Here is a 45706-nt window from a genome sequence, read left to right as displayed (position 1 = left end):
TTAGAAATAACGAAAGTAGATATAGCGGATGGGAATACAAAACTACCAAATGCAGAGTTTACAATCTACAACGAACAAGGGAAAGAAGTAGTAAAAGGAAAAACAAATGAGCAAGGTGTAGCGAAATTCAAACTACCATACGGAAAGTATACGTATAAAGAAACAATAGCACCAAATGGATATGTAATAAATGAAGAGACATTTGCATTTGAGATAAAAGAGGATGGGCAAATTATTAAACATATCGTTCAAGATAAGAAAGTAGAAGGTGAGTTAGAAATAACGAAAGTAGATATAGCGGATGGGAATACAAAACTACCAAATGCAGAGTTTACAATCTACAACGAACAAGGGAAAGAAGTAGTAAAAGGAAAAACGGATGAAAAAGGTGTAGCGAAATTCAAACTACCATACGGAAAGTATACGTATAAAGAAACAATAGCACCAAATGGATATGTAATAAATGAAGAGACGTTCGCATTTGAAATAAAAGAGGATGGAGAAATTATTAAACATATTGTGAAAAATAAGAAAGAAGAAAAGGCATCGCTTCCTTCTAAGCCAAATAAGCCAACACCGAATGGAGAAGTGAAACCTTCAGCTGATGTGAAGCCGGTGCAACAACATAATACTCATAATGAAGTACGTTTACCAGCTACTGGCGGCGTCGGCAATGAATTTACGGTTTTATTTGTTCTAGGACTTGGTTTTATTATTGCAGGAGCTTATGTGTTAAAGATGAAAAATAGAAAAGAAATGTAGAAAAAAACGCCTTGTAATAGAGGCGTTTTTTTAGTATCTCAACTTCATCAACAAACTCTTAATTTCCTCATCTTCCATAAAGAGATCATGGTGTTTCTGGGTAATCTTTGCAAGTGCAACGTCATGATAGAAAAATTCTGTAAAGAACTTTACGAAAGGTTGTGACATTGTTTTCATTGCTTGCCATGACCCTTGCTCTACGCCAGCAAATAAAATTTCACGGTCGTCAACGATGAGCAGTAAGTATCGCTCTAGCGCGTTAGGCTCTTCGGCTGGGATTAGAAAATGCATGTTTTCTAAGTCTGTTTTTACTTTTCCAACTATAAGGGATTCGGTTTTGACGCCTTGTTTTGCTTTTTCTTCTAATAACGGAAGATATTCTAAAAGAGTATCATTCCAAGCTGAAATGCGAATTGATTCTTTTGCACTTTCGATGAGCTCTTTACTTTGAACGCGAATAGAAGATTGCATTTTTAAGCTCCACACACGGTCATCTGTAAATGATTTTTTCGATATAGTTGTCTCTAATTCTTTAATATTGGATTGAAATTCTGTCGTTAATTTTTCAATTGCTAGCTTGAGTGGTAATGCTGTATACATCTTTTTCTTCTCCGAAACAGAATCCATTACCATTCCTTTATCGATTAGACGTGCAAGCACTTCATATATTTTTGCTTTTGGCACGCCAGAATGCTTCACAATCGTTGTAGCATCTAATGGCTCGTTGCTTGATACGACAACTTCGTAAGCTTGGCTTTCATATTGTGAGAAACCGAATTTTTGTAACATAGTTACCTCCGAACGAATGAGATTATAGTTTAAGGATAATGAACTATTTGTTTTTGCACAAGTGGTAGTCAGTTTTCTAATTGTATTAAGGTGAGAATTAATTTCAATTTTTTAATTTTATCTATTATACTTAATATAATGATTAATAAGATTTGAATTCAATACGAAGGGGATGCTTGGGGGAAGATGTTAAGAAGTTTACGTTTAAAAATTGCGGTAGTATTTTCGGTACTTATTTCTATGATGTTCGTAATATTAGGTACAGCTATGTATCAATTACAGAAAGAGAAGGAAGTGCGCTCCTTAGACCAGTATTCTCAAAATACGATGGATCTTGTGACAGAGCAGTTAACTGCATTTATGCAGCGAATTGAAGAAGATATGGGTCATTATGGGAGTCATGATGATATTCAAAACATGTTACAAGATGGAGTTACTCCAGAAGAAGAGAGCTTTATTTTAAAAGAGTTTTCAAGGTTTAAAAAGAACCATCCTGATATTTTAGACGTATACATTGGAACGAAAGATAAAAAAACGTTGAGTGCAAATCTTGCTGACGGAGGAAAAGTACCAGAAGGGTATGATCCAACGAGTCGTCAGTGGTATAAAGCATCAGAATCTGATACAAAATCGATTATTTGGGGGCAACCACAATATGAAATTGCGACAGGTAAGTTAAGTATTGGGGTTTCAAAAGCTATTGTCGGACAGGATGGCTCTGTTTTAGGGGTAGTAGCAATGGATGTATCATTAGGAACAATTCAAAAGCTACTCCACAATATCCAATATAATAACGGCGGAGAAATGTTTATCGTAAATGATAAAAATATTGCCATTGTATACCCAGAGAAAGTAGGAAAAGATGTTTCAAAGGAACCACTTTTAAAAAGTTTGAATAAAGATGAAACAAAATTTGCGGTGACGACATTAGGCGGGAAAGATGTAGTAGCCTATAGTCAACTGTTTGATAAGATGAAATGGAAAATTGGGATTGTTTACCCGAAAGAAACGATTGATGGGCTATTACATAGTACGAGAAATACAGTCATTATAATGGCATGTATTAGCCTATTCGTTGGAATCGTAGCTTCATACTTGTTCTCACGAAGATTAGCAAGACCACTGCAATTATTAACGAATCACGTTCAAAAAGTAGCAGAAGGTGATTTAACGTTGCAAATGAAAGTGACAAGTAAGGATGAAGTTGGAGAACTGACGAACCATTTTAATCATATGGTTGAACAAATGAATGAAATGGTAAGCAAAATTAAAAATAGTGTATCAACCGTGCAACAATCAACGAATAATCTACATTATTTAACGAATGAAACTGTAGCAGCTAGTAAAGAAGTGTCAGGTGCAATGGATGACGTGAGCGGAGGAGCTTCTACGCTCGCTAATAGTGTAGATGAAGTTTCAGAGCAGCTCGAGAATATGGCGCAGTCAGTGGAACAAATGAATAACTCTGTTGGTGAAATAAAAGGTGTAGCTGGCAAAGCTGAAGAGGCATCTAAGCAAGGATTAAATACGATGCGTAATTTAGTTCGTACGAGAGAACAATCCTCTTCAATTGTTGTTCATACAGAGGAAGCATCTGGAAATTTAGAGCAAAGGGTTGGATCGATTCAAAATGTTGTAGAGCTTATAAAAGGTATTTCGGATCAAACGAATTTACTTGCTTTAAATGCTTCAATCGAGGCGGCACGTGCGGGTGAACAAGGTAAAGGCTTTGCTGTTGTTGCGGAAGAGGTTCGGAAATTAGCGGAACAATCAAAAGAAGCAACAGTAGAAATTGCGACGATGATTGGTGATGTACAAGTAGAGGTAAGACGAGTTGTAGAAGTTGTAAGTAAATTAAAAGATATTGCGGATATACAAAATAATGTTACGACAGAAGCAGAGGCGGAGTTCCGCACAATTATGTCAGTTGTTAATACCATCAGTACTTCAGTGGAACAAATTGTAGAAGAGGTACATAACATCGGTCACGAGCAAGGAGAAATTACAGCGGTAATGCATACAATTGCTGGTACGAGTCAAGAAAGTGCAGCTGTTTCGGAAGAAGTAAATGCTGCAACTGAATCACAAGTAAATCATCTAGAAAAGGTAGCTCATACGATGGAAAGCTTGACGGAGCATATGAGAGACTTAGAAAGATTAGTTGAGCAGTTTAAAATAGAGGAATAACAAATTAGTAAAATGATGCGTATTTCGGTAAAATAGAAAATGGATATATAAGAAGCAATTATAGGAGGAAGACTACTATGGCAATTGTTGACGTATCGATTATTCCAGTAGGAACAGGTAATCCAAGTGTGAGTGAATATGTAGCAGAAGTACAAAAGGTGCTAGAGAAAAATGCAGATCGCGTGAAGTATCAATTAACACCAATGAATACAATTATTGAAGGAGATCTTCCTGTCATTCTAGAAGTAATTCAACAAATGCATGAAGTTCCATATACGAAAGGTGCACAGCGCGTTGCAACAACAATTCGTATCGATGATCGTCGTGATAAAGTAAGCACAATGGAGAAAAAATTAAACTCTGTTCGATCAAAATTATAAAGAAAAGCAGCGATCTTCGCTGCTTTTTTCATATAGGAGGTAGATAAGATGAGTGAAAAGTTTAATGAACAGTTTGACGGGTTGTTAGAGAAATACACGGAACTATTACTTGGAGAGAGCAATGAAGAGAGAAAAGAACAGGTACAGAAGTGGGCACTGTATTCTTACATAGCGAAGACGATGCCGGCTTTAGTGAAGCACTGGAATGAGACTTATCCCGATGCGAAAGAAGAGATGGTGCAGTTAATTACACATATTAAAAGGCTGAATGAAGAAAAGAGAAATGAACAATAAAAAACTTGGGATAAATATAATCTCAAGTTTTCTGTATTAATATCCTCATATAATTTACATGGAATATAAAGGGTTTTATAAGCATGTCGAATATTTTCGACATGCTTATTTTGTGCCTAGTAAACTCCATTTTTCTAAATGTCGAAAAATATTTCAGACATATTTACAAGCGAGAATATAGGGTTTTAAATGTTTTTATAGTATTTTATAAATTATCTAAATAATTATTTGTATCCAATAATTTTAAACAATGATATAATTTCGAAGAGGGGTAAAAAACAGATAAATTAAGTCATAGGGGTGAATTACATGGAACAATTAATGCGAAATTCGTTTCTTTTCTTATCTAAAAATAAAGCGCTAACAAAACTGGCTAAAAAGTACGGTTTACGCTTTGGTGCAGGTCGCTTTGTCGCAGGGGAGACAATTGAATTAGCGACAGCAGCTATTAAACAATTGAACAAGCAAGGACTTTGTGTAACAATCGATTATTTAGGGGAATTCGTTGATAATGAAGCGGAAGCAAATGAAATGGCTAACCAATCGATTGAAGCAATCCGTGCAATTGGAAGAGAAGGTTTGGATTCGCAACTTTCTTTAAAGATGACTTCTATGGGATTAGATATCTCTGATGAAATCGTAATGAACAATATGCGCCGTATTTTAGAAGCGGCAAAAGAAAATGGTGTGTTCGTTACAATTGATATGGAAGATTATACACGCTGCGGAAAGACAATTGATATCTTTAAACAGTTAAAATCTGAGTACGATAATATTGGTACTGTTATTCAAGCTTACCTATATCGTACAGAAAAAGATATTGAAGACTTAAATGCTTATAATCCTAATTTACGTCTTGTAAAAGGGGCTTATAAAGAACCTGAAGAAGTGGCGTTCCCGGACAAGAAAGATGTAGATGACAATTATAAAAAGATTATTAAAATGCACTTATTAAATGGAAATTATACTGCAATTGCTTCACATGACGAAGCGATTATTGAATATACGAAAAAACTTGCCGAAGAACACAACATTCCAAGGGATCAATTTGAATTCCAGATGCTATATGGTATTCGTAATGAGCGTCAACTTGAGCTAGTAAAAGAAGGTTACAAAATGCGTGTTTACGTACCTTATGGAAACGACTGGTATGGCTACTTCATGCGTCGCCTAGCAGAGCGTCCAGCAAACGTTGCGTTCGTATTAAAAGGTATGGTTAAAAAATAACCAAGGAGTAAATACTCCTTGGTTATTTTAATTGCTGAAATGCGTAATGTGCCATTTTCTTCGTATCAGGATACAGTTGCTTGCGAGTAGAAGATAATACAACATTAATGACGCGTTTACCGTCTTTCTCATCCACTGTTACGACTGTATATTTTCCGAGTGCTGATAGACCGCTTTTACTTCCAATTGCATATGGATCGTCGTATAGTTCTTCTCGTCCATAGTTTGCGATGTTTGGAGAGCGTTCTGAAGTATGTAGAGTTGTACGCGTTGAATTCATATATTCTAAAACAACTGGGTATTTTAATGCTTCTTTCGTAATCATAGCAATGTCATATGGTGATACTTTGTTTCCTAATGCATCAGCACCACTTGCATTTTTGAAAGTCGCATGCTTTGTACCAAGTTCCTTCGCTCTAGCATTCATCATTTTTACAAATTCATTTTTTGATCCTGCAATATGTTCTGCGATGGATTCAGCTATTGGATCTGCACTAATGATAAGCATCAGTTTTAATGCCTCATCACGTTTTAACTTTTCCCCAGCACGAAGTTTAATTTTCTTACTTTGACTTTCTGTTTTAATTGCGTTTTCTGTAACTGTAATTTCTTCATCCTCTTTTACATTTTCTAGTAAAAGAAGGGTTGTCATCATTTTGGCTATACTAGCCGGATAAGAGCGTTCGTCTTCTCGTTTTCCATACAAAATTTCACCTGTGTCTGCATCGATTGTAATTCCGTATTGTCCAGTGATGCTAGGCTGATCGGCTCTTACAGCTTGTTGTCTTTGTGCATAAGAGAAGAAAATCATCCCTGTAAATAGTGTGGCAATCATTACAATCATAACTATTGTTCGTTTCATTATAATTCCCTCATTTGTTACAAATAAATTGGGCAGAAAAAGCAGCCATTAACCATTATGCCACGTTCTCTGCCCAAAAATATAGCGTTATTTTTCGCCCATATTATGCTTCTTATATTGTTGGTTATTACCTTGACGTCCTTTTTCTACGCCTCGATCAGTTGGTCCAGCGTTTCCTGTCACACTTGCTGCGCTAATTCCAGCCTTTGAAGGGTTCTTCTTAATTTTTGCCATATATATTCCTCCAGTTTCGTCAGATTATAAAAAGGGAAAGTGTATTTTAGTGAAGAAAATACATATATAGCATGGGCAAATAAAAGAAAAATATTTATTTCAGAAAATTTTATCAATAAATATATTGCGAAAATTTAAACAGTATCATATATTTATTAGTAGAGGCTCACTCATTGATTGCGACTTATGTCGAAAAATTGAATGAGCATTCATTCAAGAATAGGGGGAGAATTGGATGTTCCAAATTAAAAAGGCTGCTGTTCTAGGGTCAGGCGTAATGGGTTCAGGAATTGCGGCACACTTAGCTAATATTGGTATTCCGACATTATTGCTTGATATTGTACCACCTGCGCTTACGAAAGAAGAAGAGGCGAAGGGACTTACATTAGAACATAAAAGTGTGAGAAATCGTTTTAGTAATACGGCTGTGCAAAAACTATTAAAGCAAAAACCAGCTCCTCTGACAGTGAAAGGAAATTTAGCACTGATTGAAGCAGGTAACTTAGAAGATGATCTTGAGCGTTTAGCTGATGTAGATTGGATTATTGAAGTAGTAGTTGAAAACTTAGATATTAAAAAGAAACTATTTGAAAAAGTAGATGCTGTTCGTAAACCGGGTTCTATCGTAAGCTCGAATACGTCAGGCATTTCAGTTGAAAAAATGGCAGAAGGTCGTTCAGACGACTTCCAGAAACACTTCTTAGGCACACACTTTTTTAACCCACCACGATATTTAAAACTTCTAGAGGTAATACCGACGAAAGAAACTGATCCACAAGTATTAAGCTTCATGAAACTATTTGGCGAAGACGTTCTTGGAAAAGGCGTTGTTATCGCGAAAGACACACCAAACTTTATTGGAAACCGCATCGGTACGTACGGTTTACTTGTAACCCTTCAAGAGATGGTAAAACGCGGCTATAGCATTGGGGAAGTTGATTCTGTAACAGGCCCACTTATTGGTCGTCCGAAGAGTGCAACGTTCCGTACATTAGATGTTGTCGGTTTAGATACATTTGTACACGTTGCAAATAACGTATATGAAAACGTACAAGAAGAAGAGCGTGATGTATTTAAAGTACCAGCTTTCATGCATGACATGCTTGATAAAAAATGGCTTGGAAGCAAAACAGGTCAAGGCTTCTTCTTAAAACAAGGAAAAGAAATTTTAGAATTAAATCCAGAAACGATGGAGTACGAAGCTCGTAAAAAATTAAAAGCTGCATCGATCGAGTTAAGTAAACAAGAAAAAGGTTTATCGAATAAATTGAAAGCGCTTGTATATGCGAAAGACCGCGCAGGAGAGTTGTTATGGAACATCATCACACCAACTCTTTTATACTCTGCAAAACTTCATAAAGAAATTGCTGACGATATCGTTGCAATAGACCAAGCGATGAAGTGGGGCTTCAGCTGGGAGCAAGGACCGTTTGAGGTTTGGGATGCAATCGGCGTTGAAAAGTCCGTTCAAAAGATGGAAGAAAACGGCGTAGTTGTTCCGGCTTGGGTGAAAGAAATGTTAGAGAAAGGTTTCACTACTTTCTACAAACATGATAACGGAGATAGCTACTATTACGATAATGGCGAATATAAGCTAATCGAACGTAATAAAAAAGCAATTTCTCTTAAGCAATTAAAAGCGAAAAATGGCGTATTAAAGAAAAATAGCGGAGCGAGCTTAATCGATTTAGGCGACGGTATCCTTTGTTTAGAATTCCATTCGAAGAGCAATGCAATCGGTATGGATATTACGCAAATGATTAACTACGCTGTTGATGAAGTAGAAAAGAATTATAAAGGTCTTGTTATCGGTAACCAATCGAAGAACTTCTGCGTTGGTGCGAATCTAGCAATGATCTTAATGGAAGCACAAGACGACAACTACTTTGAAATTGAGTGGGTTGTGAAAAACTTCCAAGATGCAATGATGAAAATTAAATACTCTTCTAAGCCAGTTGTAGCAGCGCCATATGGTATGACGCTTGGCGGAGGTACAGAAGTTTGCTTACCAGCAGCGAGCATTCAAGCTTCTAGTGAAACGTATATGGGCTTAGTAGAAGTTGGTGTTGGCTTAATCCCTGGCGGAGGCGGTAATAAAGAGCTATACATTAAACACTTAAATAAAATGGCAAACGGCGTAGAGTTTGACTTGCAAAAAGTTGCAAATAAAGTGTTCGAAACAGTCGCGATGGCGAAAGTTTCAACTTCAGGACAAGAAGCGGTTTCTCATAACTTCTTAGGTGATAAAGACGGTATTAGTGTGAATGGTGATCACTTACTATACGATGCAAAACAGAAAGCACTTGCTTTATATGAAGCTGGTTACAAAGCACCGATTCGTAAAAAGATACCGGTTGTTGGTGAAACAGGATATGCAACTCTTGCACTTGGTGCAGAAGCAATGCATTTATCTGGTTACATTTCAGAGTACGACCTTCATATTGCGAAGAAACTTGCATATGTCATCGCAGGCGGAAAAGTGCCGTACGGAACAGAAGTTGATGAGCAGTATTTATTAGATGTAGAACGTGAAGCATTTATTAGCTTAGTCAGTGAGATGAAATCACAAGCAAGAATGCAGCACATGCTTGTAAAAGGAAAGCCATTACGTAACTAATAACGAGGGGAGATATCGTTCATGAGAGAAGCTGTCATTGTTGCGGGAGCAAGAACACCAATTGGAAAAGCAAAGAGGGGTTCATTAAAAACAGTTCGTCCTGACGATTTAGGGGCGTTAGTAGTAAAAGAAACGTTAAAGCGTGCGAATTATGAAGGACCAATCGATGATTTAATTTTCGGTTGTGCGATGCCAGAAGCAGAGCAAGGTTTAAATATGGCTCGTAATATCGGCGGATTAGCAGGACTTTCTTACGATGTTCCAGCTATTACAATTAACCGTTACTGTTCTTCAGGTTTACAAAGTATCGCTTACGGAGCAGAGCGCATTATGCTCGGTCACTCGGAAGCGGTATTATCAGGCGGAGCGGAATCAATGAGTTTAGTTCCAATGATGGGACACGTTGTTCGTCCAAATAGTCGCCTTGTAGAAGCAGCTCCAGAATATTATATGGGTATGGGACATACAGCGGAGCAAGTTGCTGTGAAATATGGAATTTCTCGTGAAGAGCAAGATGCATTTGCAGTAAGAAGTCATCAACGTGCTGCGAAAGCATTAGCTGCAGGAAACTTTGCTGATGAAACAGTATCTGTAGATGTAACGTTACGTACTGTTGGAGCAAATAACAAACTGCAAGAAGAAACAATTACTTTTGCGCAAGACGAAGGTGTAAGAGCAGAGACGACGCTAGATATTTTAGGTAAATTACGTCCAGCATTTAACGTTCGCGGTTCTGTAACAGCTGGTAACTCTTCACAAATGAGTGACGGCGCAGCATCTGTACTATTAATGGATCGTGAAAAAGCAGTGAGCGATGGCATGAAACCACTTGCGAAATTCCGTTCATTTGCAGTAGCTGGCGTACCACCAGAAGTGATGGGAATCGGCCCAATCGCTGCAATTCCAAAAGCGTTAAAATTAGCTGGTTTAGAGCTATCAGATATCGGTCTATTTGAACTAAATGAAGCATTCGCTTCTCAATCCATTCAAGTTATTCGTGAACTTGGATTAGATGAAGAAAAAGTAAACGTAAACGGCGGTGCAATCGCACTTGGACATCCACTTGGCTGTACAGGAGCAAAACTAACACTATCTCTTATTCACGAAATGAAACGCCGCAACGAACAATTCGGTATCGTAACAATGTGTATCGGCGGCGGAATGGGAGCAGCGGGAGTGTTTGAATTACTATAAAAAAGGTGCAGGTGGCTTGCTCAGAACAGGAGGGCGTTGGAAGCCCTGACGAAGAGGCGCTTTTTGCCTCACAGGAAGGGGTGAAACGACCGACTGTTCTAGCCGCTGGAACTGGATTATATAAAAAGGTGGAAGCGGCTCGTTCAGAATGTGAGGGGGATGGAGCTTCAGACGAAGAGGCGCTCTTTGCCTCGCAGGAAGAAGCGAAGCCACCGAACATTCTAGCCGCTGAAACTGGATTATAAAAAAATGGAAGTGGCTCGCTCACAACGAGACGCCGACAATGCAAAGAATGGAAGCAACAAAGGTTTATAAAAAATAAACGGGAGAGCCAGCTTCTTTCGAAATGAGAGAAGCGGCTTATGAAAATATGAAGGAGGAAATTTTCATGGAAAAAACAGTAGGAAATGCGGTTAAAGGCGGTAGCTTTTTAGTAGATGAGATTACGATTGATCAAGTGTTTACGCCAGAAGATTTTTCATCTGAGCATAAAATGATTGCAAAAACGACAGAGGACTTTATCGTAAATGAAGTTCTTCCAGAGCTTGAATATTTAGAGCAACATGAGTTTGATCGTTCTGTTCGTCTTTTAAAAGAAGCTGGTGAACTTGGTTTATTAGGCGCTGACGTACCAGAAGAGTACGGTGGAATTGGTCTTGATAAAGTAAGTTCAGCGTTAATCGCAGAGAAATTCTCTCGCGCTGGTGGCTTTGCAATTACTCACGGTGCTCACGTAGGTATCGGATCTTTACCAATCGTATTATTCGGTAACGAAGAGCAAAAGAAAAAGTATTTACCATTACTTGCAACTGGTGAAAAATTAGCTGCATACGCATTAACAGAGCCAGGTTCAGGATCTGACGCATTGGGTGCAAAAACAACTGCACGTTTAAATGCAGAAGGTACACATTACGTATTAAACGGTGAAAAACAGTGGATTACAAACTCTGCATTCGCTGACGTATTTATTGTATATGCAAAAATCGATGGAGAGCACTTCTCAGCATTTATCGTAGAGAAAGACTACGCTGGCGTATCTACAAGCCCAGAAGAAAAGAAAATGGGTATTAAATGTTCTTCAACTCGTACGTTAATTTTAGAAGATGCGTTAGTACCGAAAGAAAACTTACTTGGTGAAATCGGTAAAGGTCATATTATCGCATTCAACATTTTAAATATCGGTCGTTATAAATTAGGTGTTGGTACGGTTGGATCTGCGAAACGTGCAGTAGAAATTTCAGCACAATATGCAAACCAACGTCAACAGTTCAAACAACCAATTGCTCGCTTCCCATTAATTCAAGAGAAACTTGCGAATATGGCAGCGAAAACATATGCAGCTGAAAGCTCTGTATATCGTACAGTAGGTTTATTCGAAAGTCGTATGAGCACATTATCTGAAGAAGAAGTAAAAGACGGTAAAGCAGTAGCAGCTTCTATCGCTGAATATGCAATCGAGTGCTCTTTAAACAAAGTATTCGGTTCTGAAGTGTTAGACTATACAGTAGATGAAGGTGTTCAAATTCACGGTGGTTACGGATTTATGGCAGAGTACGAGATTGAAAGAATGTATCGTGATTCTCGCATTAACCGTATTTTTGAAGGGACGAACGAAATTAACCGCCTAATCGTACCAGGTACGTTCTTACGTAAAGCAATGAAAGGTGAATTACCACTTCTTCAAAAAGCACAAAAATTACAAGAAGAGTTAATGATGATGATGCCAGAAGAAGTAGGCGATGAGCCATTAGCACTTCAAAAGTATTTAGTAAATAACGCGAAGAAAATCGGCTTAATGGTAGCTGGATTAGCTGCTCAAAAATACGGTAAAGCATTAGATAAAGAGCAAGAAATTCTTGTGAATATCGCTGACATCGTAAGCAACCTATACGCAATGGAGTCAGCTGTTCTTCGTACAGAAAAAGCAATTAAAACAACTGGTCTTGAAAAGAATAAACAAAAAGTGTTATACACTGAAGTATTCTGCCAAGAAGCATTCAACGAAATCGAAGCACATGCGAAAGAAACACTTATCGCAGTTGAAAACGGCGACATGTTACGCATGATGTTATCATCATTACGTAAATTAACTCGCCACACACCACTTAACGTAATTCCGAAGAAACGTGAAATTGCTGCGAAAATTTTAGAAGATGAGCGTTATACAGTTTAATACCTTTAAAGAACAGTAGTCGTTTATACGGCTACTGTTCTTTTTTTCTGAAAAAATGAAATTTTTAGTGGCATAAAACTAATGCCATTAGTATAATAAAACTAATGGTATTAGTTTTTGTGAAGAGGGAGATGGGAATATGAGAATGATGCATGAAAAAACGGTATATCAATTGTCATTTTTGCCAAGAGTGTTTCCTGTGAATTGTTACTTTGTGGAGGAAGAAGATGGTTTAACTTTAATTGATGCTGCTTTACCATATAGCGCAAAAGGAATTTTACAGGCGGCTGAGAAAATAGGAAAACCAATTACGAATATTGTATTAACACATGCGCATGATGATCACATCGGTGCATTAGACGCATTAAAGGAAGTACTTCCTTATGTTCCAGTCTACATTTCTAAGCGGGACGCAAAGCTGTTAGAAGGAGATACGACGTTACAAAAGGATGAACCAAATACGCCAATAAAAGGCGGTGTACCTAAAAAGATAAAAACGGTACCTGATATTTTATTAGAAGATGGTGACCGAGTTGGATCGCTGCTTGCTATTATGACACCGGGACATACACCGGGCTCCATGTCGTTTCTTGATATAAGAAATAAAGCTCTTATTGTTGGGGATGCATTTCAAACAAGAGGAGGTACGGCTGTTTCGGGACAAATGAAATTTTGGTTTCCGTTTCCTGCAATGGCAACGTGGAGCAAAGAAATATCATTACAAAGTGCAGAGAAGCTAAGAGAATATGAGCCTTCCTTACTTGCGGCAGGACATGGGAAAATGATAAAGGATCCAGGTGCTATTATAGAGCTTGCTATTAAGGGAGCGAAGCGAAATATAGAAAGTAAGAAAGAAGGTTAATTTATGTCACCGAGAATCGGACTTACATTACCGAAAATTGTAGAAACAGCGGCAGAAATTGCAGATGCAAGTGGAATACAAGAAGTAACGTTAGCTTCATTAGCACAAAGGTTAGGGATACGTTCTCCTTCACTATATAATCATGTAAAAGGGTTACAAGATGTACGGAAAAATCTTGGTATTTACGGAATCAAGCAGCTGCATAACAAGCTGGAAGAAGCGGCAGAGGATAAACATATGGATGAAGCAATTCATGCATTAGGGAAAGCGTATGTAGCATTTGTCCGAAAACATCCTGGACTGTATGAAGCAACTTTTTTACGAGATGAAGAAGTAAGAAAAGCAGGTGACGGAATTGTAAAGCTTTGTCTGCAGGTTTTACAACAGTACGGCTTAGAAGGAGAGAATGCACTTCATGCGACACGTGGATTCAGAAGTATTTGTCATGGATTTGCGTCGATTGAAAAGCAGGGAGGATTTGGTTTGCCGTTAGATTTAGATATAAGTTTACATGTATTGTTGGAAACGTTTATTAAAGGATTACGTGGAATGAAAGAGTGAATAAGAAGCGAGACAAGATGAATGTGTTGCTGATCATGCTTTTTGTATAGTAGGATGCGGTTTGCTGGAGGCACAATGACAAAAGGATGTGAAGTGAAATGTTTGCAGGACATTTTGGCTTAGCGGCAGTAGTAAAAGCTAAATCACCTAAACTACCACTTTGGGCTCTTATGGTAAGCACACAATTGTTGGATGTCATTTTTTTGCCGCTGTATATTTTAGGAGTAGAGACAATTGAACCTATTAATAGGAATAGTTATGGTGAAGCAATCATTCATGCGGATTATACACATTCTTTAATAGGAGCACTGTTTATTGCTTTTGTTGCAGGAATAGTAGGTATGAGATTTTGGGGCAAGCGGAGTGGCTTTGTTATTGGAGCTGTAGTTTTTAGTCATTGGATTCTTGATTTACTTGTACATCGTTTTGATTTGCCATTACTACCGGGGAATTTTGGAGATTTACCTATGCTTGGTTTTGGATTGTGGAGATTTCCGGCTATTAGTATCATATTGGAATGTATTCTTATTGTTATAGGTAGTATATTATACTTCCGTTTTATCGTTTCAAGTGCGGGCGCACAAAAGAAGTTTATAGCACGATTAACTGGCGGATTAGTAGTTGTATTATTAATTCTTTCGTTACTTATTAGTATGGTGTCTTGAATATGGATAGCCGGAAACCTTAGAAGCGATTCTAAGGTTTTTTAGTGCGTATGAGTCCAAAAGATTAGATGAGAAAGAGCCTCTAGTGGTTTAGAGGCTTTTTCTTGTTAAATGATATTATTTTGCAGGTTTGAAAAATGTATATATTGCTAAGAAAAAGCAAACGAAACCGAATACGAAGGGATCTTGATAGGGACTAGGCTCAGAGCCTTTCTGGATTTCTGTAAGGAAGTCATGTGTTTTCATGTTCATTGCTCCTTTAACTAATAAGTTTTATATGATGCGAGGGTTATGGTGAATAGGAAGTGTTTTTTGAAATTTCATATAATAATTATTGCATAGCAATTCTATTCCTAAAACTATAAAATATAAAGTTTTTATAATATGTAAAATTGCATATTATTCTTTTTGTAAATTTTTTATATTATCTTTATATTTAAATTAAAGGATTTTAATGATATAAATGAGAATAACTGGAGGGATACTGTGAGTAAAACAGTGTTAGAAGCGTATAGTGCAGAAAGAAAAATAGAGAATATAACATATAAAAATCTATTTGTAATGATAGCAATGATTATAGGGATTTCGCTCCTAGGAGGATTATTTCTTGGTTTAGCCTTTGAGATTTATGGAGAAGAAGCATTAAGTACTAAATTAGAAGGATATTATTTACTTTTATTCGATGCAATTGTTGTTGCTATCGTTTTATTAGCTTATAAACCAGTTCTTCATTTTATTAAATACATTTGGGATGTATCCGTTTTGAAGAATGGGAAGACATATTTATATCTATTAATTGGCTTTATTATCATTGCAGTATCACAATATTTAATGTTACATGTATTTAGTTTTGAAAGTGCAGCAGAACAAAAGGAACAGTTAGGGAGTTTAGGGCTTCAAAATAGCATACAAAGTATTATATATGTGTTAAGTGTTGCTATCATTACACCGGTTAAAGAAGAAATTCTATTTCGAGGTATTTTATATCGATTTTTAGAAAAGAGATATAATTTTTTAGTTAGTATCATGATTTCTTCCTTCGTTTTTGGAATTCTTCATGGAGGTCTTCTAATTACGGCAACGATTATGGGAATGGTATTTGCAATGTTATACAAAAAGACACAATCTATTATACCTAGTATTATTTTACATATTGTATGGAACTTACTTGTGAGTATAAGTATGATTGTATCTCTATAAAAATAAATACATAACCAGTATAAAAGATGAATGGCTTAGCTATTCATCTTTTATTTTGTATGCACGTGAAAAAGTTAATTTATGTATACAATCAAAAAATAGCTAAATACTAACAGTGAACGAATAAAGAAAGGTAGGGGTACTCCATGCAAAACTTAACAGAGCTTGAAGTAGAAAACTTACGTCATTTAATTGGTGGACACGCAACAATTATTAACAAGTTGGAGCAGTATGCACAGACGTGTACGGATCCACAACTGAAACAAATGCTACAAAAAGATGCGCAAGATGCACGAAATACGAAGCAACAATTAATGACTTTCCTAGGATAGGAGGAAGCGGAACATGAATGAAAAAGATATGGTAAATGATTATTTAGCAGGATTAAATGCAAGTTTAACAAGTTATGCAAATTATATTGCTCAGTCTGATAATGAACAGTTACACCAAACGTTAATCCAAATTCGTAATCAAGATGAAATGCGCCAACGTAATATGTATGAGTATGCAAAGCAAAAGAGTTATTACAAACCGGCAGCACCTGCAAATCCGATGATTGTACAGCAATTAAAAAGCCAATTAAGTGCGGAATAACAGAAAAAAGAAAACGAGCGAATCTATTCGCTCGTTTTCTTTTTGTATATGTCAATAAATATATAATAAATATTTTTCCGGTTGTAACAAATATGACGAAAATGGAATATAACAATTCACAAAAAGGACAAAAACTTTGCTCAATATTTCACAAAGTATCCATGGTTTCTATCGTGGGAACCTCTATAATTAGGAGTGTAAGGAACAAAAGAAATAGATTATATGATCAATTAGGAGAGATTGCTATGAAAAGACATACAAGAAAAATTGCAATTATCGGTACTGGATTAGTTGGATCAAGTTGTGCATATTCCATTGTCAATCAAGGCATTTGCGAAGAGCTATTATTAATTGATATAAATCATGAACGTGCAGTTGGGGAAGCAATGGATTTATCACACTGCATTAACTTTACAAATACAAGAACAAAAGTATATGCAGGAAGCTATGAAGACTGCAAAGATATGGACATCGTTATTATTACAGCAGGACCAGCACCAAAGCCAGGACAAAGTCGCTTAGATACTTTAGGAGCGAGTGCAAAGATTATGGAAAGTGTTGTTGGCGGCGTAATGGAAAGTGGATTTGATGGTATTTTCTTACTTGCATCAAACCCAGTTGATATTATTACATATCAAGTGTGGAAATTATCTGGATTACCTAGAAATCGTGTGATCGGTACTGGTACATCACTAGATTCTTCTCGCTTACGAACAATTTTATCTGAAATGTTACATGTAGATCCTCGTAGTATTCATGGGTATTCATTAGGAGAACATGGTGATTCTCAAATGGTTGCTTGGTCACACGTAACTGTTGGTGGAAAACCAATTCTGCAAATATTAGAAGAACAAAAAGAACGATTTGGTGAAATAGATTTAGATGAAATCGTTGAGAAGACTGCAAAAGCCGGATGGGAAATTTATAAACGAAAAGGTACTACTTATTACGGAATCGGAAATTCTCTAGCATATATTGCAAACTCAATCTTTAACGATGATCACCGTGTAATTGCTGTATCAGCCATTTTAGATGGTGAGTATGGTGAATATGATATTTGTACAGGAGTACCAGCTATTATTACTAGAGATGGTATAAGAGAAATTGTAGAACTAAATTTAACAGAGGATGAAGAATCTCGATTCGCAAAATCAAACGATATTTTACGTGATTATATGAAAACAATTGGTTACTAACTTATAGGAGAAGGTGAAACAAATGAAGGAATATATAATGTCTCGTGTATTTAAAGCATCAGCTGGAATCGCACAAGGTATTTTCGTATCCCTTGGAATTGGTTTACTAATCGAAAATATAGGAAGAATTGTTGATATTCCGTTGCTTATTACAATCGGAGTTGTTGCAAAATCACTTATGGCACCAGCCATTGGGGCGGGAATTGCTTTTATGCTCGGTGCAAACGGACTTGTAATCTTCTCGGCTATGGTAGCTGGAGCGATTGGTGCCGGATCCATTTCCATTACTGAAGCAGGTCTAATTATTAAAACAGGTGAACCAATCGGTGCATTATTAACAGCGACTTTAGCTGTATATATTGGCAAACGTTTAAGTGGAAAAACTGCGTTAGATATGATGCTCGTTCCATTTGCGGCAATATTAGGTTCTGGTTTAGTAGGTATTTGGTTATCTCATAATATCACTCCTGTTTTAAATGCAGTTGGAGCTTTCATTAAAGATAGTTCAGCTGGTAGCCCGTTTATCGCTTCTATCGTCATTGCAGTTGTTTGGGGACTATTACTTATCTCTCCAGCTTCATCAGCTGCGCTAGCGATCGCACTTAGCTTAGACGGTGTTGCAGGTGGTGCTGCTCTTGCAGGCTGCGTTGCTCAGTTTATCGGATTCTCTGTCATCTCTGCGAAAGAAAATAATTTAGGTGGTATATTAGCTCAAGCTCTTTGTACTCCGAAAGTGCAGCTGCCAAATATCACTAAAAATCCAATGATTCTCGTCCCAACTGTCGTCGCCAGTGCAATAGTTGGTCCAGTATCCGCATTAATTTTCCAACTGGAAGCAGGAAAAGAAATTGCAGGTCTTGGATTAAGTTCTCTTATCGCACCAATTAATTTAATTTCCAGCGAAGGATGGGAAGTTGTCCCGGCGATGGTAATCACTTATATTGTCATTCCAGTAGCTGTTTCTTATATACTTTACATTGCTCTTAAAAAAGCAGGTCGTATTCACTCTGGTGATATGACTGTACCGCAATCTTAACTTAAAAATCTCCTTTTATATAGAGAAAAGCAGACTGAGAAGCCACAGTCTGCTTTTTACATTTTATGATTTTGTTTTATTGGAACACGTACGGTTTCTTTTGCTAATAACAGCTGAACGCCGAAGTAAAGTATGCTTGCAAGCGTCATTCCAGAAATGGCGTCTACAAATGCGTGTTGCTTCGTAAATAGCGTTGATAAAATAATAAGCGTACCGAAGAAGGTAAGAATGTAATATTCAAAAGCATGTTGTTCTCTACGTCTAAAGGCAGCTAACATAATGATAAAGGTAGTAAGAACGTGAATGCTAGGGAAACAGTTCACCGGTTGATCGATACTATAAATATAGCGAACTAATTCGGAAAATACATCTGTTCCAACGACTGTTGGACGTGGTACAGTTGTTTGCCAAAAGTAATAAATGGAAAAACAAGCAAGTTTTCCAAGAATGATACTACTTAAAGTGACATAATATTGTTTTCGATCTGCAAAGCAGTAATAAATAAGTGCGCCGTATAAGTAAGGAAACCAAAGTAAATAAGGAATAATAAATGCTTTCACAAATGGAATCCAATCATCTACTACAGTTGTGACATCTACTGCGTGAACAGCCGATTTATTTAATACATCGTAAAGGGGACTTACGAATACGAGTAGAAGTATATAACTTAACGGAAGAAAAGATGAAAGTTTAAATTTCTTCATGATAATCTCCTATGTTTAGTAATGTAAGTAAATTCAATTGATTATAATATAGAAACGTAATTTGGGCTATCGATTTTGCTTACATTTTCTTGAATGAACCTTACGTTTTTGTCACTTGACTGAAAAGAAGGGGAGGGTGCTGAATGAAGCGTTTATCGTATTTCTTAGTTTTTATATTGATATGCCTAGCGAGTGCTGGGTGTGCAAAGGATAAAGAAGGAGAGAAATTAGAATATAACGGAAGAGCACTCGTAATTGGAGTTGTTGGAGAAAAACCGAAAGATACGTTTAGGAATGTAAAGTTTGAGGAAATGAAGTTAGAGGAACTGGAAAAGAAATCTAAGGAAGTAGATGGTTTTCTAATAATGAAAGATCACTTTCAAGAAGCCTCAACAAATCAGTATAAAAATGTATTTTCATCACTAAAGAAACCAGTATTTTTTATCGGTTTACAAGATAAATCATATTCGATTTTTATTACAAAAGGGATAGAGTATAACAGTGCCCGAAAAGATGTAAATGCGATGTATACGCAAGGGTTTGCAAATATCGGAAGTGGTGAAGGACAACAATGGGCAGTTGGTTTATCTAATGGCGGAAATACAGAAGAAAGTATTCATAATATGTATATCGTCGTATTTCAAACAATTGCAGATTATTTGAATAGATAATGAAGGAGCCTGCAAAAGAGGCTTCTTATTTTTTTAATCAAACGTTTGTTTAAGATGTATGTTCGGTAGGAAGAAATTGATGTAGCTAAAGGGTGAACAAGGGAAAATAGGAATTTAATCAAACGTTTGTTTAACATATATGTTCGGTAGAAAGAAAACGATGTAGCTAAAAGAGTGAACAAAGAAAAATAGTGAGTTAATCAAACGTTTGTTTAACATATATGTTCGATACAGAATGAGAGAAAAATCTAAAAAAATATATATTTATTTTTTCTTAACAAATGGCGGAAAAATAAGAAAAATTTGCAGGATTATTAAAAATTATCACGAAATAAGTAAAAGTTTAGCGAATAATCGTTTGAAATAATAAAACGTTTTCTATATGATAAAGGTAAAGGTTAGTAAAAAAGTAGGTGAATTTATGACAGTAACATTTTATTCATATCCAAAGTGTGGCACATGTCAAAAAGCAAAGAAATGGTTTGAGGCAAACGATGTAGCATATGAGATGATTCATATTGTTGAAAATCCACCATCAAAAGAAGATTTACGTAATTTACATGAAAAAAGTGAATTACCATTAAAAAAATTCTTTAATACAAGTGGAATGCGTTACCGTGAACTTGGTCTGAAAGATAAGTTAAAAGATGCAAGTGAAGACGAAATGTACGAGCTTTTAGCATCTGATGGCATGTTGATTAAACGTCCAATTGTAACAGATGGAACGAAGGTAACACTTGGTTTTAACGAAGAGCAGTTTGAAAGTGTGTGGAAAAAGTACCAATAAGGTATTTTTACATAATTAATACATTCACTGGAGGTACAGTCATGAGCATTCCAAATAATTTACGTTACTCTGAAGAACACGAATGGGTAAAAACTGAAGGTAATGAAGTTGTTATCGGTATTACTCACTTTGCACAAAGTGAGCTAGGCGATATCGTATTCGTTGAACTTCCTGAAGTAGGTGCAACAATCGAAGCTGACGAGCCATTCGGAAGCGTAGAATCTGTTAAAACAGTTTCTGAATTATACGCACCTGTAAGCGGTAAAGTTGTAGCAGTAAACGAAGAATTAAGTGACCAACCAGAACTTGTTAACGAATCTCCATACGAGGGTGCATGGATGGTTAAAGTTGAACTTTCTGATGCAAGCCAAGTTGAAAAGTTATTAACTGCTGAAAAATATGCAGAAATGACAAACCAAGACTAATTATAGTCGAATGAAGGACAGCCTTTGTGCTGTCCTTTTTTATTTTATGTAAAATAATGAACGTAGAATCATATACTAATTATCGTGTGGAAGAACGTTTTTTGAAAAAATTTTTGTTTTTTTATTGTCTAGCTCCAGTGGCTAGATTGTTCGGTGGCTGCACTTCTTCCTGCAAGGCAAAAGGCGCCTCTAGTTCAGGAGTTCGGGTGTCCTCCTGTTCTGAACGAGCGCTTGCGCTTTTTATTGTCCAGCTCCACCTCCTAGCCCTTCATGTCTAAGAACCTTCCGCACGAGAAGACAAAAAGCGTCTTCTGTGCGAAAGAACCTTAGCCAACAGGGCTAAGCAGTCGGTTCCGCTTTTCTTTTGCAAAAATAAACAGGAAACAACATGAAAATAACGAATATACTATATACTAAGTTAAAGGTTGTATAGTATATGGTGATCGGGTGATGACATATGATTTATGTAGAAAAAGTCATTATTGTAGAAGGTACATCAGATAGAAGAAAGATTGAATCTATTATTCGGGAACCGGTGGAAATTGTTTGTACAAATGGTACAATTGGTTTGTCGAAAATGGATGAGCTCGTTGATCAGTTTTTTGATAAGGAAGTGTATGTGCTAGTGGATGCTGATGATGCTGGAGAAAAGTTAAGGAAACAGTTTCGAAAAGAATTTCCGCAAGCAGAGCATATTTATATTGATCGCTCGTACCGGGAAGTGGCAACAGCGCCATCTTCACACTTAGCAAATGTATTATGGGGAGCTGACATTGACGTTTATACAGAATATTTACGGTAAGGAATGATAGAAGTGATTGATTGGACAGGAGCCGAAGCTACAGCCCTAATAGAGAACGAAGAAAAAACAGTGTTATATGTATATACTCCAATGTGTGGAACATGCCAATTAGCAAAAAAGATGTTAACAGTCGTTGAGATGACAATTGAAGATTTGAAAATTGGGATGTTAGATTTAAATTATGCTCCGCATTTCGCGAAAGAGTATGGAATTGAAAGTGTACCGTGTTTACTTGTTTTTGAAAATGGGACACTGATAAAGAAGATATATGCATTTCATTCGGTTGAATATTTATATACGGAATTAAAGTAGGCGGCAAAGTTTTTGCCGCCTCGACATATTTCTTGGGAAATATGTCGAGATGCAGGGTGGTTACAGTATTTGTCGAGCGAAAGTAACAGGATTGCTCTTTAGTAAGAGGGAATGGTATGTGTAATAGAAAGTGATATGAAGGATGTGATTTAGAGTGAAATTATATTCTTTGCTTCAGTCATTTGTAAATTACGCTAATGGTCAATATCATTTAGAGCCGCTTTTAAGACAAGGAGAAAAAACTGTTAATTTCCGCTTTGGGGATGAAAGTTGTTCGTTACAAATTTCAAAAGATTATATAGAGTTGCTACATGAGGAAAGAGGAACGGAGCAAATCGTTTGTGTAGATGAAGAAGATGTAAAACAATTGGTGAATGGCAATGTACGATTGCAAACGTTAATGAACGATGGACGTATACAATATTCGGGAACGTATCGAACGATGTTATTAATTGAATCGATGTTTCATATATGTAAACCGATGTCAGTAGGTGCTTAAAATTCTGAAGTTTCGTTTTTTACGAAAATTTCTGTTGACATGGTGTGTGGATATTGATACAATTCAATTCATAAAATATAGACAATTTCATAAATTACAAATCAGACGAAAATGTAATCTGATTTCTCTTATCAAGAGAGGTGGAGGGACTGTGCCCTGTGAAGCCCGGCAACCGTCAACTTATGTTGAAATGGTGCCAATTCCTGCAAAGCAAATGCTTTGAGAGATGAGAGAGAGGGATAATGTTGTTATATACGCATATAAACCTTTCTGCTTCTCTAAAGCGGAAAGGTTTTTTTGTTGTTTGAATGTGGAGGACATTCAAATAATAAAAGTAATGATAACGGTGGGCTATACGCATCAAAAATAAAAAATTGCGGAGTCGATCAAAACAAAAAGGGGTGATACACCATGATTCTATTAGAAAATGTAAAGAAAATATATAAAGCAAAAAGCGGTGATGTCACTGCTGTAGATAATGCCAATTTAAAAATAGATAAAGGTGAAATATTTGGTGTTATCGGATATAGTGGCGCTGGAAAAAGTTCTTTAATTCGATTATTCAATCAGTTGGAGAAACCAACTTCTGGCCAAATTACAATCGCAAATCGTGTCATTTCAGCCATTACAGGAAGCGAGCTTCGTAAGGCAAGGCAAGAAATCGGAATGATCTTTCAGCACTTCAACTTACTTTGGTCACGAACTGTACGTGAAAATATCGAGTTCCCACTTGAAATTGCAGGTGTTGATAAAGCGAAGAGAAGGAAACGCGTTGATGAGTTAATTCATCTTGTTGGATTAGAAGGAAGAGGTGACGCGTATCCATCTCAGCTGAGCGGAGGACAAAAGCAACGTGTTGGAATTGCAAGAGCGTTAGCTAATAATCCACAAGTACTTTTATGTGATGAAGCAACGTCAGCTCTTGATCCAGAAACGACAGATCAAATTTTAGATTTACTATTAGATATTAATAAACGTCTCGGCTTAACAATTGTACTTATTACACATGAGATGCACGTAATTCGAAAGATTTGTAATCGCGTTGCGGTAATGGAGAAAGGAAAGATTGTAGAAACAGGTCCAGTACTTGATGTGTTCCGTAATCCAAAGCAGGACATTACAAAACGATTTGTACAGCAGTTAACGGATTCTGAAGATACAAATGAAACGATTGAAAGTTTAATTGAGAAATATCCAGATGGTAAAGTAGTTCGTTTGCAGTTTATCGGTGAAGCTGTAGAAAGACCAGTGCTTCAAAGATTAATGCAGCGCAGTGATATAGAAGTTAGCATTTTGCAAGGCAATATCGCACAAACGAATAACGGTTCTTACGGTAGTTTAGTTGTTCATTTAAATGGTGAGGAAACAGCGATTCAGCAAGCAATAGAGGGAATACATCAAGATCAAGTAGAGCTGGAGGTGATTGCACATGGATAAGTTACTCACGAATGTTGATTGGAATCAAATGTTAGAAGCAACTGGTGAAACGTTATATATGACGGCAATCGCAGCTCTTGCCACATTTATTTTAGGACTCATTTTAGGATTGTTACTCTTTATGACAGCGAAAGATAATTTATGGGAAAACAAAGCGGTTAATACGGCGATTGGAGCGTTCGTAAACATTTTCCGCTCGATACCGTTCATTATTTTAATCATTTTATTAATCCCATTTACAAAGATTCTGCTTGGAACAATTCTTGGAGCGAGCGCTGCACTTCCAGCTTTAATTATTGGAGCAGCACCGTTTTACGCAAGAATGGTTGAAATTGCACTTCGCGAAATTGATAAAGGTGTAATTGAAGCTTCAAAAGCGATGGGAGCAAAAACAAGTACAATTATTTTAAAAGTATTGATTCCAGAATCGTTACCAGCATTAGTATCTGGTATTACGGTTACGACAATTGCGTTAGTAGGCTATACAGCAATGGCGGGAGTTGTTGGTGCTGGTGGTCTTGGAACACTTGCTTATTTAGAAGGATTCCAACGAGGAAATAACGATGTAACAATCGTTGCGACAATTTGTGTATTACTAGTTGTATTTTTCATTCAGTGGATTGGTGATCGTGTAACGACTCGAATAGATAAACGATAATAAAAAACGGGAGGATGTTTCAAATGAAAAAATTATTACTGACAGCACTTATTTCAACTTCAATTTTTGGGTTAGCTGCTTGTGGCGGGAAAGATAACGATGAAAAGAAACTAGTTGTTGGAGCTTCTAACGTACCGCACGCTGAAATTTTAGAAAAGGCAAAACCGTTACTTGAGAAAAAAGGAATTGAATTAGAAGTGAAAAAATTCCAAGATTACGTGTTGCCAAATAAATCGTTAGCGGATAAGGATTTAGATGCAAACTACTTCCAGCACATTCCGTATTTAGAAAAAGAAATGAAAGATAAAAAATATGATTTTGAAGTAGCAGGAAAAATTCATTTAGAACCGATTGGTGTATATTCTCAAAAATATAAGAGCTTAAAAGAACTTCCAGACGGAGCGACAATTATTATGAGTAATTCAGTTGCTGATCATGGACGTGGTTTAGCAATTTTACAAAAAGAAGGCGTTTTAAAAATTAAAGATGGGGTGGATCCAGTTAAAGCAACTCCAAAAGATATCGCAGATAATCCGAAAAACTTAAAATTTAAAACGGATATTGAGCCTGGTTTATTACCACAGGTGTATAACAATAAAGAAGGCGACGCGGTTTTAATTAACTCGAACTATGCAATTGATGCGAAGTTAAACCCGGAAAAAGATGCAATTGCAATTGAAAGTAATGATTCACCATACGCAAACGTAGTAGCTGTTCGTAAAGGCGATAAAGATAAGAAAGAGATTAAAGCTCTTGTAGAAGTATTACATTCTAAAGAAATTGAAGACTTTATTAATAAAGAATATAAAGGGGCAGTTGTTCCTGTAAAAGAATAATTGCTGGGGAAGGGCTGGTGTATGCCAGCCCTTTTTTATAACTACATAATTATACGGGAGAAGGGGAAATCATATGAAAAAGATTCTATTGTCAGTTGTTACAGCGCTGTCTGTATTTACATTAGCTGCTTGCGGAGGGAAAGAGGAGAATAAGCTTGTTGTGGGAGCTTCTAACGTGCCGCACGCTGTTATTTTAGAAAAGGCACAGCCAATATTAGAGAAAAAGGGTATTAAATTAGAAATTAAAAAATTCCAAGATTATGTGTTGCCAAATAAAGCGTTAGCGGATAAGGAAATTGATGCAAACTACTTCCAGCACATTCCGTATTTAGATAAAGAAATCCAAGAAAAAGGATATAAAATTGTAAACGCGGGAAAAATTCATTTAGAGCCAATGGGTATTTATTCGAAGAAATATAAAAGCTTAAAAGACTTACCAGATGGCGGGACAGTGATTATGAGTAATAACGTAGCGGAGCGTGGCCGTATGCTAGCACTGTTACAAAAAGGCGGCGTTATTAAACTAAAAGACGGTGTAGATGTTGTGAAAGCAACAGTAAAAGATGTTGTAGAAAATCCGAAAAACTTAAAGTTTAAAACAGATGTAGAGCCTGGTCTTTCACCGAAGTTATATGAAAATAATGAAGGTGATGCATTATTTATTAATTCAAACTATGCAATTGACGCAAAATTAAATCCAACAAAGGATGCGATTGCGATTGAAGGATCAGACTCTCCGTATGCAAATATTATTGCAGTTCGTAAAGGTGACGAGAAGAAAAAAGAAATTAAGGAGCTAGTAGAAGTACTGCATTCAAAAGAAATTCAAGATTTTATTAATAAAGAATATAAAGGTGCTGTACTTCCGGTAAGTGAATAAATATAAGGAAAGGGCTGGAAATTTACCAGTCCTTTTTTCTTTATATAAATAAGAAGAAAGGTGTATCATATAAGGATGCAAGTGAAATACTTATATACATTTGTGAAAAAATTGTTACTTTTTTTCGTCGTTTGCGATATCATTTTATTTGATATAAAATTAGAATGAGAATAAAATGAGAATATGAACGTTTTAGGAATTTTTAAAATGTATATATAGGATTAATGGAGGTATTGAGATGGCTGGTTCTACATTAACGGTTAAAGACTTACACGTATCAATTGATGGCAAAGAAATTTTAAAAGGTGTAAACCTTGAAGTAAAAGGTGGAGAAATCCACGCAATTATGGGACCTAACGGAACAGGTAAATCAACTTTATCTTCTGCAATTATGGGTCACCCAAAGTATGAAGTAACAGAAGGTAGCATCATCATCGACGGTGAAGATGTATTAGAAATGGAAGTAGACGAGCGCGCGCAAGCAGGTCTATTCCTAGCAATGCAATATCCAAGTGAAATTAGCGGAGTAACAAACGCTGACTTCTTACGTTCTGCAATTAACGCACGTCGGGAAGAAGGCGATGAAATTTCTCTTATGAAATTTATCCGTAAATTAGATAAAAACATGGAATTCTTAGAAATGGATCCAGAAATGGCACAACGTTACTTAAACGAAGGTTTCTCTGGCGGTGAGAAAAAACGTAACGAAATTCTTCAATTAATGATGATCGAGCCAAAAATCGCAATCTTAGACGAAATCGACTCAGGTCTTGATATCGATGCGTTAAAAGTTGTATCTAAAGGTATTAACGAAATGCGTGGCGAAGAATTCGGTTGCCTAATGATTACGCATTACCAACGTTTATTAAACTACATCACTCCAGACTTCGTTCACGTTATGATGAACGGTCGTATCGTTAAATCTGGTGGCCCTGAGCTTGCACAACGTCTAGAAGCTGAAGGTTACGACTGGATTAAAAAAGAATTAGGTATTGAAGACGAAACAACAGAGCAAGAAGCGTAAGAGAGGAGCATAAACATGACAATCGGTACATTACCTTTCGATCAAGAAACAATCCGTCAACGCGCAAGCGAAGTAAACGAAGCAGCTTGGTTGACTGAGTTCCGCTTACAAGCTCTTGCACAAGCAACTGAACTTCCAATGCCAACTCCTGATAAAACGAAAATTGACAAATGGGACTTTATCGGAAAAGGCGACGCTGCTAAGCAAGAGCCTGTAAGTTCTTTAACAGAGCTTCCAGAAGCAGTGAAAAACTTAATCGATGAAAATAACAGTGTATTAGTGCAACGTACTGGTACAACTGCATTCGTTTCTTTAGCAGACGAAGCAAAAGAAAAAGGTGTTATTTTCACAGACATCGTAACAGCTGCAACTGAGCATGCTGAACTAGTACAAAAGTACTTAATGAAAGACGGCGTGAAGGTAGACGAGCATCGTCTAACTGCACTTCATGCTGCATTAATCAACGGTGGTGCATTCGTATATGTTCCGAAAAACGTTGTTCTTGAAACTCCACTTCAAGCTGTATTCTTAGTAGACGGCGAAGAAGCTAACGTATATAACCACGTATTATTCGTAGCTGATGCGAACAGTACTGCAACTTATGTAGAAAACTACGTTGCAAATGAAAATGCTAAAGGTATTGCAAATATCGTAGCAGAAGTAATCGTGGAACAAGGCGCACAAGTGAAATTCGGTGCGGTTGATCTATTAGCAAAAGACGTAACAACTTACGTTAACCGCCGCGGGGTTGTAGGACGCGACGGCCGCGTTGATTGGGCTCTAGGCCTTATGAATGACGGAAACACAATTTCAGAGAACGTTACAAACCTAATGGGCGACGGTTCATATGCTGATACGAAAACAGTAACAATTGGCCGTGGTAACCAAACACAAAACTTTACAACTAAAGTTGTTCACTTCGGTAAACATTCTGAAGGTTGGATTTTAAAACACGGTGTACAAAAAGATAGTGCAACATCTATCTTTAACGGAATTGGTAAGATTGAACACGGTGCATCTAAATCAAATGCTCAACAATCTTCTCGCGTTCTTATGTTAGATGAAAAAGCTCGCGGTGATGCAAACCCAATTCTTTTAATCGACGAAGATGATGTAATGGCAGGTCACGCAGCGTCAGTAGGTCGCGTAGATCCAGTCCAACTATACTACTTGATGAGCCGTGGTATTCCAAAACGCGAAGCAGAACGTTTAGTCATCCATGGATTCTTAGCACCTGTAGTTAATGAGCTTCCAATTGAAGGAGTAAAAGCACAGCTTGTTGAGGTAATTGAAAGGAAAGTTCGCTAATGAATATTCATGAAATACGCAAACAGTTTCCAATTCTTGATCAAAAAGTGAACGGCAAACAACTTGTTTATTTCGATAGTGCAGCAACTTCTCAAAAACCAATTCAAGTCATTGAAACGTTAGAACGTTACTATAAAGAATACAATTCTAACGTGCATCGCGGTGTTCATACGCTCGGTACGAAAGCTACCGACGCGTATGAAGGTGCACGCGAGAAAGTTCGCAAGTTTATTAATGCGAAATCAATGGAAGAGATTATTTTCACACGCGGAACGACAACTGCATTAAATACAGTAGCGGCTAGCTATGGTCTTGAAAATGTAAAAGAAGGCGATGAAATCGTTATTTCTTACATGGAGCACCATAGTAACATCATTCCGTGGCAGCAAGTTGCGAAGAAAACTGGTGCAACTTTAAAATATCTTCCGCTTCAACCAGATGGGACAATTTCAATAGAAGATGCTCGTCAAACAATTACACCGAATACAAAAATCGTTTCTATCATGTATGTTTCTAATGTACTTGGAACGATTAACCCTGTAAAAGAAATTGGAGCAATTGCACACGAAAATGGCGCAATTATGGTCGTTGACGGTGCACAAAGTACACCTCATATGAAAGTGGATGTACAAGATTTAAATTGTGATTTCTACGCATTATCTGCTCATAAGATGTGCGGCCCTACAGGTATCGGCGTATTATATGGTAAGAAAGAATTGCTAAACAATATGGAGCCAATTGAATTTGGCGGTGAAATGATTGATTTCGTAGATTTACAAGAATCTACTTGGAAAGAGCTTCCGTGGAAGTTCGAAGCAGGTACGCCGATTATCGGTAATGCAATCGGACTTGGTGCGGCAATTGATTTCCTAGAAGAAATAGGTCTTGATAATATTGAAAAGCATGAGCATGAATTAGCGCAATACGCTTTAGAAAGACTATCAGAAGTAGATGGCGTTACAATTTATGGTCCAAAGCATCGCGCTGGTCTTGTTACATTTAATATTGAAGACGTACATCCTCACGATGTAGCGACAGTATTAGATGTAGAAGGTATTGCGGTTCGCGCAGGACACCACTGTGCACAACCGCTTATGAAGTGGCTGAAAGCTTCTTCAACAGCACGTGCGAGCTTCTATTTATATAATACAAAAGAAGAAATTGATACATTTGTTGAATCGCTAATTAAGACAAAGGAGTATTTCACAAATGTCATTTAATAATTTAGATACGTTATATCGTCAAGTTATTATGGATCATTATAAGAATCCTCGTAACCATGGCGTGTTAGAAGATAGTGTTACAGTTAACTTGAACAATCCAACTTGCGGCGATCGTATTCAACTTACGATGAAAGTAGAAGAAGGTATTGTGCAAGAAGCGAAGTTTGAAGGAGAAGGATGTTCTATCTCAATGTCTTCAGCTTCAATGATGACACAAGCAGTAAAAGGTAAGAAAATTGAAGAGGCACTTCAGCTTTCTAAAATTTTCTCTGACATGATGCTAGGAAAAGAGTACGATGACAGCATCGATTTAGGAGATATTGAAGCATTACAAGGCGTATGCAAGTTCCCTGCACGTATTAAATGTGCAACATTAGCGTGGAAAGCGTTAGAAAAGGGCTTAAACGAGGATAAGTAATGTTAAAGGTTCCTAAAAACGAGGTTATCTAAGGAGGGACACACCAACATGGCGAAGCAACTGCCAGATATCGGCGATTATAAATATGGTTTCAAAGACAAAGACGTTTCGATTTTCCGTGCTGGACGCGGTTTAACAAAAGAGATCGTTGAAGAGATTTCACGTATGAAAGAAGAACCACAGTGGATGTTAGACTTCCGTTTAAAATCACTGGATAAGTTCTATGAAATGCCAATGCCACAATGGGGCGGCGACTTAAACGACTTAGATTTCGATGAAATTACGTACTACGTAAAACCATCTGAGAAATCTGAGAAGTCTTGGGATGAAGTACCTGATGAAATTAAAGCTACATTTGATAAATTAGGTATTCCAGAAGCTGAGCAAAAATATTTAGCTGGTGTATCTGCACAGTACGAATCTGAAGTTGTATACCACAACATGAAAGAAGACCTAGAAGCTCTAGGAATCGTCTTCAAAGATACAGATAGCGCATTAAAAGAGAACGAAGATATTTTCCGTGAGCATTTCGGAAAAGTAATCCCACCAACAGACAACAAATTCGCAGCATTAAACTCTGCAGTTTGGTCTGGTGGATCATTCATCTACGTTCCAAAAGGTGTGAAAGTTGATACACCACTTCAAGCGTATTTCCGTATTAACTCTGAAAATATGGGACAATTCGAGCGTACGCTTATCATCGTAGACGAAGGCGCACACGTACACTACGTAGAAGGTTGTACAGCGCCTGTTTACACGACTAACTCACTTCACAGTGCGGTAGTAGAAATCATCATTAAGAAAGATGCATATTGCCGTTATACAACAATCCAAAACTGGGCGAACAACGTATACAACCTAGTTACAAAACGTGCGGTTTGTGAAGAAAACGCAACGATGGAATGGATTGACGGTAACATCGGATCTAAATTAACGATGAAATACCCAGCAGTTATCTTAAAAGGCGAAGGCGCTCGTGGTTTAACATTATCTATCGCGATTGCTGGTAAAGGCCAACACCAAGATGCTGGTGCGAAAATGATTCACTTAGCACCAAACACGTCTTCAACAATCGTTTCTAAATCGATTGCGAAGCATGGTGGTAAAGTAACTTACCGTGGTATCGTACACTTCGGACCAAAAGCGAAAAACTCTCGCTCTAACATCGAGTGTGACACGTTAATCATGGATAACCAATCTACATCTGATACAATTCCTTACAACGAAATCAAAAACGATTACGTTTCACTTGAGCACGAAGCGAAAGTATCTAAAGTATCAGAAGAACAATTATTCTACCTAATGAGCCGCGGTATTTCTGAGCAAGAAGCTACAGAAATGATTGTAATGGGCTTCATCGAGCCATTCACTCGCGAACTTCCAATGGAATACGCAGTTGAAATGAACCGCCTAATCAAGTTTGAGATGGAAGGTTCTATTGGTTAATATATGTATGAAGAAAGCGCCCTGCTGTGCAGGGCGCTTTTTTTTATTGTGTGAGCTGGGCTTGGGGTGGGGTGGAGTTAGCCGAGATACCCAGGTGGGTTTGTGGCTAAATATATCAGCGATTTTTCAAATATATCGACGATAACTCCGAATATATCGGCGATTATTTCAATATATCGACGATTCGACAAAGGATATCGACTTATCAACAAATTACGACATAGCAGAGCGGGGCATATACCCCTCAATATTTAGATGACAGAGGAGCGCCTATTCATAAAGCGCCGAATGGAAGTAATTTAAGCTAAGATACTGACAAACCCACACGGAAACCCCACAAGGAAATCCACCAAACTCCTCGTAAAACCACTCAACAAACTTTCTGACAAATCCCCCCTCCCGTTCTACCAACGAATCCAACAACTAAAAAAGAAAGTTTCTCATATGAAAAAGGGCAATCTTTTGCTTTTTCTCACAATGCGAGTACAATGTAAAATAGCAAGAAAAGACGAAAAGTATTTACAGGATTATTGCGTGCGCATAGCGTAAATGGCAGTAAGGAACTGAGAGGAGGTTTTTTCTCTGAATATAAATAAAGAAACAATTATCCACCTTTATCATACAAACGATATACATAGTCATTTTGAAAATTGGCCGCAAATTTCTCGGTTTGTACAAGGAGAGAAAAAGCGAAGACAGGAAGCGGGAGAGACTGTTTTGACTGTAGATATCGGCGATCATGTGGATCGTTTTCATAGTATTTCGGAAGCGACGAATGGGCTTGGCAATACGAAGCTTTTAAATGAGGCGTTATATGATTATGTAACGATCGGAAACAATGAAGGAATTACGTTAGCGAAGGAGCATTTGAATCGTCTATATGATGATGCTGGATTTGAGGTGCTTGTCGCGAATTTATTTGAAAAAGAAGGGGTACGTCCAGAGTGGGCGAAGCCTTATAAATTACATACAACGACAGATGGGATTACGATTGCTTTTATCGGATTAACGGTTGCGTATCCAGAGTTTTATCAAATGTTAGATTGGCATATTGAAGATCCAATTGAGCATTTAGAGTCTATTTTAGAAGAAGTGAGAGATGAGGCTCATATAACGGTTGTCCTTTCTCACCTTGGAAAAAGTATGGATGAGTATATGGCGGAACATTATGATATAGATGTTATTTTAGGGGCACATACGCATCATTTATTTGAGCGTGGTGTTCTTATGAATAATACGTTACTTTGTTGTTGTGAAAAGTGGGGACGTTACGTTGGGCATGTTCAGCTTATTGTGGATAAAGAGACGAAGAAGTTATTGAAAAAAGACGGTAGAGCGATTAAGACTGAACGTTTAGGTGCTTATAGCAAACCGTTATCCACAATTGAGGCGCTGCAGGAAGAAAGTAAACATATTATGGAAGAACCTGTTGTTCATTTAAAGGAATCATTACCGGTTGATTGGTTTCACGAGACAGCATTTTCGCACATGTTAGCAAATGCGCTGAAGACGTGGTGCGATGCAGAAATTGGTATGGTAAACGCCGGTGTACTTCTTGAAGGATTAGAAGAAGGCGTTGTGACGCGCGGAGATATTCACAGAATTTGTCCACATCCCATTAATCCATGTTTATTGAAAGTGCCGGGGAAAACGTTACGAGAAGTGATCTTGAAAGCACGTCGCTCGAATATGGAGAACCTTGAGGTAAAAGGATTCGGATTCCGCGGGAAAGTGATGGGGAAAATGATTTATGCTGGTGTAGAAGTCATTCCAGATACGATTCCTGGGAATAAAATTTTACTCGAAGATGTATTAATTAACGGGGAATCGCTGGAATTAGAACGTATATATACGGTAGGAACGATTGATATGTTTACATTTGGCTACTTATACCCAGAGCTATCCACACTTTCTGACAAACAATATTATATGCCAGAACTACTTAGAGATGTGTTAACAGACATGTTAATAACTCATACATCTTCCGTCAAACTATAGGCTAGTTAACTTGTAACACTCATTTTTCTCTTGTCATACAGATAAGAAAGAGAGGAGTGTGAACTATGGTTAATGTAGAGCCAATTATAATCGATAATTATACGTTTATTGCGGTTAGCGTCAAACTTCCAAAGACAAATTTGCTAGCTGTAATGAGCGATAAAGGATATATTATGTGCGGTGCATTAGATGTAGGTCTTTTAAATGAGAAGTTAGGGGATCGAGGTATTATTGCTGGCCGCGCGGTTGGTGTAAGAACGATTGAACAACTTCTTGAAGCACCGCTAGAATCAGTAACGATTGAAGCCGAATCTTTAGGTATTACGGCTGGCACAATCGGAAAAGAAGCATTATTAAAAATGAGATAAGCATATATCGTCCCTCCTTCTTGCATAGAAATGATATAAGAAGGAGGGTTTTGTATGAGTATATTTCGTTCGAAAAATTCGCGGTTTCGAGGGGGGCCTATTTCCTTTCGGCACATACTGCTTATGTCGTTTATTCTTTTTGTCATATTACTCGTACAAGGATTATGGATTGTGAATAGCAGCATTCAGCCGACATTAATGAAATATGGAGAAGTAGAGACACATAAAATGGCGACAGCGGTTATGACGAAGGCGGTAAAAGATAGAATTGATGAAGGGTTCGATGTCGATTCATTAATGAAAGTACAAAATGATAAAAACGGAAAAGTATCCACAATTAACTTAAATACGAAGCAAGTAAATGAAATCGTAACGTCAACGACCACATACATAGAAAAATATTTACAGCAAGTAGAACAAGGGAATTTGAAGGGACTAGGTATTTCTGAAAAAAATGGGGCAACGATGGCAGTTCCTTTTGGTCGTGTAACAAATAATGCGCTTTTTGGAAATATAGGACCCGATATTCCAATTGATTTCACGACGATTGGTCATGTAAATACGGATATTAAACAAAAAATTGAACCACACGGGATTAATACGACAGCGATTCAAATTATTATGGAGATGGAAGTTACGTTGCAAGTCATTATTCCATTTCATACGAAAGAAATAAAAGTGACACAAAATGTTCCAATTGCGACGCGCATTGTTCAAGGGGAAGTGCCTACGTATTATGGAAGCGGAAGTGTTGTTGTACCTGATAAAAAGAAAACGGATAGTTAGTCGAATATAAAAAATAACCGTAGCAATGTGCTACGGTTATCGTTTTGTATTCGCGCGTTCTTTTCGCTCCCAAAGACTTAAGTGCATGTAGGGGTCGAAAGCCCATTCTGTATAACCATTGTCTTTATACATGCCGAAATGTAGGTGGGGCGGGAATTTTCCAGCTGTGCCGGGAGGGCCGTAACCGGTGCTACCAACAAATCCGATTACTTTTCCAGGCTCGACAATTTGTCCAAGCTGTATCTCTTTTGAGAATCCGCCTAAATGAGCGTAATAATGGTAATTGTTATGAAGGTCACGAATGCCGATGCGCCATCCGCCAAGACGGTTCCAGCCTTTTGTTTCAATAATGCCATAGCAAGTGGATCTTACTGGTACGCCATAGCCTGCGAATATATCGGTTCCTTCATGAACTCTTCTTCCCCCAAAACTTCTTCCAGCGCCGAAAGTACTACGGTAGCTATGGTCACTGCGAATCGGAAGAGGAAACGCATTTCCTTCTAAATTAATACGTCCGTAATGTTTATAAATTTGGGCGTATTCGGTAATTAAATCAACTGTTTTTGCACGTCTATAATATTCCCAAAGCATGATTTTAATACGTTCTTCTGACGTTCCTTGTTTCTTTAAAATCGTTGCTGCTGTATGCAGAAGATCACGGTCGTTATTTGCGTTTGCAAATCCATCTTTGTCACCATCTAAACCTAACCCGCCAAATAGAGAAATTGTATGGGGAAGAGTATCGTTACCATTAACAGGTCCAGCCCATATTTCTGGTTTGAAATAAAGGGAAATGATGGCATCTGGTTTTTTCGGAATATCTTTTCTTACGCTCCGTATATTTCTTTCATATTGATCCATTGCAGCTAAGTAATACCACGGAATGCCTGAAGATTGCTCGGTTTCTTTATATAGTGCCATGCGCTTTTCGTATATGCTTTGCTGATTATCTTCACCGTAAGCGATGTTTTGGTGGAGAAGAAAGCAAATCGAAAGCAAAAGAGAAATTTTTCGAAGCATGAAATAGACTCCTTTCACATCATCACTCTTTTTAGTGTGGGATATACGGAGTATTTCATTATAGGGAACGATTGGAAAAAATCTTAGAATCTTCATTTGAGCAAATCGCTTTCATACGTTAGAATAGATATGTTACATTGAAAGAAGCGAACACGGTAAACTATTTCATATTGTGCGGAGTTGATAACCATGACAAAACAAACAGAATATAAGCGCAAGCCCGAATGGTTGAAAATTAAGTTAAACACGAATGAAAACTATACAGGCTTAAAGAAAATGATGCGTTCTAAGAATCTTCATACAGTTTGTGAAGAAGCGAAATGTCCGAATATTCATGAATGCTGGGCTGTAAGAAAAACAGCAACATTTATGATTTTAGGAGCAGTATGTACACGTGCTTGTCGTTTCTGTGCGGTTAAAACAGGCTTACCAACAGAGCTTGATTTACAAGAGCCAGAACGCGTAGCAGATTCTGTAGTACAAATGGGCTTAAAGCACGTTGTTATAACAGCGGTTGCACGTGATGATTTAAAAGACGGGGGAGCAGGTGTTTTTGCTGAAACAGTACGCGCTGTTCGTCGCAAAAATCCATTTACGTCAATTGAAGTATTACCATCTGATATGGGTGGAGTAGAAGAAAACTTAAAAATGTTAATGGATGCAAAACCAGATATTTTAAACCATAACATTGAAACAGTACGTCGATTATCTGACCGAGTTCGCGCTAGAGCAAAATATGATCGTTCATTAGAGTTTTTACGTCGAGCGAAAGAAATGCAGCCTGATATTCCAACTAAATCGAGCATTATGGTGGGCTTAGGTGAAACGAGAGAAGATTTAATTGAAGCAATGGATGACTTACGTGCAAACAATGTGGATATTTTAACTCTTGGACAATACCTACAACCATCTAAGAAGCATTTACCAGTTCTTAAATATTATCCACCAGCAGAATTTGCAGAGCTTAAAGAAATTGCACTTAGCAAAGGCTTTAGCCACTGTGAAGCTGGCCCACTTGTGCGTTCTTCTTACCATGCGGACGAGCAAGTTCGTTCTGCAAAAGAAAAAACAGCAGAAGCAAAATAATGAAAAAAGGGAGCTAACGATTAGCTCTCTTTTTGTTTATACTCCAAAACAGTATTTGAACATGTTAATAAAATCTTTTTTAATTCTTCTGTGGATAATTCAATTGTAAATTCAGGTACACCAGGTGTAATTAAAATTTTATCGTACGTATAAATAGCGCTATCCACAATAATTGTTACATCGTGTGAATACCCGAAAGGAGCGACACATCCCGGCGTGCAACCAGTTTTGTCTCGCAGTTCATCAGGAGAACAGAGAGATAAGCGTTCTCCTGTTAGTTCTTTCATCTCTCCTCTGTTGAGCCTTGTGCCCTCTAACGTGAAAAATACGTAATAATTTCCGGGTTTTGATTTTAAAAATAAGCTTTTACTTGGAGTGCCTTGTAAGCCAAGCCTTTCACGTACGATACGATCTGTTTCATAATCGAGTACTGGTTTGTGTTCGAATTTTTCGTAAGAAGCATTTGTTTTATGTAGTAAAGCAAGTACATCTTCGTACATATGGAGTGATACCCCTTTCTATTGTTAGTACAGTTTCTTCTCGTGGCGTCAACTGAATGTGTTGGAAAGAGATATTACTTGGACGGTGCTTCCCATAATCGTTTTAGGGCATATTGTTCATCGATTGTAATTTCATACATATCAGGATTCGTTAAAGTTCGCCATTCATGAAAGCCGATTGTATGATCAAAATGCCTTAAAATAAGCGTAAGTAAGTTGCCATGTGTAACGAGTAGTGTTGTAGTATGGTTTAATTTTAAAACGTCTTGGATAAGCGATATAGCACGGTCCGTTGCTTGTTTTGTTGACTCTCCGCCTGAAAAGGCAATATCTATATTTGTAAAAGTAGATTCTAGTTTTTGCATCCAATCGTCCATTGGAACGTCACTTAATATGCGTTCAGCTAGTCGTTCATCTTTTTGGATAGACAAGTTAGCTTGGAGCGCATAGGGCCGAATAGAATCGATAGCACGCACAAATGGGCTTGAAATAATATGATCTATTTGTAGATGGTGCTCTAAGAGGAATGTAGCAAGGGTGTTTGCTTGGTTTTTCCCATCGGTCGTTAATTCGGCATCACGTTCTTGGCCAGTTGCTGAACAATGTCGTATTACAATGATTTTCTTCATAATTCATCCCCATCTTTCAAGTTGACGCTATATACTTCGACAAATGTGGAAAATATTCCTTTTTATTGGAAAGGACATAATGATCGGATCATGTGGAAAAGTAATGTGGATAATGAATATTTGAGGTGCACTTATGAAAAAAATGATATGTATCGTATTCATGATTTGTTTTCTCTCGCAACTGTCCACAACATATGCACAATCCAATCAAAAGGTAGATTATCCAAGCAATTGAAATAAGTCATTTGTGAGTGAGGATGTGTTTTACGAACAATTAGATAAGAAAATTTATAAAGAATACAACAATGCAGCATATAGTGTTCGGAAAAAAATCTTATTTAAAGAAGTGGCTGATGAGGAATTTTCTTTCCTACAAAAAACAGCCATGGGTTGTCGGAGTAGTGTGATGCTTCAAGATTTTTTTGTTCATCCTAATCGCCAAGTTTATTTTTTCGCTTCCTTTTCTCAAAATGAAGTAGAAGAGTTTCATAAGTACATCGTTATAGATGCAGAAACAAAGAGGGAGCTGCAAGAGGGCAAAAGTTATCATCAGTGTGGTAATTCATATAAAAAATAACCCACCAATTTTGGTGGGTTATTTTTTACTCCGGCACACTCATTAATTTCTCTTTCATTTTACGAATAAGAACAACAGCACCAATGGTAAAGAGAAGGGTAATTCCTTCTGCAACAAAGATGTTGATTGTTTTCGTTTGGTAAAGTGCTGCGAAGAAATCTACGAATGCATGGAATAGTATAGCGTACACAAGGAAGATATATTTCTTCTGTTTTACTGCGTATAAAACAAGCATTGTAAAGGCGATCTGAAGTACGAGTGCCATAATTCTTTCTAAGCTACCAAGGAAATATAAGTAGGCAGGTTGCTGAATTAACATGTCTTGTAGGCGGCTTAGTTCTGGCATTTTTTCGACCATTTGGGCGAAGCTACCGTTGTTAATTGAATTCGCAAATATAAGTGCTTGGAATGCAGAGAATCCGCCAACTAAAATGGATTCAATTCCGCCGTGACCGATTCCGTAAGCGAAGCCATCTTTATATTCTTGATATTTTTTTAGTAGGAAGAAGAAGGCAACGAAGCGTCCTAATTCTTCAAAAATACCAGCAGTAAGTCCGCCATACAGTGCGAAAACAAATGGATTTTCTAAAATTGGAGCGATTGCTGGATTACCGCGCATAAATAGGTGGAATGGTGTTTCGAGAATTTGGGTAAATCCGATAAAGATAAGAACACCAACACCGACTACTTTCCAATTTATATTATATTTTTTACGGAAATAAACGAGTACAATAATTGGGACCAGAATCGAGACAATGAGTTGAAAGATGATGCTGGCAATTACAGTATTTGAAACCATATTTTCACCGCTTTCTAATATATGTACATATCTATTATGCATGAAATATTTTATAAAGAAAATGAATTTACTTATTGACTCTAACGTTGCGTCATACTTTATCGTATGTATTAAGGGGGAGATACACATGGCAATGAAGGTAAAAGAAGTAGCTAATTTAGTTGGAATTAGTGTGCGCACACTGCATCATTACGATGAAATTGGGTTGTTAATCCCAGACGAGACGACAGAGTCTGGATATCGTCTGTATTCCAATGAAAATTTAGAGACGTTGCAGCAAATTTTATTTTTTAAAGAATTAGGCTTCCCTTTGAAGAAAATTAAAGAAATTATCATGAGTCCATCATTTGACCGGGAAGAAGCATTGCAGCTTCATAAGAAAATGCTTCTTGAAAAGCGGGCTAGGTTAGATAAAGTGATTGCGACGATTGATAAAACAATTCAGCATACAAAAGGAGAGATTGAAATGACGAATAAAGAGAAATTTGAAGGCTTCGATTTCAGCCATAATCCGTACGAAGAAGAAGCGCGTGAAAGATGGGGAGACGCAGCTGTAGATAAAGCGAATGAATATGCGAAAGGTATGTCTAAAGAAAACCAAGAAGAGTTTAATACGATTTACAGAAACTTAGCGGCGCTTAGACACGGAGCACCAGATTCTAAAGAGGCACAAGAAGCAATTGGAGTATGGTACAATTACTTGCAAAAATTCGGTGAATATTCATTAGATGCTTTTAAAGGACTTGGTCAAATGTACGTCGCTGATGAGCGCTTTACGAAAAATATCGATAAGTTTGGTGAAGGATTAGCTCAGTTTATGTGTGATGCGATGGAAGTTTATGCGGATCGTAAGAAATAGTGAAAAAGTAAAACAGGTGGAGTTTTTCTCCACCTGTTTTACTTTTTAATCATATTATTCAAAGTTTGATTCTCTGTATTATTCAAATGAGGATTTTTACTCATTTCACGTTTTAACATATCGAGGCTTTGCGTATATTCTGTATCATTTAATGCGCCAGATTGAAGCCCTTGAATTTGAGAAATCAACTTTTGGTCTGTTGATACATATGCTTTATAATAACGAGGGACGATGGACAAAGCAGCTCTATATACTTGATCCGCTACGAGTTTCGGATCCGTTGTGTTTGCACGGTATACAACAAATACTTCATCGTCTGTAACGAGCGTAGCAGCGTTTGTAACGTCAGGAAGTTTGACTGTCATACTTGTAATCATTTCAGCGACTTTCTCACGGTTAATGGCTCCTACTTGTTTATTAGATACTTCATGCTTTTGTTTAGATGAATAGCCGACTCTCGTTAATCGTGTATTTGTATTTTCCGTATGATACATGTCGTTTTTGTTGGAAACAAGAACACGACTTCCTTCTTCACGTTCCATTTCGGCTTTATTCGTTGATTGGCAGCCTGCAAATAAGGAAAGAGTGAGAAGAGAAAGTATAATTTGTTTTTTCACGATGTATCACCTCCTTCTCCATAGCATGCACTAATTTTCAATTTTTTGTATTTGAAATTGTTGGTTGGTATGCTTTGTGATACGATAAAAAGAAGAATGCTTAGAGAGGAAGTTAATGATGGAGCAAAAGCAGGAGATTCATGCTACGGTGAGCATTAATAATGTGCAGTACGAAGTAATTAAAAACTTTCGTGATGGTTTTAGTGAAGAAGCATTTAAAGAGCGCTATGCAGAAATTTTAAATAAATATGATTACATCGTTGGGGACTGGGGTTATGAGCAACTTAGATTGCGCGGATTCTTTGATGATAGTAACCAGCGTGCGACATATGATACGAAAATTAGTACGTTATCGGAGTATTTATACGAGTACTGTAACTTCGGTTGTGCACATTTTGTATTACGAAAAGTGAAGAAATAAAAAAATCCTCTTACGATTGTAAGAGGGTTTTTTGAATTATAAACAAATCGAGATACGATCGCCTTCAGAAAGTATTGTATTTGGTTTCATTTGTTGCCCGTTCAATTGAATATCCCCGTTTTTAATTTTATCCACAATGAGTGTACGGCTCCAATCTGAAATATATGTGGATAAAGCTTTATCCATCCGGTGGGAACCGAAAACGAGGTCTAATACAATCGTAATTTCAGCTATGCCACTTTCTTTATGCTGTGTAATGGAAATAGTAGTAGTTGTTTCCGTTTGATCTTGCTGCGTCATATCAACTGTTTCAACGTGGTCAGTAAATGATTTATAAATCCGAAGTTTTTGATTCCACGTATGATCTTTCGGACATTTATAAATAGCAAAGCGATATATGTTTTTTCCGTTGGCGTTATGCCTACGAATATTTGTGTCGGTAAATAGGGTAGTGCGTCTGCAATTTTTACAATACTTTTCGATTGTGTTTTGCTCGTTTTCATATAAACTCCAAGAAAGTTGTACTTTCTGCATTTTCCTTCACCTCTTATAGTAGTGGTAAAGGAACGTAATACAGCTATTTGGATGTCTTGTAGTATGAAGACAGGAGAAATAGATAAAAATAAAAGGAGATTCCCCAAAGAGGAACCTCCGTAAACATCATACTACAGATGCGTTACGCTCCTTTGTAATGGGAATGGGCAGACTACTCCCTTGAAAAAGCGTGGTGCTTTTTTGAGAGTAATGCTATCCAATTGCTGGTCCATTACAAAGTAAATGTTGGCATACGTAGATAACGTCCTTTCTATCCAAATAGATTTATTCTTCATTATAACATGGATATTTGAAAATTCAAAATACTTAAAGCGAAAAAACACCAGCTAAAAAGCTGGTGCCTAAGATAAATTATATAAGTTCAAATAAAAATGAGCGTAGTTCTTCTGCAATTTCTTCAGTCATAGAAAATGCGTGCTCTAAGTAGCCTGGTTCGTTTAAATCGTCGGCGCCGATGATTGCAAATTTATTACGCTGCATATCAAGGACAATTGTTTTACCGTAATGACGATCGGAGTATAGTAGCGCTAAATCATGACGCTCATTTTCTCCCATAAAGCTAACGAAACGAGTTTTTGTAGCGACAGTGTCGTCGTACAGAAAGAAACGTTCTTCCATACACATGGCTCCTTTTATTAAATATCTAAGTTTAAGTGTGGCTTATGATCTAAATGGTGATGCGTTTTAATGAATCGTACCGTTCTTGTTTTGTAACGCATTACGATAGAGTATGTTTCAGCTAAATCTCCGCCTAGGAATTTCACGCCGTCTAATAACTCACCAGCAGATACACCAGTTGCTGAGAAGATTGCATCATCACCAGATACTAAATCGTCTAACATAAGAAGTTGACGAGGATCTTCTAATCCCATTTCACGACAACGAGCTTCTTCTTCTTTGTTCATTGGAACTAAGCGAGCTTGCATTTCACCTTCAAGGCATTTTAATGCTGCTGCAGAAATAACGCCTTCTGGAGCTCCGCCAATACCTACGAATAAGTCGATACCAGTTCCAGGTAGTGCTGTTGCGATTGACGCACCAACATCACCGTCACCAAATAATTTTACGCGTGCACCTTTTGCACGAACACGATCGATAATATCTTGATGACGTTCACGTTCTTGAACGATAACTGTTAGATCGCGAATCTTTTTATTGTTAGCTTCCGCTACAATTTCAATTGTTTTTTCAATTGGATCATCTAAGCTAATTTTACCAGCTGCTTTTGGACCAACCGCGATTTTTTCCATGTACATATCAGGAGCATGAAGAAGGTTTCCTTTATCTGCGATTGCGATAACTGCCATTGCATTTGCAAGACCTTTTGCAACGATGTTTGTACCTTCTAATGGGTCAACGGCGATATCTACTTCTGGACCGTTACCTGTTCCTAGTTCTTCACCAATATATAACATCGGTGCTTCATCAAGTTCTCCTTCACCAATTACAACTGTACCTGCCATGTTTACTGAATCGAACATATCACGCATTGCTGTAGTTGCTGCATCATCTGCTTCGTTTTTCTTTCCGCGGCCCATCCACTGTGCGGATGCTAATGCTGCTGCTTCTGTTACACGGACAATTTCTAGTGCGAGTTCACGTTCCAAGATTCCATTCCTCCAATTTCAAAAATCATACAAATATAACTATAACAAATTACGGGGAAAAGGTGAATTCGAAAAATTGTCGATTTTTTCAGAAGAAAGCGTTACAATTAAAATGTAAATGCTTTAATTTCCAGGTAGGTGACATTCATGTATTTTGTAGACAGAAAGAAAATAGAACAAATGCTAGTATGTTTAGAACGAGCAACAAGTACATTTCAAGAGAAAAAGATATATGAAACCGAGTTTGAATTTTACGCATTAGAACGCATAGCGCATCTAATGATTGATTCTGTATTAGATGTAGGAAATGCGATGATTGATGGATTTATTATGCGCGATCCAGGAAGTTATGAAGATATTATCGATATTTTAATGGACGAGCGAGTGATAAGTGCAGAAGAAGGACAAGGAATGAAAGAAGTGATTCTTCTTCGAAAAATGCTTACGCAAGATTATATTCAAATGAATCATGATGAATTATATAAGACGATTCAAAAACATATTGCGGTGGTAGGGAAATACCCAGCAAATATTCGCAGTTATTTAGAAAAGGAATTAGGACCTGTATCTGCATTTGTACCAGAATAATTATGCTTATAAGATCCCCAGAGAATGCCTTTTGGGGGTCTTATATTGTATGTGAGGGAGAAGGGTGAAGCATGGGGGAAGCACGTACGACGAAAGATGAAATTGTGCAGTTGTTGAAAGTAAAGGGAGAGCACACCGTAGCGGAACTAGCTGAAGTTTTAGAGATTACAGAAATGGCAATTCGAAGACATTTAAGTAATCTTGAGAAAGATGGTTTCATCTATTCCAAAATGGTAAGGCAACATGTCGGAAGACCAACTTATTTGTATGGATTAAGCGAAAAGGGAGAAGATACATTCCCGAAAGAGTATAAGCAATTTGCAATTGATATGCTAGAAGATTTAGCACGAATGGGCGATGAAAAAATACTTCGTTACGTTTTAAAAGAGAGAACGAAGCGTATGGAAGAACAGTTACAAAAGCGCGTAAGTAATCAAAAGAATTTAGCATATAAAGTGCAAGAGATAGCAGCTATGCAAGAGAAAAATGGTTATATGGTTCAAATTAAGAGAGACGGAGAGAATTCTTTCGTAATTGAAAAGCAAAACTGTCCGTTAAAGGAAATTGCCGAGAGATTCCCGCAAGTGTGTGAAGATGAAAAAGAGATGTATAATCGTTTATTTGCGAACGCAGATGTGAAAACGCTAGCAAACATGTGCGAGGGCGATTGTAGTTGTTCTTACCAAATAAAAGAGAAAAAATGAACGTTATGGGGCGCTTTAAGGTAAAGCGTTTTTTTCTTTTGGAAAAGCGGGTAATATAAGAGTGGTATGATAAGGTGAGAACGTTAGCATAGAAGGAGAGACATAATCGATGTATAAAGGTTACTTAATTGACTTAGACGGTACAATGTATCGCGGAGAAGAACAAATTGAAGAAGCAAGCGACTTCGTCAAAGCGTTAGGAGAGCGCGGCATTCCGTATTTATTCGTTACGAATAACTCAACTCGTAAACCAGAACAAGTGGCAGAAAAACTTGTTCGTTTCGATATTCCAGCGAAAGCAGAGCAAGTATTCACAACGAGTATGGCAA

53 protein-coding genes, 1 pseudogene and 1 riboswitch (1 of these 55 running past the window's edge) are annotated in these 45706 nt (G+C 37.3%); of the genes and pseudogenes, 42 read left to right on the top strand and 12 right to left on the bottom strand.

Annotated elements, in window-relative coordinates:
• Positions 1–762: LPXTG cell wall anchor domain-containing protein (locus MR147_RS22695; protein ID WP_277930835.1), on the top strand; the 762-nt coding region annotated here is incomplete at its 5' end.
• Between the two features lie 30 nt (positions 763–792).
• On the opposite strand, the gene MR147_RS22690 is transcribed toward MR147_RS22695, so the two are convergent.
• Complete coding sequence (locus MR147_RS22690; protein WP_074606440.1) at positions 793–1551, bottom strand: TrmB family transcriptional regulator; 759 nt, start codon at positions 1549–1551, stop codon at positions 793–795.
• Between the two features lie 186 nt (positions 1552–1737).
• Between MR147_RS22690 and MR147_RS22685 the strand changes: the two genes are divergently transcribed.
• The 4 genes from MR147_RS22685 (at position 1738) to MR147_RS22670 (ending at position 5639) form a co-directional block, all read left to right on the top strand.
• Positions 1738–3738, top strand: a complete 2001-nt coding sequence (locus tag MR147_RS22685; protein ID WP_074606438.1) for a methyl-accepting chemotaxis protein — start codon at positions 1738–1740, stop codon at positions 3736–3738.
• Positions 3739–3815: 77 nt separating this feature from the next.
• Positions 3816–4118: an MTH1187 family thiamine-binding protein gene (locus tag MR147_RS22680; RefSeq protein WP_001018860.1), complete on the top strand. Its 303-nt coding sequence runs from the start codon at positions 3816–3818 to the stop codon at positions 4116–4118.
• Positions 4119–4166: 48 nt separating this feature from the next.
• A complete protein-coding gene (locus MR147_RS22675; RefSeq protein ID WP_001290596.1) occupies positions 4167–4412 on the top strand; it encodes a YusU family protein in 246 nt (81 codons plus the stop codon).
• 309 nt (positions 4413–4721) lie between these two features.
• On the top strand, positions 4722–5639 hold the full coding sequence (locus MR147_RS22670) for a proline dehydrogenase family protein (RefSeq protein WP_000436772.1): 918 nt from the start codon (positions 4722–4724) through the stop codon (positions 5637–5639).
• Positions 5640–5661: 22 nt separating this feature from the next.
• On the opposite strand, the gene MR147_RS22665 is transcribed toward MR147_RS22670, so the two are convergent.
• Positions 5662–6501, bottom strand: coding sequence for a D-alanyl-D-alanine carboxypeptidase family protein (locus tag MR147_RS22665; protein ID WP_000831474.1), 840 nt, complete (start codon positions 6499–6501; stop codon positions 5662–5664).
• An 87-nt stretch (positions 6502–6588) separates the two neighbouring features.
• Complete coding sequence (locus tag MR147_RS22660) at positions 6589–6735, bottom strand: YuzL family protein (RefSeq protein ID WP_087968598.1); 147 nt, start codon at positions 6733–6735, stop codon at positions 6589–6591.
• 235 nt (positions 6736–6970) lie between these two features.
• Here MR147_RS22660 and MR147_RS22655 point away from each other — a divergent pair, with 235 nt between their 5' ends.
• The 12 genes from MR147_RS22655 to MR147_RS22600 all read left to right on the top strand — a co-directional run bounded on the left by MR147_RS22655 (position 6971) and on the right by MR147_RS22600 (position 18833).
• A complete protein-coding gene (locus tag MR147_RS22655) occupies positions 6971–9352 on the top strand; it encodes a 3-hydroxyacyl-CoA dehydrogenase/enoyl-CoA hydratase family protein (protein ID WP_242304767.1) in 2382 nt (793 codons plus the stop codon).
• A gap of 21 nt (positions 9353–9373) precedes the next feature.
• Positions 9374–10546: an acetyl-CoA C-acetyltransferase gene (locus tag MR147_RS22650; RefSeq protein ID WP_001206335.1), complete on the top strand. Its 1173-nt coding sequence runs from the start codon at positions 9374–9376 to the stop codon at positions 10544–10546.
• Positions 10547–10557: 11 nt separating this feature from the next.
• Positions 10558–10791 (top strand): hypothetical protein, encoded by a 234-nt coding sequence (locus MR147_RS22645; RefSeq protein ID WP_242304766.1) that lies wholly within the window; start codon positions 10558–10560, stop codon positions 10789–10791.
• A 143-nt stretch (positions 10792–10934) separates the two neighbouring features.
• Positions 10935–12719: an acyl-CoA dehydrogenase family protein gene (locus tag MR147_RS22640; protein WP_000416279.1), complete on the top strand. Its 1785-nt coding sequence runs from the start codon at positions 10935–10937 to the stop codon at positions 12717–12719.
• 139 nt (positions 12720–12858) lie between these two features.
• A complete protein-coding gene (locus MR147_RS22635) occupies positions 12859–13581 on the top strand; it encodes an MBL fold metallo-hydrolase (RefSeq protein WP_242304765.1) in 723 nt (240 codons plus the stop codon).
• Positions 13582–13584: 3 nt separating this feature from the next.
• Positions 13585–14142, top strand: a complete 558-nt coding sequence (locus MR147_RS22630; RefSeq protein ID WP_242304764.1) for a TetR/AcrR family transcriptional regulator — start codon at positions 13585–13587, stop codon at positions 14140–14142.
• A gap of 98 nt (positions 14143–14240) precedes the next feature.
• Positions 14241–14807 carry a permease gene (locus tag MR147_RS22625; protein WP_242304763.1) on the top strand — a complete coding sequence of 189 codons (567 nt, stop codon included), beginning with the start codon at positions 14241–14243 and terminating at the stop codon, positions 14805–14807.
• A 486-nt stretch (positions 14808–15293) separates the two neighbouring features.
• A complete protein-coding gene (locus tag MR147_RS22620; RefSeq protein WP_242304762.1) occupies positions 15294–16007 on the top strand; it encodes a CPBP family intramembrane glutamic endopeptidase in 714 nt (237 codons plus the stop codon).
• Positions 16008–16153: 146 nt separating this feature from the next.
• Complete coding sequence (locus MR147_RS22615) at positions 16154–16339, top strand: hypothetical protein (protein ID WP_001180555.1); 186 nt, start codon at positions 16154–16156, stop codon at positions 16337–16339.
• A gap of 13 nt (positions 16340–16352) precedes the next feature.
• Positions 16353–16601, top strand: a complete 249-nt coding sequence (locus tag MR147_RS22610; protein ID WP_001002987.1) for a spore coat protein — start codon at positions 16353–16355, stop codon at positions 16599–16601.
• Between the two features lie 245 nt (positions 16602–16846).
• A complete protein-coding gene (locus MR147_RS22605; protein ID WP_000820657.1) occupies positions 16847–17797 on the top strand; it encodes an L-lactate dehydrogenase in 951 nt (316 codons plus the stop codon).
• A gap of 22 nt (positions 17798–17819) precedes the next feature.
• Complete coding sequence (locus MR147_RS22600; protein WP_000666170.1) at positions 17820–18833, top strand: PTS sugar transporter subunit IIC; 1014 nt, start codon at positions 17820–17822, stop codon at positions 18831–18833.
• Between the two features lie 56 nt (positions 18834–18889).
• On the opposite strand, the gene MR147_RS22595 is transcribed toward MR147_RS22600, so the two are convergent.
• The gene (locus MR147_RS22595; RefSeq protein ID WP_242304761.1) at positions 18890–19537 is read right to left on the bottom strand and encodes a phosphatase PAP2 family protein; all 648 of its coding nucleotides are present in this window, start codon (positions 19535–19537) and stop codon (positions 18890–18892) included.
• Between the two features lie 143 nt (positions 19538–19680).
• Between MR147_RS22595 and MR147_RS22590 the strand changes: the two genes are divergently transcribed.
• The 18 genes from MR147_RS22590 (at position 19681) to yunB (ending at position 35415) form a co-directional block, all read left to right on the top strand.
• Positions 19681–20208 (top strand): hypothetical protein, encoded by a 528-nt coding sequence (locus tag MR147_RS22590; protein WP_074606427.1) that lies wholly within the window; start codon positions 19681–19683, stop codon positions 20206–20208.
• A 421-nt stretch (positions 20209–20629) separates the two neighbouring features.
• Positions 20630–20995 (top strand): arsenate reductase family protein, encoded by a 366-nt coding sequence (locus MR147_RS22585; RefSeq protein WP_000218967.1) that lies wholly within the window; start codon positions 20630–20632, stop codon positions 20993–20995.
• A 41-nt stretch (positions 20996–21036) separates the two neighbouring features.
• Positions 21037–21420: a glycine cleavage system protein GcvH gene (gene gcvH / locus MR147_RS22580; RefSeq protein WP_000026900.1), complete on the top strand. Its 384-nt coding sequence runs from the start codon at positions 21037–21039 to the stop codon at positions 21418–21420.
• Positions 21421–21877: 457 nt separating this feature from the next.
• Positions 21878–22222 carry a toprim domain-containing protein gene (locus MR147_RS22575; RefSeq protein WP_000640869.1) on the top strand — a complete coding sequence of 115 codons (345 nt, stop codon included), beginning with the start codon at positions 21878–21880 and terminating at the stop codon, positions 22220–22222.
• 3 nt (positions 22223–22225) lie between these two features.
• Entirely contained in the window at positions 22226–22534 is a 309-nt protein-coding gene (locus MR147_RS22570) for a thioredoxin family protein (protein WP_001982629.1), read from the top strand.
• A gap of 154 nt (positions 22535–22688) precedes the next feature.
• Entirely contained in the window at positions 22689–23033 is a 345-nt protein-coding gene (locus MR147_RS22565; RefSeq protein WP_000781212.1) for a hypothetical protein, read from the top strand.
• A 125-nt stretch (positions 23034–23158) separates the two neighbouring features.
• Positions 23159–23266, top strand: a riboswitch (SAM riboswitch).
• Positions 23267–23444: 178 nt separating this feature from the next.
• Positions 23445–24470: a methionine ABC transporter ATP-binding protein gene (locus tag MR147_RS22560; protein ID WP_071729923.1), complete on the top strand. Its 1026-nt coding sequence runs from the start codon at positions 23445–23447 to the stop codon at positions 24468–24470.
• Positions 24463–25128, top strand: a complete 666-nt coding sequence (locus MR147_RS22555) for a methionine ABC transporter permease (protein WP_000359553.1) — start codon at positions 24463–24465, stop codon at positions 25126–25128. The genes MR147_RS22560 and MR147_RS22555 overlap by 8 nt, the downstream gene beginning before the upstream one ends.
• Positions 25129–25151: 23 nt before the next feature.
• On the top strand, positions 25152–25964 hold the full coding sequence (gene metQ, locus MR147_RS22550; protein ID WP_074606425.1) for a methionine ABC transporter substrate-binding lipoprotein MetQ: 813 nt from the start codon (positions 25152–25154) through the stop codon (positions 25962–25964).
• Positions 25965–26037: 73 nt separating this feature from the next.
• Entirely contained in the window at positions 26038–26844 is an 807-nt protein-coding gene (gene metQ, locus MR147_RS22545) for a methionine ABC transporter substrate-binding lipoprotein MetQ (RefSeq protein WP_000722401.1), read from the top strand.
• Positions 26845–27082: 238 nt separating this feature from the next.
• Positions 27083–27868, top strand: coding sequence for a Fe-S cluster assembly ATPase SufC (gene sufC / locus MR147_RS22540; RefSeq protein ID WP_000929158.1), 786 nt, complete (start codon positions 27083–27085; stop codon positions 27866–27868).
• Positions 27869–27883: 15 nt separating this feature from the next.
• Positions 27884–29176, top strand: a complete 1293-nt coding sequence (sufD, locus tag MR147_RS22535; RefSeq protein ID WP_074606423.1) for a Fe-S cluster assembly protein SufD — start codon at positions 27884–27886, stop codon at positions 29174–29176.
• Positions 29176–30396, top strand: coding sequence for a cysteine desulfurase SufS (gene sufS, locus MR147_RS22530; protein WP_001020761.1), 1221 nt, complete (start codon positions 29176–29178; stop codon positions 30394–30396). The genes sufD and sufS overlap by 1 nt, the downstream gene beginning before the upstream one ends.
• Positions 30386–30817: a Fe-S cluster assembly sulfur transfer protein SufU gene (gene sufU, locus MR147_RS22525; RefSeq protein ID WP_000009523.1), complete on the top strand. Its 432-nt coding sequence runs from the start codon at positions 30386–30388 to the stop codon at positions 30815–30817. The genes sufS and sufU overlap by 11 nt, the downstream gene beginning before the upstream one ends.
• 48 nt (positions 30818–30865) lie before the next feature.
• Positions 30866–32263, top strand: coding sequence for a Fe-S cluster assembly protein SufB (gene sufB / locus MR147_RS22520; protein ID WP_001118823.1), 1398 nt, complete (start codon positions 30866–30868; stop codon positions 32261–32263).
• A 582-nt stretch (positions 32264–32845) separates the two neighbouring features.
• On the top strand, positions 32846–34261 hold the full coding sequence (locus tag MR147_RS22515; RefSeq protein ID WP_277930838.1) for a bifunctional metallophosphatase/5'-nucleotidase: 1416 nt from the start codon (positions 32846–32848) through the stop codon (positions 34259–34261).
• 65 nt (positions 34262–34326) lie between these two features.
• Positions 34327–34629, top strand: coding sequence for a YunC family protein (locus MR147_RS22510; RefSeq protein WP_000248464.1), 303 nt, complete (start codon positions 34327–34329; stop codon positions 34627–34629).
• A 54-nt stretch (positions 34630–34683) separates the two neighbouring features.
• Positions 34684–35415, top strand: a complete 732-nt coding sequence (gene yunB, locus MR147_RS22505) for a sporulation protein YunB (RefSeq protein ID WP_242304760.1) — start codon at positions 34684–34686, stop codon at positions 35413–35415.
• Positions 35416–35451: 36 nt separating this feature from the next.
• Here yunB and MR147_RS22500 read toward each other — a convergent pair whose 3' ends face one another.
• Positions 35452–36435 (bottom strand): M23 family metallopeptidase, encoded by a 984-nt coding sequence (locus MR147_RS22500; RefSeq protein ID WP_242304759.1) that lies wholly within the window; start codon positions 36433–36435, stop codon positions 35452–35454.
• A gap of 189 nt (positions 36436–36624) precedes the next feature.
• Here MR147_RS22500 and lipA point away from each other — a divergent pair, with 189 nt between their 5' ends.
• The gene (gene lipA, locus MR147_RS22495; protein ID WP_062922604.1) at positions 36625–37521 is read left to right on the top strand and encodes a lipoyl synthase; all 897 of its coding nucleotides are present in this window, start codon (positions 36625–36627) and stop codon (positions 37519–37521) included.
• A 20-nt stretch (positions 37522–37541) separates the two neighbouring features.
• Here lipA and MR147_RS22490 read toward each other — a convergent pair whose 3' ends face one another.
• Positions 37542–38021, bottom strand: coding sequence for a YbaK/EbsC family protein (locus MR147_RS22490; protein WP_242304758.1), 480 nt, complete (start codon positions 38019–38021; stop codon positions 37542–37544).
• A gap of 74 nt (positions 38022–38095) precedes the next feature.
• Positions 38096–38650: a histidine phosphatase family protein gene (locus tag MR147_RS22485; protein ID WP_074606415.1), complete on the bottom strand. Its 555-nt coding sequence runs from the start codon at positions 38648–38650 to the stop codon at positions 38096–38098.
• Positions 38651–38783: 133 nt separating this feature from the next.
• Between MR147_RS22485 and MR147_RS22480 the strand changes: the two are divergent.
• Positions 38784–39227: pseudogene (locus MR147_RS22480) on the top strand (hypothetical protein).
• A gap of 25 nt (positions 39228–39252) precedes the next feature.
• On the opposite strand, the gene MR147_RS22475 reads toward MR147_RS22480, so the two are convergent.
• Complete coding sequence (locus MR147_RS22475) at positions 39253–40068, bottom strand: YhfC family intramembrane metalloprotease (RefSeq protein WP_002003767.1); 816 nt, start codon at positions 40066–40068, stop codon at positions 39253–39255.
• A gap of 85 nt (positions 40069–40153) precedes the next feature.
• Here MR147_RS22475 and MR147_RS22470 point away from each other — a divergent pair, with 85 nt between their 5' ends.
• On the top strand, positions 40154–40885 hold the full coding sequence (locus MR147_RS22470; RefSeq protein WP_074606410.1) for a MerR family transcriptional regulator: 732 nt from the start codon (positions 40154–40156) through the stop codon (positions 40883–40885).
• 38 nt (positions 40886–40923) lie between these two features.
• On the opposite strand, the gene MR147_RS22465 is transcribed toward MR147_RS22470, so the two are convergent.
• The gene (locus MR147_RS22465; protein ID WP_087968577.1) at positions 40924–41502 is read right to left on the bottom strand and encodes a YhcN/YlaJ family sporulation lipoprotein; all 579 of its coding nucleotides are present in this window, start codon (positions 41500–41502) and stop codon (positions 40924–40926) included.
• A gap of 118 nt (positions 41503–41620) precedes the next feature.
• Between MR147_RS22465 and MR147_RS22460 the strand changes: the two genes are divergently transcribed.
• Positions 41621–41923, top strand: coding sequence for a YutD family protein (locus tag MR147_RS22460; protein WP_000435941.1), 303 nt, complete (start codon positions 41621–41623; stop codon positions 41921–41923).
• 36 nt (positions 41924–41959) lie between these two features.
• Here MR147_RS22460 and MR147_RS22455 read toward each other — a convergent pair whose 3' ends face one another.
• The 3 genes from MR147_RS22455 to glpX form a co-directional block, all read right to left on the bottom strand.
• Positions 41960–42457, bottom strand: coding sequence for a cytoplasmic protein (locus tag MR147_RS22455; protein WP_242304757.1), 498 nt, complete (start codon positions 42455–42457; stop codon positions 41960–41962).
• A gap of 372 nt (positions 42458–42829) precedes the next feature.
• Positions 42830–43096 carry a DUF3055 domain-containing protein gene (locus MR147_RS22450; RefSeq protein ID WP_000392606.1) on the bottom strand — a complete coding sequence of 89 codons (267 nt, stop codon included), beginning with the start codon at positions 43094–43096 and terminating at the stop codon, positions 42830–42832.
• A gap of 17 nt (positions 43097–43113) precedes the next feature.
• Positions 43114–44085 carry a class II fructose-bisphosphatase gene (gene glpX / locus MR147_RS22445; protein ID WP_033696597.1) on the bottom strand — a complete coding sequence of 324 codons (972 nt, stop codon included), beginning with the start codon at positions 44083–44085 and terminating at the stop codon, positions 43114–43116.
• A 147-nt stretch (positions 44086–44232) separates the two neighbouring features.
• Between glpX and MR147_RS22440 the strand changes: the two genes are divergently transcribed.
• From MR147_RS22440 to MR147_RS22430, 3 genes are all read left to right on the top strand, one after another.
• Positions 44233–44673, top strand: coding sequence for a DUF86 domain-containing protein (locus tag MR147_RS22440; protein ID WP_000274014.1), 441 nt, complete (start codon positions 44233–44235; stop codon positions 44671–44673).
• Positions 44674–44744: 71 nt separating this feature from the next.
• The gene (locus tag MR147_RS22435) at positions 44745–45377 is read left to right on the top strand and encodes a helix-turn-helix transcriptional regulator (RefSeq protein WP_000503356.1); all 633 of its coding nucleotides are present in this window, start codon (positions 44745–44747) and stop codon (positions 45375–45377) included.
• Between the two features lie 109 nt (positions 45378–45486).
• Positions 45487–45706, top strand: partial view of a TIGR01457 family HAD-type hydrolase gene (locus MR147_RS22430; protein ID WP_000276467.1) — the 5' end (the start) only. Its footprint extends 545 nt past the window's final position; the window shows 220 of its 765 coding nt (coding positions 1–220); the start codon lies at positions 45487–45489; its stop codon lies beyond the right edge, outside the window.

It is taken from the genome of Bacillus cereus group sp. BfR-BA-01350, from assembly GCF_022663775.1.
In the GTDB taxonomy this organism is placed as follows: domain Bacteria; phylum Bacillota; class Bacilli; order Bacillales; family Bacillaceae_G; genus Bacillus_A; species Bacillus_A paranthracis.
This window is presented reverse-complemented; position numbering and strand designations above follow the sequence as displayed.

Excerpts from the sequence above, each read along its gene's own strand:
- MR147_RS22685 (WP_074606438.1), top strand. The coding sequence starts at position 1,738 with ATGTTAAGAAGTTTACGTTTAAAAATTGCGGTAGTATTTTCGGTACTT.
- MR147_RS22625 (WP_242304763.1), top strand. The coding sequence starts at position 14,241 with ATGTTTGCAGGACATTTTGGCTTAGCGGCAGTAGTAAAAGCTAAATCA.
- lipA (WP_062922604.1), top strand. The coding sequence starts at position 36,625 with ATGACAAAACAAACAGAATATAAGCGCAAGCCCGAATGGTTGAAAATT.
- MR147_RS22475 (WP_002003767.1), bottom strand. The coding sequence starts at position 40,068 with ATGCATAATAGATATGTACATATATTAGAAAGCGGTGAAAATATGGTT.
- MR147_RS22455 (WP_242304757.1), bottom strand. The coding sequence starts at position 42,457 with ATGCAGAAAGTACAACTTTCTTGGAGTTTATATGAAAACGAGCAAAAC.
- MR147_RS22570 (WP_001982629.1), top strand. The coding sequence starts at position 22,226 with ATGATAGAAGTGATTGATTGGACAGGAGCCGAAGCTACAGCCCTAATA.
- MR147_RS22665 (WP_000831474.1), bottom strand. The coding sequence starts at position 6,501 with ATGAAACGAACAATAGTTATGATTGTAATGATTGCCACACTATTTACA.
- sufS (WP_001020761.1), top strand. The coding sequence starts at position 29,176 with ATGAATATTCATGAAATACGCAAACAGTTTCCAATTCTTGATCAAAAA.
- MR147_RS22595 (WP_242304761.1), bottom strand. The coding sequence starts at position 19,537 with ATGAAGAAATTTAAACTTTCATCTTTTCTTCCGTTAAGTTATATACTT.
- MR147_RS22485 (WP_074606415.1), bottom strand. The coding sequence starts at position 38,650 with ATGAAGAAAATCATTGTAATACGACATTGTTCAGCAACTGGCCAAGAA.
- MR147_RS22630 (WP_242304764.1), top strand. The coding sequence starts at position 13,585 with ATGTCACCGAGAATCGGACTTACATTACCGAAAATTGTAGAAACAGCG.
- sufC (WP_000929158.1), top strand. The coding sequence starts at position 27,083 with ATGGCTGGTTCTACATTAACGGTTAAAGACTTACACGTATCAATTGAT.
- MR147_RS22585 (WP_000218967.1), top strand. The coding sequence starts at position 20,630 with ATGACAGTAACATTTTATTCATATCCAAAGTGTGGCACATGTCAAAAA.
- MR147_RS22555 (WP_000359553.1), top strand. The coding sequence starts at position 24,463 with ATGGATAAGTTACTCACGAATGTTGATTGGAATCAAATGTTAGAAGCA.
- MR147_RS22440 (WP_000274014.1), top strand. The coding sequence starts at position 44,233 with ATGTATTTTGTAGACAGAAAGAAAATAGAACAAATGCTAGTATGTTTA.
- MR147_RS22655 (WP_242304767.1), top strand. The coding sequence starts at position 6,971 with ATGTTCCAAATTAAAAAGGCTGCTGTTCTAGGGTCAGGCGTAATGGGT.
- metQ (WP_074606425.1), top strand. The coding sequence starts at position 25,152 with ATGAAAAAATTATTACTGACAGCACTTATTTCAACTTCAATTTTTGGG.
- MR147_RS22670 (WP_000436772.1), top strand. The coding sequence starts at position 4,722 with ATGGAACAATTAATGCGAAATTCGTTTCTTTTCTTATCTAAAAATAAA.
- MR147_RS22615 (WP_001180555.1), top strand. The coding sequence starts at position 16,154 with ATGCAAAACTTAACAGAGCTTGAAGTAGAAAACTTACGTCATTTAATT.
- sufB (WP_001118823.1), top strand. The coding sequence starts at position 30,866 with ATGGCGAAGCAACTGCCAGATATCGGCGATTATAAATATGGTTTCAAA.
- sufD (WP_074606423.1), top strand. The coding sequence starts at position 27,884 with ATGACAATCGGTACATTACCTTTCGATCAAGAAACAATCCGTCAACGC.
- MR147_RS22460 (WP_000435941.1), top strand. The coding sequence starts at position 41,621 with ATGGAGCAAAAGCAGGAGATTCATGCTACGGTGAGCATTAATAATGTG.
- MR147_RS22660 (WP_087968598.1), bottom strand. The coding sequence starts at position 6,735 with ATGGCAAAAATTAAGAAGAACCCTTCAAAGGCTGGAATTAGCGCAGCA.
- MR147_RS22600 (WP_000666170.1), top strand. The coding sequence starts at position 17,820 with ATGAAGGAATATATAATGTCTCGTGTATTTAAAGCATCAGCTGGAATC.
- MR147_RS22650 (WP_001206335.1), top strand. The coding sequence starts at position 9,374 with ATGAGAGAAGCTGTCATTGTTGCGGGAGCAAGAACACCAATTGGAAAA.
- yunB (WP_242304760.1), top strand. The coding sequence starts at position 34,684 with ATGAGTATATTTCGTTCGAAAAATTCGCGGTTTCGAGGGGGGCCTATT.
- gcvH (WP_000026900.1), top strand. The coding sequence starts at position 21,037 with ATGAGCATTCCAAATAATTTACGTTACTCTGAAGAACACGAATGGGTA.
- metQ (WP_000722401.1), top strand. The coding sequence starts at position 26,038 with ATGAAAAAGATTCTATTGTCAGTTGTTACAGCGCTGTCTGTATTTACA.
- MR147_RS22640 (WP_000416279.1), top strand. The coding sequence starts at position 10,935 with ATGGAAAAAACAGTAGGAAATGCGGTTAAAGGCGGTAGCTTTTTAGTA.
- MR147_RS22435 (WP_000503356.1), top strand. The coding sequence starts at position 44,745 with ATGGGGGAAGCACGTACGACGAAAGATGAAATTGTGCAGTTGTTGAAA.
- MR147_RS22690 (WP_074606440.1), bottom strand. The coding sequence starts at position 1,551 with ATGTTACAAAAATTCGGTTTCTCACAATATGAAAGCCAAGCTTACGAA.
- sufU (WP_000009523.1), top strand. The coding sequence starts at position 30,386 with ATGTCATTTAATAATTTAGATACGTTATATCGTCAAGTTATTATGGAT.
- MR147_RS22510 (WP_000248464.1), top strand. The coding sequence starts at position 34,327 with ATGGTTAATGTAGAGCCAATTATAATCGATAATTATACGTTTATTGCG.
- MR147_RS22575 (WP_000640869.1), top strand. The coding sequence starts at position 21,878 with ATGATTTATGTAGAAAAAGTCATTATTGTAGAAGGTACATCAGATAGA.
- MR147_RS22605 (WP_000820657.1), top strand. The coding sequence starts at position 16,847 with ATGAAAAGACATACAAGAAAAATTGCAATTATCGGTACTGGATTAGTT.
- MR147_RS22610 (WP_001002987.1), top strand. The coding sequence starts at position 16,353 with ATGAATGAAAAAGATATGGTAAATGATTATTTAGCAGGATTAAATGCA.
- MR147_RS22500 (WP_242304759.1), bottom strand. The coding sequence starts at position 36,435 with ATGCTTCGAAAAATTTCTCTTTTGCTTTCGATTTGCTTTCTTCTCCAC.
- MR147_RS22680 (WP_001018860.1), top strand. The coding sequence starts at position 3,816 with ATGGCAATTGTTGACGTATCGATTATTCCAGTAGGAACAGGTAATCCA.
- MR147_RS22470 (WP_074606410.1), top strand. The coding sequence starts at position 40,154 with ATGGCAATGAAGGTAAAAGAAGTAGCTAATTTAGTTGGAATTAGTGTG.
- MR147_RS22635 (WP_242304765.1), top strand. The coding sequence starts at position 12,859 with ATGAGAATGATGCATGAAAAAACGGTATATCAATTGTCATTTTTGCCA.
- MR147_RS22560 (WP_071729923.1), top strand. The coding sequence starts at position 23,445 with ATGATTCTATTAGAAAATGTAAAGAAAATATATAAAGCAAAAAGCGGT.
- MR147_RS22675 (WP_001290596.1), top strand. The coding sequence starts at position 4,167 with ATGAGTGAAAAGTTTAATGAACAGTTTGACGGGTTGTTAGAGAAATAC.
- MR147_RS22450 (WP_000392606.1), bottom strand. The coding sequence starts at position 43,096 with ATGGAAGAACGTTTCTTTCTGTACGACGACACTGTCGCTACAAAAACT.
- MR147_RS22590 (WP_074606427.1), top strand. The coding sequence starts at position 19,681 with ATGAAGCGTTTATCGTATTTCTTAGTTTTTATATTGATATGCCTAGCG.
- MR147_RS22490 (WP_242304758.1), bottom strand. The coding sequence starts at position 38,021 with ATGTACGAAGATGTACTTGCTTTACTACATAAAACAAATGCTTCTTAC.